This window comes from Rhizobium sp. K33, assembly GCF_056501445.1.
Map to the genome: position 1 here is coordinate 4,037,501 of NZ_CP096478.1, position 56,646 is coordinate 4,094,146.

53 protein-coding genes, 1 tRNA gene, 2 rRNA genes and 1 riboswitch (2 of these 57 only partly in view) are annotated in these 56,646 nt (G+C 62.0%); of the genes, 25 read left to right on the top strand and 31 right to left on the bottom strand.

The genetic code is table 11. The features are described from left to right. The 3 genes from M1E12_RS19410 to M1E12_RS19420 form a co-directional block, all read left to right on the top strand. Positions 1-2,133 (top strand): 23S ribosomal RNA (locus M1E12_RS19410) (it extends 666 nt beyond the left edge of the window). Between the two features lie 217 nt (positions 2,134-2,350). Next, positions 2,351-2,465: ribosomal RNA gene (gene rrf / locus M1E12_RS19415) — 5S ribosomal RNA — on the top strand. Positions 2,466-2,594: 129 nt separating this feature from the next. Beyond that, positions 2,595-2,671 (top strand) — tRNA-Met (locus M1E12_RS19420). A 171-nt stretch (positions 2,672-2,842) separates the two neighbouring features. On the opposite strand, the gene M1E12_RS19425 is transcribed toward M1E12_RS19420, so the two are convergent. From M1E12_RS19425 to dctP, 4 genes are all read right to left on the bottom strand, one after another. Further along, complete coding sequence (locus tag M1E12_RS19425; protein ID WP_479562955.1) at positions 2,843-3,772, bottom strand: dihydrodipicolinate synthase family protein; 930 nt, start codon at positions 3,770-3,772, stop codon at positions 2,843-2,845. A gap of 31 nt (positions 3,773-3,803) precedes the next feature. Then, positions 3,804-5,099 carry a TRAP transporter large permease gene (locus M1E12_RS19430; RefSeq protein WP_479562956.1) on the bottom strand — a complete coding sequence of 432 codons (1,296 nt, stop codon included), beginning with the start codon at positions 5,097-5,099 and terminating at the stop codon, positions 3,804-3,806. After that, positions 5,096-5,617: a TRAP transporter small permease gene (locus M1E12_RS19435; protein ID WP_479562957.1), complete on the bottom strand. Its 522-nt coding sequence runs from the start codon at positions 5,615-5,617 to the stop codon at positions 5,096-5,098. Before M1E12_RS19435 ends, M1E12_RS19430 begins: the two co-directional genes overlap by 4 nt. A 120-nt stretch (positions 5,618-5,737) precedes the next feature. Next, on the bottom strand, positions 5,738-6,754 hold the full coding sequence (dctP, locus tag M1E12_RS19440) for a TRAP transporter substrate-binding protein DctP (protein WP_479562958.1): 1,017 nt from the start codon (positions 6,752-6,754) through the stop codon (positions 5,738-5,740). A gap of 171 nt (positions 6,755-6,925) precedes the next feature. On the opposite strand from dctP, the gene M1E12_RS19445 reads away from it, so the two are divergent. Then, positions 6,926-7,636: a GntR family transcriptional regulator gene (locus M1E12_RS19445; protein ID WP_479562959.1), complete on the top strand. Its 711-nt coding sequence runs from the start codon at positions 6,926-6,928 to the stop codon at positions 7,634-7,636. A 35-nt stretch (positions 7,637-7,671) separates the two neighbouring features. Here the strand turns inward: M1E12_RS19445 and M1E12_RS19450 are convergent, their stop codons facing one another. Then, the gene (locus M1E12_RS19450) at positions 7,672-9,561 is read right to left on the bottom strand and encodes a bifunctional sugar phosphate isomerase/epimerase/4-hydroxyphenylpyruvate dioxygenase family protein (RefSeq protein ID WP_479562960.1); all 1,890 of its coding nucleotides are present in this window, start codon (positions 9,559-9,561) and stop codon (positions 7,672-7,674) included. 224 nt (positions 9,562-9,785) lie between these two features. Next, positions 9,786-10,673 carry a shikimate dehydrogenase gene (locus tag M1E12_RS19455; RefSeq protein WP_479562961.1) on the bottom strand — a complete coding sequence of 296 codons (888 nt, stop codon included), beginning with the start codon at positions 10,671-10,673 and terminating at the stop codon, positions 9,786-9,788. A 184-nt stretch (positions 10,674-10,857) separates the two neighbouring features. On the opposite strand from M1E12_RS19455, the gene M1E12_RS19460 reads away from it, so the two are divergent. Next, positions 10,858-11,505, top strand: a complete 648-nt coding sequence (locus M1E12_RS19460) for a TetR/AcrR family transcriptional regulator (protein WP_310239601.1) — start codon at positions 10,858-10,860, stop codon at positions 11,503-11,505. A gap of 27 nt (positions 11,506-11,532) precedes the next feature. On the opposite strand, the gene M1E12_RS19465 is transcribed toward M1E12_RS19460, so the two are convergent. From M1E12_RS19465 to M1E12_RS19485, 5 genes are all read right to left on the bottom strand, one after another. Then, on the bottom strand, positions 11,533-12,042 hold the full coding sequence (locus M1E12_RS19465) for a 2'-5' RNA ligase family protein (protein WP_479562962.1): 510 nt from the start codon (positions 12,040-12,042) through the stop codon (positions 11,533-11,535). Between the two features lie 14 nt (positions 12,043-12,056). Continuing rightward, on the bottom strand, positions 12,057-12,395 hold the full coding sequence (locus M1E12_RS19470; RefSeq protein WP_479562963.1) for a hypothetical protein: 339 nt from the start codon (positions 12,393-12,395) through the stop codon (positions 12,057-12,059). Then, a complete protein-coding gene (locus M1E12_RS19475) occupies positions 12,392-13,138 on the bottom strand; it encodes an exonuclease domain-containing protein (RefSeq protein ID WP_479562964.1) in 747 nt (248 codons plus the stop codon). Before M1E12_RS19475 ends, M1E12_RS19470 begins: the two co-directional genes overlap by 4 nt. Positions 13,139-13,330: 192 nt before the next feature. Further along, positions 13,331-14,644 (bottom strand): cation:proton antiporter, encoded by a 1,314-nt coding sequence (locus M1E12_RS19480; RefSeq protein ID WP_479562965.1) that lies wholly within the window; start codon positions 14,642-14,644, stop codon positions 13,331-13,333. 139 nt (positions 14,645-14,783) lie between these two features. Next, positions 14,784-16,118 carry an MFS transporter gene (locus M1E12_RS19485; protein ID WP_479562966.1) on the bottom strand — a complete coding sequence of 445 codons (1,335 nt, stop codon included), beginning with the start codon at positions 16,116-16,118 and terminating at the stop codon, positions 14,784-14,786. Positions 16,119-16,356: 238 nt separating this feature from the next. Here M1E12_RS19485 and cyoA point away from each other — a divergent pair, with 238 nt between their 5' ends. From cyoA to M1E12_RS19510, 5 genes are read left to right on the top strand one after another with little or no spacing between them, the layout of a single operon-like run. Next, positions 16,357-17,562: a ubiquinol oxidase subunit II gene (gene cyoA / locus M1E12_RS19490; protein ID WP_136539742.1), complete on the top strand. Its 1,206-nt coding sequence runs from the start codon at positions 16,357-16,359 to the stop codon at positions 17,560-17,562. Positions 17,563-17,574: 12 nt separating this feature from the next. Next, positions 17,575-19,581 carry a cytochrome o ubiquinol oxidase subunit I gene (gene cyoB, locus M1E12_RS19495; protein WP_479562967.1) on the top strand — a complete coding sequence of 669 codons (2,007 nt, stop codon included), beginning with the start codon at positions 17,575-17,577 and terminating at the stop codon, positions 19,579-19,581. A 2-nt stretch (positions 19,582-19,583) separates the two neighbouring features. Continuing rightward, positions 19,584-20,207 (top strand): cytochrome o ubiquinol oxidase subunit III, encoded by a 624-nt coding sequence (gene cyoC, locus M1E12_RS19500; RefSeq protein ID WP_374725510.1) that lies wholly within the window; start codon positions 19,584-19,586, stop codon positions 20,205-20,207. Next, positions 20,207-20,605 carry a cytochrome o ubiquinol oxidase subunit IV gene (gene cyoD / locus M1E12_RS19505; protein WP_310239618.1) on the top strand — a complete coding sequence of 133 codons (399 nt, stop codon included), beginning with the start codon at positions 20,207-20,209 and terminating at the stop codon, positions 20,603-20,605. The genes cyoC and cyoD overlap by 1 nt, the downstream gene beginning before the upstream one ends. A 16-nt stretch (positions 20,606-20,621) precedes the next feature. After that, positions 20,622-21,326 carry an SURF1 family protein gene (locus M1E12_RS19510; protein WP_479562968.1) on the top strand — a complete coding sequence of 235 codons (705 nt, stop codon included), beginning with the start codon at positions 20,622-20,624 and terminating at the stop codon, positions 21,324-21,326. Between the two features lie 12 nt (positions 21,327-21,338). Here the strand turns inward: M1E12_RS19510 and M1E12_RS19515 are convergent, their stop codons facing one another. Beyond that, entirely contained in the window at positions 21,339-22,247 is a 909-nt protein-coding gene (locus M1E12_RS19515) for a LysR family transcriptional regulator (protein WP_113458083.1), read from the bottom strand. Between the two features lie 171 nt (positions 22,248-22,418). On the opposite strand from M1E12_RS19515, the gene M1E12_RS19520 reads away from it, so the two are divergent. The 8 genes from M1E12_RS19520 to M1E12_RS19555 are packed head-to-tail and all read left to right on the top strand — an operon-like array spanning position 22,419 to position 29,820. Beyond that, positions 22,419-23,543: a BMP family ABC transporter substrate-binding protein gene (locus M1E12_RS19520; protein ID WP_479562969.1), complete on the top strand. Its 1,125-nt coding sequence runs from the start codon at positions 22,419-22,421 to the stop codon at positions 23,541-23,543. A gap of 20 nt (positions 23,544-23,563) precedes the next feature. Beyond that, a complete protein-coding gene (locus M1E12_RS19525; protein ID WP_479562970.1) occupies positions 23,564-24,676 on the top strand; it encodes an ABC transporter permease in 1,113 nt (370 codons plus the stop codon). Then, entirely contained in the window at positions 24,673-25,593 is a 921-nt protein-coding gene (locus M1E12_RS19530) for an ABC transporter permease (protein WP_479562971.1), read from the top strand. The genes M1E12_RS19525 and M1E12_RS19530 overlap by 4 nt, the downstream gene beginning before the upstream one ends. 11 nt (positions 25,594-25,604) lie before the next feature. Further along, complete coding sequence (locus tag M1E12_RS19535) at positions 25,605-26,621, top strand: formamidase (RefSeq protein WP_479562972.1); 1,017 nt, start codon at positions 25,605-25,607, stop codon at positions 26,619-26,621. Then, the gene (gene biuH / locus M1E12_RS19540) at positions 26,618-27,295 is read left to right on the top strand and encodes a biuret amidohydrolase (RefSeq protein ID WP_479562973.1); all 678 of its coding nucleotides are present in this window, start codon (positions 26,618-26,620) and stop codon (positions 27,293-27,295) included. Before M1E12_RS19535 ends, biuH begins: the two co-directional genes overlap by 4 nt. Beyond that, a complete protein-coding gene (locus M1E12_RS19545; RefSeq protein ID WP_479562974.1) occupies positions 27,292-28,830 on the top strand; it encodes an ABC transporter ATP-binding protein in 1,539 nt (512 codons plus the stop codon). The genes biuH and M1E12_RS19545 overlap by 4 nt, the downstream gene beginning before the upstream one ends. Beyond that, on the top strand, positions 28,830-29,495 hold the full coding sequence (locus M1E12_RS19550) for a cysteine hydrolase family protein (protein WP_479562975.1): 666 nt from the start codon (positions 28,830-28,832) through the stop codon (positions 29,493-29,495). The genes M1E12_RS19545 and M1E12_RS19550 overlap by 1 nt, the downstream gene beginning before the upstream one ends. After that, complete coding sequence (locus tag M1E12_RS19555; RefSeq protein ID WP_113458091.1) at positions 29,488-29,820, top strand: cupin domain-containing protein; 333 nt, start codon at positions 29,488-29,490, stop codon at positions 29,818-29,820. The genes M1E12_RS19550 and M1E12_RS19555 overlap by 8 nt, the downstream gene beginning before the upstream one ends. 36 nt (positions 29,821-29,856) lie before the next feature. On the opposite strand, the gene hutC is transcribed toward M1E12_RS19555, so the two are convergent. From hutC to M1E12_RS19640, 17 genes are all read right to left on the bottom strand, one after another. Then, positions 29,857-30,594 (bottom strand): histidine utilization repressor, encoded by a 738-nt coding sequence (hutC, locus tag M1E12_RS19560; protein ID WP_479562976.1) that lies wholly within the window; start codon positions 30,592-30,594, stop codon positions 29,857-29,859. A 75-nt stretch (positions 30,595-30,669) separates the two neighbouring features. Further along, positions 30,670-31,290 carry a HutD/Ves family protein gene (locus M1E12_RS19565; RefSeq protein WP_479562977.1) on the bottom strand — a complete coding sequence of 207 codons (621 nt, stop codon included), beginning with the start codon at positions 31,288-31,290 and terminating at the stop codon, positions 30,670-30,672. A gap of 17 nt (positions 31,291-31,307) precedes the next feature. Continuing rightward, the gene (gene hutU / locus M1E12_RS19570; protein WP_136539768.1) at positions 31,308-32,981 is read right to left on the bottom strand and encodes a urocanate hydratase; all 1,674 of its coding nucleotides are present in this window, start codon (positions 32,979-32,981) and stop codon (positions 31,308-31,310) included. Between the two features lie 12 nt (positions 32,982-32,993). After that, positions 32,994-33,794: an N-formylglutamate deformylase gene (hutG, locus tag M1E12_RS19575; protein ID WP_479562978.1), complete on the bottom strand. Its 801-nt coding sequence runs from the start codon at positions 33,792-33,794 to the stop codon at positions 32,994-32,996. A 1-nt stretch (position 33,795) separates the two neighbouring features. After that, complete coding sequence (gene hutH / locus M1E12_RS19580) at positions 33,796-35,331, bottom strand: histidine ammonia-lyase (protein WP_479562979.1); 1,536 nt, start codon at positions 35,329-35,331, stop codon at positions 33,796-33,798. Next, complete coding sequence (hutI, locus tag M1E12_RS19585) at positions 35,328-36,548, bottom strand: imidazolonepropionase (protein WP_479562980.1); 1,221 nt, start codon at positions 36,546-36,548, stop codon at positions 35,328-35,330. The genes hutH and hutI overlap by 4 nt, the downstream gene beginning before the upstream one ends. After that, complete coding sequence (locus tag M1E12_RS19590) at positions 36,545-38,053, bottom strand: HAL/PAL/TAL family ammonia-lyase (protein WP_479562981.1); 1,509 nt, start codon at positions 38,051-38,053, stop codon at positions 36,545-36,547. The genes hutI and M1E12_RS19590 overlap by 4 nt, the downstream gene beginning before the upstream one ends. Positions 38,054-38,096: 43 nt before the next feature. Beyond that, positions 38,097-39,470: a formimidoylglutamate deiminase gene (gene hutF, locus M1E12_RS19595; protein WP_479562982.1), complete on the bottom strand. Its 1,374-nt coding sequence runs from the start codon at positions 39,468-39,470 to the stop codon at positions 38,097-38,099. A gap of 103 nt (positions 39,471-39,573) precedes the next feature. Beyond that, a complete protein-coding gene (locus tag M1E12_RS19600) occupies positions 39,574-41,199 on the bottom strand; it encodes an FGGY family pentulose kinase (RefSeq protein WP_479562983.1) in 1,626 nt (541 codons plus the stop codon). After that, positions 41,192-41,899, bottom strand: coding sequence for an HAD family hydrolase (locus M1E12_RS19605; protein WP_479562984.1), 708 nt, complete (start codon positions 41,897-41,899; stop codon positions 41,192-41,194). Before M1E12_RS19605 ends, M1E12_RS19600 begins: the two co-directional genes overlap by 8 nt. A gap of 6 nt (positions 41,900-41,905) precedes the next feature. Continuing rightward, complete coding sequence (locus M1E12_RS19610; RefSeq protein WP_479562985.1) at positions 41,906-43,390, bottom strand: mannitol dehydrogenase family protein; 1,485 nt, start codon at positions 43,388-43,390, stop codon at positions 41,906-41,908. Between the two features lie 34 nt (positions 43,391-43,424). After that, complete coding sequence (locus tag M1E12_RS19615; protein ID WP_479562986.1) at positions 43,425-44,201, bottom strand: L-iditol 2-dehydrogenase; 777 nt, start codon at positions 44,199-44,201, stop codon at positions 43,425-43,427. Further along, positions 44,198-45,196, bottom strand: coding sequence for an ABC transporter ATP-binding protein (locus tag M1E12_RS19620; RefSeq protein ID WP_479562987.1), 999 nt, complete (start codon positions 45,194-45,196; stop codon positions 44,198-44,200). The genes M1E12_RS19615 and M1E12_RS19620 overlap by 4 nt, the downstream gene beginning before the upstream one ends. 11 nt (positions 45,197-45,207) lie before the next feature. Beyond that, complete coding sequence (locus tag M1E12_RS19625) at positions 45,208-46,032, bottom strand: carbohydrate ABC transporter permease (protein WP_113458103.1); 825 nt, start codon at positions 46,030-46,032, stop codon at positions 45,208-45,210. An 11-nt stretch (positions 46,033-46,043) separates the two neighbouring features. Then, a complete protein-coding gene (locus tag M1E12_RS19630) occupies positions 46,044-46,916 on the bottom strand; it encodes a carbohydrate ABC transporter permease (RefSeq protein WP_113458104.1) in 873 nt (290 codons plus the stop codon). Between the two features lie 167 nt (positions 46,917-47,083). Further along, positions 47,084-48,397, bottom strand: a complete 1,314-nt coding sequence (locus M1E12_RS19635) for an ABC transporter substrate-binding protein (protein WP_479562988.1) — start codon at positions 48,395-48,397, stop codon at positions 47,084-47,086. 149 nt (positions 48,398-48,546) lie between these two features. Then, positions 48,547-49,500, bottom strand: coding sequence for a sugar-binding transcriptional regulator (locus M1E12_RS19640; RefSeq protein ID WP_136539790.1), 954 nt, complete (start codon positions 49,498-49,500; stop codon positions 48,547-48,549). Between the two features lie 139 nt (positions 49,501-49,639). On the opposite strand from M1E12_RS19640, the gene M1E12_RS19645 reads away from it, so the two are divergent. From M1E12_RS19645 to M1E12_RS19655, 3 genes are all read left to right on the top strand, one after another. Further along, a complete protein-coding gene (locus tag M1E12_RS19645; protein WP_479562989.1) occupies positions 49,640-50,185 on the top strand; it encodes a DUF4142 domain-containing protein in 546 nt (181 codons plus the stop codon). Positions 50,186-50,196: 11 nt separating this feature from the next. Beyond that, a complete protein-coding gene (locus M1E12_RS19650; RefSeq protein WP_479562990.1) occupies positions 50,197-50,376 on the top strand; it encodes a hypothetical protein in 180 nt (59 codons plus the stop codon). A 67-nt stretch (positions 50,377-50,443) separates the two neighbouring features. After that, positions 50,444-50,572, top strand: coding sequence for a hypothetical protein (locus tag M1E12_RS19655; protein WP_281281738.1), 129 nt, complete (start codon positions 50,444-50,446; stop codon positions 50,570-50,572). Between the two features lie 247 nt (positions 50,573-50,819). Here the strand turns inward: M1E12_RS19655 and M1E12_RS19660 are convergent, their stop codons facing one another. Together M1E12_RS19660 and M1E12_RS19665 are read right to left on the bottom strand one after the other, a co-directional pair. Beyond that, on the bottom strand, positions 50,820-51,644 hold the full coding sequence (locus M1E12_RS19660) for a manganese catalase family protein (RefSeq protein ID WP_479562991.1): 825 nt from the start codon (positions 51,642-51,644) through the stop codon (positions 50,820-50,822). A gap of 81 nt (positions 51,645-51,725) precedes the next feature. Next, positions 51,726-51,929 carry a hypothetical protein gene (locus M1E12_RS19665; RefSeq protein WP_479562992.1) on the bottom strand — a complete coding sequence of 68 codons (204 nt, stop codon included), beginning with the start codon at positions 51,927-51,929 and terminating at the stop codon, positions 51,726-51,728. Between the two features lie 114 nt (positions 51,930-52,043). Between M1E12_RS19665 and M1E12_RS19670 the strand changes: the two genes are divergently transcribed. From M1E12_RS19670 to M1E12_RS19685, 4 genes are all read left to right on the top strand, one after another. Beyond that, positions 52,044-53,357 (top strand): NAD(P)/FAD-dependent oxidoreductase, encoded by a 1,314-nt coding sequence (locus M1E12_RS19670; protein WP_479562993.1) that lies wholly within the window; start codon positions 52,044-52,046, stop codon positions 53,355-53,357. Positions 53,358-53,458: 101 nt separating this feature from the next. Then, positions 53,459-53,691, top strand: a riboswitch (cobalamin riboswitch). Positions 53,692-53,893: 202 nt separating this feature from the next. Next, on the top strand, positions 53,894-54,688 hold the full coding sequence (locus tag M1E12_RS19675) for an ABC transporter ATP-binding protein (RefSeq protein ID WP_310239677.1): 795 nt from the start codon (positions 53,894-53,896) through the stop codon (positions 54,686-54,688). 20 nt (positions 54,689-54,708) lie between these two features. Next, a complete protein-coding gene (locus M1E12_RS19680) occupies positions 54,709-55,665 on the top strand; it encodes an ABC transporter substrate-binding protein (protein WP_479562994.1) in 957 nt (318 codons plus the stop codon). A 57-nt stretch (positions 55,666-55,722) separates the two neighbouring features. Then, positions 55,723-56,646, top strand: the 5' portion of a protein-coding gene (locus M1E12_RS19685) for a FecCD family ABC transporter permease (RefSeq protein WP_479562995.1). The gene runs 87 nt beyond the window's last position; the window shows 924 of its 1,011 coding nt (coding positions 1-924); the start codon lies at positions 55,723-55,725; its stop codon lies off the right edge, out of view.

The following is a 56,646-nucleotide window of genomic DNA, read 5'->3' on the forward strand; positions in this document are numbered from 1 at the left end:
CGAAAGCGAGTCTGAACAGGGCGTTCAGTTAGTTGCATTAGACCCGAAACCGAGTGATCTAGCCATGAGCAGGCTGAAGGTTGGGTAACACCAACTGGAGGGCCGAACCCGCATCTGTTGCAATAGATTGGGATGACTTGTGGCTAGGGGTGAAAGGCCAATCAAACTCGGAGATAGCTGGTTCTCCGCGAAATCTATTTAGGTAGAGCGTCGACCGAATACCCCAGGGGGTAGAGCACTGGATGGGCTATGGGGACTCACCGTCTTACTGATCCTAACCAAACTCCGAATACCTGGGAGTACTAGTCGGCAGACACACGGCGGGTGCTAACGTCCGTCGTGAAGAGGGCAACAACCCTGACCTCCAGCTAAGGTCCCCAAGTCATGGCTAAGTGGGAAAGGATGTGAGGATCCCAAAACAACCAGGATGTTGGCTTAGAAGCAGCCATCATTTAAAGAAAGCGTAACAGCTCACTGGTCTAAATAAGGGTCTTTGCGCCGAAAATGTAACGGGGCTAAAGCCATGCACCGAAGCTGAGGATGTGCAGCAATGCACGTGGTAGCGGAGCGTTCCGTAAGCCTGTGAAGGGAGACCCGTGAGGGCTCCTGGAGGTATCGGAAGTGCGAATGTTGACATGAGTAACGATAAAGAGGGTGAGAGACCCTCTCGCCGAAAGACCAAGGGTTCCTGCTTAAAGTTAATCTGAGCAGGGTTAGCCGGCCCCTAAGATGAGGCAGAAATGCGTAGTCGATGGGAACCACGTTAATATTCGTGGGCCTGGTGGTAGTGACGGATTGCGTAACTTGTTCATTCTTATTGGATTGAATGGGCGAGGAAGCGGTTCCAGGAAATAGCTCCACCGTACAGACCGTACCCGAAACCGACACAGGTGGTCAGGTAGAGTATACCAAGGCGCTTGAGAGAACTATGTTGAAGGAACTCGGCAAATTGCACGCGTAACTTCGGAAGAAGCGTGACCCCTTTGCACGCAAGTGTAATGGGGTGGCACAGACCAGGGGGTAGCGACTGTTTATCAAAAACACAGGGCTCTGCGAAGTCGCAAGACGACGTATAGGGTCTGACGCCTGCCCGGTGCTGGAAGGTTAAGAGGAGAGGTGCAAGCTTTGAATCGAAGCCCCAGTAAACGGCGGCCGTAACTATAACGGTCCTAAGGTAGCGAAATTCCTTGTCGGGTAAGTTCCGACCTGCACGAATGGCGTAACGACTTCCCCGCTGTCTCCAACATAGACTCAGTGAAATTGAATTCCCCGTGAAGATGCGGGGTTCCTGCGGTCAGACGGAAAGACCCCGTGCACCTTTACTATAGCTTTACACTGGCATTCGTGTCGGCATGTGTAGGATAGGTGGTAGGCTTTGAAGCTCGGACGCCAGTTTGAGTGGAGCCATCCTTGAAATACCACCCTTATCGTCATGGATGTCTAACCGCGGTCCGTCATCCGGATCCGGGACAGTGTATGGTGGGTAGTTTGACTGGGGCGGTCGCCTCCGAAAGAGTAACGGAGGCGCGCGATGGTGGGCTCAGACCGGTCGGAAATCGGTCGTCGAGTGCAATGGCATAAGCCCGCCTGACTGCGAGACTGACAAGTCGAGCAGAGACGAAAGTCGGTCATAGTGATCCGGTGGTCCCGTGTGGAAGGGCCATCGCTCAACGGATAAAAGGTACGCCGGGGATAACAGGCTGATGACCCCCAAGAGTCCATATCGACGGGGTTGTTTGGCACCTCGATGTCGGCTCATCGCATCCTGGGGCTGGAGCAGGTCCCAAGGGTTTGGCTGTTCGCCAATTAAAGCGGTACGTGAGCTGGGTTCAGAACGTCGTGAGACAGTTCGGTCCCTATCTGCCGTGGGTGTAGGAATATTGACAGGATCTGTCCCTAGTACGAGAGGACCGGGATGGACATATCTCTGGTGGACCTGTTGTCCTGCCAAGGGCATAGCAGGGTAGCTATATATGGAAGGGATAACCGCTGAAGGCATCTAAGCGGGAAACCCACCTGAAAACGAGTATTCCCTATCAGAGCCGTGGAAGACGACCACGTTGATAGGACGGGTGTGGAAGCGCAGCAATGTGTGAAGCTTACCGTTACTAATAGCTCGATTGGCTTGATCGTTCTCATTGCTTGTGTTCATCGAAGATGAACAAAAGCCATCTGTTTTGTCCTCACGCTGTCGCATCCTTCGGATGCTTCGCTGCGGACGGCGCGCCAAACTCTTGGCGACGGCTTATCAGCCTGTATGGGTGCCATACCCATCGCTTGAAAAACAAAAGACGTGTTCAAAAAAACAGGCGAATGCCTGCCAGCTTCTCAATTGATTGCCCTTAGCCGACCTGGTGGTTATGGCGGGGTGGCTGCACCCGTTCCCATTCCGAACACGGCCGTGAAACGCCCCAGCGCCAATGGTACTTCGTCTCAAGACGCGGGAGAGTAGGTCGCTGCCAGGTCTGCTAAAGGCAATCAAAATCTTCTCAACACACACTCGGCCCAAGCCGAAATCTTAGGGCCGCTCTCAAAGCGGCCCTTTCGCTTTAAAAAGTCTTTCATGCGTCAGAACAGCCGTTCGACGCTCTTGGCGCGGGGTGGAGCAGCCCGGTAGCTCGTCAGGCTCATAACCTGAAGGCCGCAGGTTCAAATCCTGCCCCCGCAACCAACAAAACCAATCCCCAAAGCACACCCTCAAATTGAATACTACTTGGCAAATCCCGCCATGGGATGCAGCCACTTAAGCTGTTGATCTCAGCGGATCACCACTGAATTTTCCAATAAGCGAGAGTGCAATCCAAGCCCAGCCGCGCCAGACCCCGCCAATATCCGCGGCAAACTACACGCCTCCGATCGCAACCCGAAAACGCTCGGCGCCTTCGATGATGTGGTCCAGGATCGTTTCGACCGCCCAGTGGCGTTCCGCAATGTCGTGTGGCACGGCGCGGCTGTGCACATTTGCGAAGGTGCCGATGCGACGGTGGTAGTGTTTCGCGAGCTTGGGATAGCCGAGGCTTTCCGACATGGCGGAGAGGACGAGGAAAGTGTCGAGCTCGGCGGCGAGCTCCGGATGGGCTTCGCCGTGATCGTAGAGCCAGCGATAAAGGTCCGGATGGAAGTTGTTCATCACCCCGGAAAAGCCGTGGCCACCGGCCTGCAGGAAGGGCCAAGCGATCGCCGCATTGGCGTTGTTGATCGCAAGTGGCGTATTCTCGACCAGAGCAAGACGGCGGCGGATATGGTCCAGATCGCAGGAGACATCCTTCAGGAAGGCAAAGCGGCCACTGTCGGCGCACCAGCGCACCTCGCCATCGCTCAGCAGTCGCCGATAGGGGGCCGGGCATTCGTAGAGCCCGAGCGTCATGTCAACGGGAAGCGCGCCGATCAGGTCCTGCAGCCGCGACCGGAAGATAGATGCATCTTCGTCGGCCGCCGCCAGACGGTTGGTCACGAGCACGACGGCATCGACGCCCGTTTCCGCCATGGCCCTTAGCTCGGCCTTCTGGTCCTCCATGCGTTCCGATATATGCCCGGAGGCAACGACAGGGACGCGGCCCTGGACCTGGTCGACCGTAAAGGCAGCAAGCGCGGTGCGCTCCTCAAGCGTCAGAAACAGCATTTCCGATGACTGGCACACGGCGAAGAGACCATGCGAGCCGTTCTCGATGTACCACTCGATCAGCCTGGCATAGCCGTCCCAGTCGATCCGATTGTTGTCGTCGAAGGGCGTGATCATCACCGGGACGATCCCGTGGAAGTTATGCGTCATGGAGAAGGTCCTCGAAACAGGGGCATTGCGATCAGCCGGCATAGCCGAGGGCTCTCGGCAGTATCAGGGTGATGTCGGGTACGAGGATCAGCATCAGCAGTGCAACCATGAGGGCCGCCAGAAAGAGCCAGATCTCTCGGATGATTTCGGCAAGCGGGATCCGCGTCACGGCATTGATGACGAAGAGCAGGATGCCGTAGGGCGGCGTAATCAGCCCGATCATGCAGTTGACCACGGCCACCACCCCGAAATGCACGAGGTCGATACCGAGCGCCCGACAGGTCGGAATGAAGAGCGGAATGATGACCAGGATGATCGTGGACGCATCGAGGAAACAGCCGAGAACGAGCAGCAGCAGGTTCACGACAAGCAGGAAAACCAGCGGATGCACGTCGAGGCCAACAAGTGCGTCGGCGACGACGGTCGGGATGTTTTCGGACGCGACGATGTAGTTGAGAATGAGTGCGCCGCCGATGATCAGGCCCACCGCCGCCGACGAGCGCGCGCTCGACACCAGGATCTCGTAAAAATGCCGGAAGCTGAGCGACCTGTAAAAGATCGTCGCGAGAATCAGCGCATAGAAGGCCGCCACAGCCGCTGCTTCCGTTGGCGTCGTCACGCCGCCATAGATGCCGTAGAGCAGGATCGCCGGCATCATGAGGGCCGGACCCGCATTGATCGTCAGGCGCGGGAAGTCGCGCAGCGGCACGGGTTCATGCTTGGCGAAGCCGCGCCTGTGCGAGATCCAGGCATTCATTGCCATGAGCACGGCCCCCATCAACAGGCCGGGCACGATGCCGCCGAGAAAGAGGTAGCCGATGGAGGTGTTGGACACGAGCGCGTAAAGCACCATCGGGATTGACGGCGGGATGATCGGGCCGATCGTGGCCGAAGCCGCCGTGATCGCGGCGGCATAGCCGCGGGTGTAGTGGCCCGACTTCACCATCATGTCGATGATCATCTTGCCGATTCCGGCCGCATCGGCGATCGCCGAGCCCGACATGCCGGAAAAGACCAGCGAAGACAGAATGTTGACGTGGCCGAGCCCACCGCGGAACCGGCCGACCAGGGCGACGCAGAACTGCAACAGGCGATCGGAGACCGACCCGGCATTCATGATGTTGGCGGCGATGATGAAGAGCGGCACGGCGAGCAGGATGAAGCTCTGATAGAGCCCGTCGAGCAGGATCTTGCCGCTGATGCCGATGCTCTGGCCGGTGGCAGCGAGATAGGCGAAGGAGGCCACCAGGATCGCATAGGCGATCGGTGTTCCCATCACAGCGAGGCCGAGCAGGATGACGATGCAAAGAAGAAAGGCGATGCTCATGCCGGGTCACCCGAATGGCCGGTTTCGTCAGAACCGGCAAGGCTCTCGCGCAGCGCATTCCAGACCTGCCAGAGATAGCGGCCTGCAACAGCGACGAGGAAGACGATGTAGATCACGTAGATATCCCGCATCCGGATCCAGTCGCCGAAGAGCTCGCCGAGCGTGGCTGTCTTCTTCAGGCGAAGGATGGCCAGGCGGTCCCAGGTCGGCGCCACGGATAGAAGCAGCGCGATGGCGACGGCAAGGCCGGTGATGACGGTGAAGATGCGCCGGACGCGTGGAGAAACGGAGACGTAGAGCACGTCGAAGGTAACGTGGTCCTCGACCCTGACGACGAAACTGTTGCCCCAGAAGATCAGCCAGACCCAAATGGCAAGGCAGAATTCCAGCGTCCAGCCGAAGTTTGCCGGCTGAAGGAATGGCATGTTTTCGGCAACCCAGGGCAGGCGCGCCGTATAGCGAATGACGACCTGCAGGATGAAGGTCGCAAACATCGCGGCCATCAGTGCGGCAGCCACGGCCTCCGCCGAGGTCCGAAACAGTCTGGTTAGAGAAGACACACCATCACCTTCGACAGGACATCATGTTCGACGAGGGGCCGGAGATCGCTCTCCGGCCCGGTTCAGGTCGGATTGGGCTCAGTCCGCCAGCGCGTTGATCTTGTCGAGCACGCCTTCCGGCCAGGCCTTGGCGAATTCGGAGCCGACATACTGTGCCTGGACATGGGTGCGGAAGGCGTTGAGATCGGGTTCATAGACCTCGAGACCCTGCTCCTTCAGGAAGGCGACCAGCTCGTCCTCTTTCATCAGCTGGCCTTCCCGGCCGGACTGCGCCGCGTCTTCGGCGGCCTTCTGGACGGTTGCCTGCTGCTCGGGGGTGAGCTTGTCCCAGACCGCCTTGGAGAAGGCGACATAGTTCAGGTCGACCAGATGGGCGGTCAGGCTCACCTGCTTGGTAACTTCGTAGAACTTGGCATCGACGACCGTCGGCAGCGGGTTGTCCTGACCATCGACTGAGCCCGTCTGCAGGGCCGTGTAGATCTCGGTGAAGGCCATCGGCGTCGGGTTGGCGCCAAGGGCGCGGCCGAGGAACTGCCAGGCGTCGCTGCCGGGCATGCGCAGGTTGACGCCAGCGAGATCGGCCGGGGCCATCACGTTCTTTTCAGAACGCGGGAAGCGCAGGTTCACGTGGCGCTTGCCGAGATACATGACCGCGAGAAGCTTCACGCCGAGTTCGCTTTCGACCTTCTCCTTGAACGGGTCCATCAGCGGGTCGTTGAAGACATTGACCTGATGCTGGGCGCTGCGGTGAACATAGCCGGTGGCGAAGATCGAGAATTCGGGCAGGAAGTTTGCAAGCTCCTGGGCCGAGGTGATCGACATTTCCAGATCGCCGGCGGCAATCGCCTCGAGCTCCGAGCCCTGCGGCACCAGAGAAGCGTTGTAATGCGGCTGGTAGGTGGCGAATTCGCCGATCGCCGGACCGAAGACGGTCGCGAGCGCAACGGAGCGCTGATCGGTCTCCGAGGCCGGCGTGGACATCCGGATGACAGGCTTGTCCTGGGCGAGCACGGCCGCAAGCGGTCCGCTGGCAGTGATGGCCGTCATGGCGATGGCCGAGGCCATCAGGAAGCGGCGGGTCAGTTTGTATTGCATTGGTAGTCTCCTCCCGTTTGACTGTGGATTGGTGGGTGTTTTTCCACCTCAACCCGCTTCCGGTCCTCCAAACCTGTGAAAACGTGGTTGCGGCAGCAATCCTGCCTTACTGATATCGAACTAACATGTTAGTGTGCGGTTATCAATCCCGAAAGCGGACAGTGTGACCCGATGAGAGACAAACCGAGCGACCGGCAGGCAGTGACGTCGACGACAGGCGAAAGCTCGCTCAGGCAGCTCGCCTATAGTCGAATTGAAGAACTTCTGAATTGGGGCCGGCTCAAGCCCGGCCAGCTGATCTCCCAGCGCGAGCTCGTGGAGACAACCGGGCTGACCTTGAGCGCCGTGCGAGAAGCGATCCCGCGGCTGGAGGCGGAAGGGCTTTTGCAGACACTCCCGCAGCGCGGCCTCATGGTGCCGAGCCTTGATGTCACCTTCGTGCGGGAAGCCTATCAGATGCGTCGGGTCATCGAACTCAGCGCCATTCCCGACATGATCCAGCGGCTCGACCGCGATGTCATCGCGAGCTGGCTGGATTGGCATATCACGGCGCGCGAAAGGCTGAGCCGCGACGATACGGTCGATCTTCCGGCCTTCCTTCGAGAGCTTCAGGTCTATGATTGGCGGATGCATGCCGACATGGTCGATGCCATGGAGAACAGCCTGATTTCCAACGTCTACCGCGTCACGGCGATCAAGATCCGCATGACCGCGCAGACCAGGGTACGCGTGACGCGCGACAACGCCACACGCGTGATCGCGGAGCACATGGCCTTTCTCACCCCGCTGAGGGACGGAGCGCCGGAGGCAGCGGCTGCAGCGCTCTCGAGGCATATCGACCAGTCCCTGACGATTGCGCTGGGTGGCACGGTGGCCAACTGAGCGGCCGCGCCCGGCGATGTCTAGGATCCAGGCGCTCATCTCGGCATCCCCTTCGGACGCAGGTGACGCTTGAGCGCGGCGATACGAAAGATCGCATTCGGCGCCCCGTAGCCCCGATAGCCGCGCCGTTCGACGATTTCGAAGAAGAAGCCCTCGCCATAGGTCGGCGAATAGAGCTGGAAATACTCGCCGGCATCATCACGGTCGTAGAGAATATTAGCCGACTTCATACGCTCGACGAGCACCGGGTCGAGCCCGAAGCGGGCTTCTATGTCGTCGTAATAGTTCGGCGAGATCAACAGAGACTGGAACCCTTTGTCGGCAAGCGCCGCGGCCGTGGCGAAGATGTCTTCTGTCTCGAAGGCGATGTGCTGGATGCCCGAGCCGAAGGTTTCGGCGATGAAGCGGCCGGCCAGCGTGTTACGGTTTTCAGCGCCGTTCAAGGTGATGCGCAGGCGCCCGTCGGGCGATTCGATCACCTGGCTTCGAACGAGCCCGGCCGGATCGATGATGTCGATCATCGGGGTCTTCTGGGCATCGAGCTGCGATGTGTAGAAGAGCAGCCAGGTCAGCATCTCCTCGTAGCGTGTCGTCTGGGCAATGTGGTCAATCCGGGTCAGACCGATATCGACGGCCTCTTCCGGTCCCTCGTCGAGAGGCATGAACTCGACGTCGAATATCCGCGCGAGCTCGCTCTTGCGGTCGAGGAAGTAGACGAGCCCTCCGCCGACCCCGCGGATCGCCGGGACCTGCATTTCGCCCGGACCGACAGGCTGGTGAAAATCTTCCGCACCGAGTGCGAGCGCACGCCTGTGGGCCTCTGCCGCGTCATCGACCATGAGCCCGAAGGCATAGGCATTGGCGCCATGGACGAGATAGGAGGCGTTGGCAAAGCCCTTCTCTTCCCTGTTGATGACGAGGTTGATGTTCCCCTGCCGATAGAGGGTCACGGCTTTGGAGCGATGGCGGGCGATGGACGCGAAGCCGAGAAGCGCGAAAAGGGCCTCGAGTTCGCGCCCCTCGTCCTCCCCGGCCGCAAATTCGATGAAGGCGATGTCGGAAACCTTGGCGCGATCAGGCATCGCCGGCACCGGTATGCTGATCTTCGGCTCGGCCCGCGCCACCTGATCCATGAGGTTGACGAGAGAGCGACGCCCATCGCGCGAGATCGCATCGGGTGAGCCGCCGCGAAACTGGTCGTTGAAGATTTCGAGCGACAGATAGCCGTTGTATCCGGTGGCCGCGATGGCCTGCATGAAGGCGGTGACGGCCAGGTCGCCTTCGCCCGGCATGTTGCGGAAATGGCGCGACCAATAGAGGAGATCCATCTCGATCAGCGGCGCATCTGCAAGCTGCACGATGAAGATGCGATCGCCGGGGATCGAGCGGATCGAGTTCAGCTCGATTTTCCGAGACAGGGTGTGAAAGCTGTCGAGGATCAGGCCGATGCTGGGGTGGTCGGCTCGCCGCACGATCTCCCAGGCGTCGCGATGATCACTGATATGCCGGCCCCAGGCGAGCGCCTCGTAGCCCACCCGCAAACCGCGGCGGGCCGCACGTTCGCCAAGTGCGTGGAAATCCTCGGCAGCGCGGTCGATCCCGCCCAGTGCGACCGGAGAGGTGTTCGAGCAAATCAGCATCAGATCCGTGCCGAGCTCGGCCATCAGATCGAACTTGCGCTCTGCCCGGTCGAAATTGCGGGACCGGAACGGCTCCGGCATGCCTTCGAAATCGCGAAACGGCTGGAACAGCGACACGGCCAGCCCGTGATCGCGAACCATCTGCCCAACCTCTGCAGGCGAGCGATCGAATGTCAGGAAATCGTTTTCGAAAATCTCGACGGCATCGAAGCCGGCACGCGCGATGGCGGCGAGCTTTTCCTCGAATTCACCGCTGATGGAAACGGTCGCAATCGACGTTTTCATGCGCACCTCCGCAGAGGAAGGCAGATGCGCCGCAGCTGGAATGTTCTGCGCTGCGTGCGGAGAGGTAGGCCGGAAAGCGGCGATCCTTCGCGTGCTGCCCGGGAGCGCAGGATGTCGATGCGGCCGAACATGTCTTTCTCCTCCCTGCCGCGACGGGCTACCAGTTCCAGTCATCACGGGCATCGAGTTCAATGTCCGCGAATCTCAAATGCACGTTCCTCGCCTCAAGCCGTTTCAGGCAGCCGCAGGGGACCTGGTTGTGTCAGGTCTGCGAAATGGCGAAGCATGCGGCCAACATCGGGCTCAAGGCCCGTAAACAGCGAAAAGGCGCCGACGGCCTGGAAGACGGCCATGCCTCCTCCGTTTGCCACACGGCATCCGCGCTTGCGCGCGGCCTGCAGCAGCGCTGTCTCCAAGGGGAAGTAGACCACCTCGGCGACCCAGAGGCCCGGATGCAACAGCTCGGCCGGTAATGGCATGCCGGGATGTTTGTCCATGCCCATTGGCGTGGCGTGGACGAGGCCTGTCGCGCCGTTGAGCACAGCCTGCAGATCAGTCGCGACGGTGACCGACGCTTCCGGAAAATTCCGCGCCATCAGCGAGGCGAGGTCCGAAGCTTTGGCCGGATCGATATCGAAAACTGCAAGCGAACGCGCGCCCATTGCGAGCACGGCATAGGCTGTCGCTGCACCGGCGCCGCCTGCGCCGATCTGCACCACCGCCGACAGGTCCGCATCGGGAAGCTGTCGCTTGAAACCCTCGGCGAAGCCCCACCAGTCGGTGTTGTGGCCCATGCGTCTGCCGTCGCGCAGAACGACGGTATTGACGGCACCCAGCTTGCGGGCATCCTCCGAGATCTCGGTGAGCAGGGGCAGGATTTTCTGTTTGCAGGGATAAGTGATGTTGAGGCCGCAGAACCCTTGCGCCTCCGCCTCGGCGACAAGCATCTCGAGGTCATCGGGCCCGAGCTTGCGTTCATTGAGATCGATGAGGTCGTAGCGATAGTCGACGCCCTGGGCCTCGCCCTCGCGCATATGCATGGCAGGTGTCAGCGAGCGCTGAATGCCGAACCCGATCAGTCCGGCGCGCAGGATGTCGCGCGTCTGCGTCATGTCACCTCCCGTTATCGAGGCCCCAGCATTCCCGGAACCTCAGGCCTCCCAAACTGAACACGACGATAATGTACTAACTAGTTAGTGTCAACGGTAGCTAGCTTGAAGCGCGATGGCGAGACCACTATGAACGGAGAGCGCGGCGCGTCGATGAGACCTGCAGCCGCGACCGGGGATGGAGCAGATGGCAAAAACGGTGAGGGAAACGCGCAGGAACGACCCTGAGCGCACGCGTGAAGACATTCTAGATGTCGCAACCGAGGAGTTTTCCGAACTCGGCCTGTCGGGCGCTCGCGTTGATCAGATCGCGGAAAAGACCCGCACTTCCAAGCGCATGATCTATTACTACTATGGCAGCAAGGAGGGGCTGTATCTGGCGGTGCTGGAGAAGGCCTACCGCAAGATCCGATCGCTCGAAGCCGATCTTCAACTGGCCGAGTTACCGCCCGAAGAAGCACTGCGCCGGCTGATCAGCACGACCTTCGACCACGACGAGCAGAACCCGGACTTCGTCCGGCTGGTCAGCATCGAAAACATCCACCATGCGATGCACATGAAGCGATCGAGCGAGATCGCCGACCTGAACATCTCCGTCATCCGCACCATCCAGGACATCATCGATCGCGGGCTTCAGACGGGCGCCTTCAAGCGCCGTGCGGACGCGATCGATGTGCATATGCTTATCAGCGCCTTCTGCTTTTTTCGCGTGTCCAACCGCTACACCTTCGGCACGATCTTCAAGCGCGACCTTTCTGAGCCTCCCCTCTATGCGCGCCACAAGTCGATGATCACGGAAGCCGTGCTTGGTTATCTCCGCTGTGTGGAGGACTGAAGCGCGGCAGACACCCCGTCAGAGCGGTCATTCGAACGCCATATCGACGAGATGATCCCATGGGCCACTGCGATAGGCCCAAAGCTGCAAGCCCGTGATCGCAATCGAGTAAGATTGGAAACCGGCACTGAGGCGCGCATGAAGCGCGTCGGCCGCTGCCCTTGAAGCCTTGTTTTGAATGGTGACATGCGGCCGCCATGGCTGCATGTCCTGCGACCCGAGCCACGCCACGAACCGCGCGCGAAGCGCTTCACGCACCGTCTGCAGTTCGGGACTCGAGATGGAGAAAGCGACGCCGGCGCCAAGATGGCGAAGTCCGCTGACCTCCGCATCAATCCTTGGTGTTTGTCCTGCCACTTGCGCCAGATCGCTGCGGATTTGAGCCTCATATTCTCCGGGCAGTCGGTGAAACATCGTCAGATGCGCCGAGAGGAAGTTTCGATCGGCGGGGAAATGCTCTGCCCGCAGGAGATTGAATGGCGCAAGGTCGCCTGCCGCAATCTGCGCCGTCAGAATGAGCGGTTTGTCGGTCTTCACTCCCGCTCGTTCCCCTACTCGTTGGCGTCAAGCCCAAAAAAACAGTCGGCATAGGGCGTGTTCTTCGCCATGTGCCGGTTGAAGTCCGGTTGACCATCATGCCACCAGACGGGCCCTCGCTCACCCAAAGCGACCTTCGCGTCGTTCACGCCTTTGCGTGCAACAGCGGTCGCCTGAGGATCGCCTTTCGCCTGGCGAACCGCATTGCGCGCCGCCATCAGCGCCTTCACCAGACGCTGCCTGAGATCGTCGTCCAGAGCCGGATTGCTCTTGCGCCAGAGGCGACCGCGGACAACGAAATAACGGCCATCGGGCGTTTCGGGATAAGGCGGATGCCCAGAGCGGTCACTCATAGCAACTGCCGTTGCGCGGGCTCCAGGTCCTCGCGCTCCTGCCGTTCATCGCGCCTTGCCAGTTCCGTCCTCGCACTGAATCTGATGTCGGCGTCCCGGTCCTGAAGATAGGCGGTGAGCGCTTCGCTGCTCAAACGCTCCCAGCTTTTTCCGCGATCCGGGCCGGCAGGCACGCGGGGAAGAAGCCCGGGCTCCGCACTCCAGGCCAGAAGCTCTTCAAGCGACGCCGCATTGAGCTCGTCTCGAAGGTGGTGCGCCGTCACATAGGCATCCGGCAATGCCCGGTGCGCCGGCAGTCCGATCTCATGCACCAGCCCCTCGGGCATGCGCTGATAGCGCAGCATCTGGTTGGAGAACCGCGGCAAGTCCGGCCAAACCCGCAAGGCACATTTCCAGGTGCAGATCCACGGAAGCCCGCCGGTGAGGCGAGGGGTGCAATACCGCTGCTCGAAGGCGGCACGATGGGCGGCGAGCGCGACAATCTCTTCGACGGGACGCAGGATCTCCGGCGCCAGATCCTTCCAATAGGGTGCGTCTTTCACATGCGCATCGAGGATATGGTGGATCGCCATGGTCTCCGGTGAAATGGGTCGTCCGGGGTTGACGAACCGCGCACCGCGCTGCTCGTCAAGCATCCAGCGGCCGTCACGCAGGATCACATCCTGCCAGCCGATCTCGCAGACATCGTTTGCACCGTTGCCGGCGGTTTCCAGATCGATGACGCGGATGCGTTTCTCAGACACCAGTCGGTTTTCTCCTCGCCTGTCCGGGCAAAGGTTTAAAGCCGCGCATGTGTGGCGATGGCGGCTGCTTCCATCGAGCGGGAAGGGTATCCGGACAGTCCCTTCAAGGATGGCGTTGTTGGCGGCAAAGGCAAGGGCTTGGCTTTGTCTGCCCGCAGAGAGCCCTCGCCGTGACTCGAGCCAAGCCTCGTCTCAAGAGCCCTCATGCGAGGCGGGACCCTGTAGCCCGGGTGGCGGCGTGCCTTCATCCGGATCCCGGCCTCGGCTTTTGTCGAGGAGCCGCATGATCGGGGTAACGGTCAGGCCGTGCAGAAGAATGGACAACAGCACCACGAGCCCGACGATGGCCCACAAGCGTTCGGCACCTTCGACAGGCATGTGGTTGAGGCCATAGGCGAGATAATAGAAGGAGCCGACACCGCGGATGCCGAAGAAGGCGAGCGTGAGCTTTTCGCTTGTGGAAGCCTTCAGGCCGAAAAGACCGATCAGACCCGCGATCGGCCGCACCATAAGCAGGATCGCCACGGCGATGCCCACATCGATCAATCCAAGCGGAGCCAGAAGGCCGCTGACAAGCGCGCCACCGAACAGCACCAGCAGGATCATCATGGCGAGCCGTTCCATCTGCTCGGTGACATCATGCATCTCGCGGTGGAAGTCGTGCTGCCGGTGGGCGTGCCGCAAGGTCAACGCTGTGACGAAGACCGCCAGGAACCCATAGCATTCGATGAGTTCGGTTAGGCCGTAGGAGACGAAGGTCGCGGCGATGGCGATCAGCCCGTCGCCGGTCTGTGCGAGCTTCGTGTCTGCCGGCATCTGAAAGGTCAGCCAGCCGAACAACCTGCCGATCAGCCATCCACCCAGTGTGCCCGCGCCAACTTCCCAGAGAACGCTGTGAAAGACCCATTTTCCCAGCCAGGGGTCACCATTGGCGAAGGAAAGGCTGAGCAGGATGGCGAGATTGACGAAGGGGAAGGCCAATCCGTCATTCAGACCGGCCTCGGAGGTCAGCCCGAACCTGACCTCGTCCTCCTGTCCCGATTTCGGCGGTCCCACCTGAACGTCTGCTGCAAGAACCGGGTCTGTCGGCGCCAGACTGGCAGCCAGCAACAAAGCGATCGGCAGGGAGAAGCCCAGGCCCCAGATGCCTAGAACCGTGATCGCGCCAATGCTGAGAGGCATGGTGATGGCCAGAAGCCGCCACGTCACGTTCCAGCGCCGCCAACTGAACACCCGGTCGAGTTTCAGTCCCGCGCCCATCAGCGCGATGATAACCACGAATTCGGTGAAGCGTTCTGTGATGTGCGGATAGCTTAGAGGCAGCGGCTGGTCGGACACCTGCGGGACCAGGAAGAGTGCGGCGCCAAGGCAGACGCAAACGATGGGCAGGGAGAGCGGCAATCGCCGCAGCGCCAATGGCAGCCAGGCGACGAGCGCGATCAGAAAGCCGAACCCGGTGAGAACCAGGATGTAAGGGTCGGGCGACCACTCCGTAAGATCCATCATCTCGGCTCAACGGGAAGAAGCGGCTTTTGATCCCATGCGCTTCGCGCATCCGGCGCGTGACCACGCAAAAAACAAAGCCCCGGAGCAGTTGTCCGGGGCTTTGGTCACTTCCTTGGCAGATGTTTGTCTCGCCGCCTTCTCAGTCCTGGCCCTTCGGCTGCAGCGCGATCTGGCGCGCAAGCGCGAGCGAAATCAGCGTGCAGACAGCGCCGGAGAGGAGGTAGAGGCCGGCTGCGAAAAGACCGAACCATGTCGACAGCAGGAGTGCCGCGAGAGGCGCAAATCCCGCGCCGAACATCCAGGATAGTGCAGACACCATGGCCGATGCGGTATAGCGGTTGCGTCGGTCGAAGAGCGAGGCGATGGTGCCTGACGACTGGGCAAAGTTGAAGCCCAGCACGATGAAGCCCACCATCATGTAGATGACGACACCGGTCTCGCCCCCGTTGAGCAACAAGGGGGCCGTCAGCGCAAAGGCGCCGATCGCCCAGGCTCCCCAGACGAGGATCTTTTCGCGGCCGATCCGGTCGGAGAGCCAGCCGGAAAAGAGCATGGCAAGCACACCCACTGCAGCGCCGGCCGCTTCGATCAGAAGGAAGGTGCCGGGCGTCTCATCCGTGTAGAGGAAGATCCAGGACAGCGGAAAAACCGTGACCATGTGGAACATGGCAAAGCTCGCCAGCGGCACGAAAACGCCGAGCAGCACCGTGCGTCCGTCCTGCGACAAGGTGGCGCGCAGGCTCGTAGGTGTCAGCTCATTCGTCTCGAACAGTTCCTTGAACTCCGGCGTGTCGACGATGCGAAGCCGCGCAAAAAGCGCCACCACATTGATCGCGAAGGCGACGAAGAAGGGATAGCGCCAGCCCCAGTCGAGGAAGTCGGCTGCCGACAGCGTCATGACCAGATAGGCGAAGAGCACGGCCGCGACCGCCAGTCCGACGACGGCACCGAGCTGCGGGACCATGGCGTAGAAGCCACGGCTGTCTTTGGACGCCGTGATCGCGAGCAGCGGTGCGAGACCGTCCCACGTGCCGCCCAGGGCCAGACCCTGTCCGATGCGCAGAAGGGCCAGCATCGCGATCGCCCACCATCCCGCGGTCTCGTAGGAGGGCACGAGGCCCATCGCAACCGTCGATGTCCCGAGCAGGAACAGCGCCACGGTCAGCTTCGTCACGCGACCATGGCGGCGGTCGAGCATGGTAAACAGCACCGTCCCCAGTGGGCGCGCCACAAAGGCGAGTGCCACGAGCACAAAGGACCACAGTGTGCCGGTCAGCGGATCGAGAAACGGGAAGATGCGCGCCGGGAAGACGATGACCGAGGCGATGGCGAAGACGAAGAAATCGAAGAATTCGGACGTGCGGCCAATGATGACGCCGACAGCGATATCGGAAGGGGAAACGTGATGATCGTCTTCAGACGTCGTGCGCCCCTTCTGGGCGGTGGGAGATGTAGAACCGGTCAGGCTCGCCATAACGCGTGCTCACTTTCTGGCTTGAACGGGGCGAACCTGCATGGGGGGAATGCACTCCGCGCCTCAGTCTAACATGGCGCAAAGCGATGCCGCAGCTGCGGCCAAATTGACAGGTGACAAATTGTCGTATGTGCTGCACTGCAAAACCCAACTAACTACCTTGACGAATATCAATGGTCGTCGAGTAGCGTTCGGGGGGACCCCTGCTCTGTGACCCGTCAGTGTATCAGGGTAAGAGATGCAGAAGCTTCGCCTCCCGAAAATACTGGCCGCCCTCGGGGCGGTCCTGTTCCTGTCCGCCTGCAAGGCCGAAGTCCTTGCTCCCACCGGCGATATCGCCGCCCAGCAGCGTGATCTGCTCGTCATCTCGACGCTGCTGATGCTGGTCATCATCATTCCGGTGATGGTGATGACCTGCTGGTTCGCCTGGCACTATCGTGCGGCCAACAAGGACGCGATCTACAAGCCGAACTGGTCCCACTCCACCAAACTCGAGCTGATCATCTGGGCGATCCCTCTGATGATCATCATCTGCCTGGGTGCGCTGACCTGGGTCGGAACCCATCTCCTCGATCCCTACCGCCCGCTGGCACGCGTCTCCGAAGAGCAGCCGCTCGATCCGCAGCAGGAGCCGCTGGACGTTCAGGTGGTCGCACTCGACTGGAAGTGGCTCTTCATCTACCCGCAATACGGCGTTGCCGCCGTCAACGAACTGCCGGTTCCGACCGATCGTCCAATCCGCTTCTCGTTGACCTCGTCCTCCGTGATGAACGCCTTCTACATCCCGCATATGGCCGGCATGATCTATGCGATGCCCGGCATGCAGACGACCCTGCACGGGGTGTTCAATCAGGAGGGCACCTTCCAGGGCCTCGCTTCGCACTACTCGGGCGCAGGCTTCTCCGGCATGCGTTTCAAGGCAAAGGCAACGGATGCCGCAGCCTTCGAGGCCTGGGTCGAAGAGGCGCGCGCCGGCAGCGAAAAGCTGGACCGCGCGAAGTATCTTGAACTCGAGCGCCCCAGCGAGAACGTCACGCCCGTGACATTCGCCAGCGTCGATCCGCAACTCTTCCCACGCGTCGTCAACATGTGCGTCGAAGAGGGCAAGATCTGCATGGCCGAGATGATGGCGCTCGACGCCCAGGGCGGCACGGGCATCGCCGGCACGGTCAACATGAGCGCGCTGATCTATGACAAGCACGAGCGTCGTGGCACGCGCGAGCCGGTCTTCGGCTGGGAGCCTTTCAAGGTTCTGGGCTTCTGCTCGGTCGAGGAGCTGGAACAGATGCTGGCCGCAAAGCCCGCCTCGTTCAACGACAAGCCCGTCATTTCGGGTCCCCTGATGGGACACAACATGACGCAGCCGGCATCGCCCTTTGGCGGTGAGGCCGAACGTTTCCTCACGCTCGTCCGGCAGGCATCCGGCAACGCGCCGCAACTCTGACAGGAATTCGGCATGGCCACTGCAATAGACCATTCCACCACGTTTCTTCTCGGCCGCCTCAACTGGAGTGCGATCCCGACGGATCCCATCGTTCTCTCGACCTTCGTGGTCGTCGCGGTCGGCGGCGCCGCAACGGTTGCCGCGCTGACCTATTACCGCCTCTGGGGCTATCTCTGGCGCGAATGGCTGACCTCGGTCGACCATAAGAAGATCGGCATCATGTACATCATACTGGCGCTGGTCATGCTGGTGCGCGGCTTTGCCGACGCCATCATGATGCGCCTGCAGCAGGTGCTCGCCTTCAATGGCTCAGAGGGCTATCTCAACGCTCACCACTACGACCAGATCTTCACCGCCCATGGCGTGATCATGATCTTCTTCGTGGCGATGCCCTTCGTCACCGGTCTGATGAACTATGTCGTGCCGCTGCAGATCGGCGCGCGTGACGTCTCCTTCCCCTTCCTCAACAACTTCTCCTTCTGGATGACGGTTGGTGGTGCCGTTTTGGTGATGGCCTCGCTCTTCGTCGGCGAATTCGCCCAGACGGGGTGGCTTGCCTTCCCGCCGCTGTCGGGCATCGGCTACAGCCCATGGGTCGGGGTGGATTATTACATCTGGGGTCTGCAGATTGCCGGCGTCGGAACGACACTGTCAGGCATCAACCTGCTGGTCACCATCGTCAAGATGCGCGCTCCGGGCATGACCCTGATGCGCATGCCGGTCTTCACCTGGACCGCACTCTGCACCAACATCCTGATCGTCGCCTCCTTCCCAGTGTTGACGATGACGCTGATCCTCCTGACGCTCGATCGCTACGTGGGAACGAACTTCTTCACGAACGATCTCGGCGGCAATCCGATGATGTACATCAACCTCATCTGGATCTGGGGCCACCCGGAAGTCTATATCCTCATCCTGCCGCTCTTCGGCGTCTTCTCTGAGATCACCTCGACCTTCTCCGGCAAGCGCCTCTTCGGCTACAGCTCGATGGTCTATGCCACCGTCTGTATCACGATCCTGAGCTATATCGTCTGGCTGCACCACTTCTTCACCATGGGCTCGGGTGCCTCGGTGAACGCCTTCTTCGGCATCACCACCATGATCATCTCGGTGCCGACGGGGGCCAAGATCTTCAACTGGCTCTTCACCATGTACAAGGGACGGGTCCGCTTCGATCTGCCGATGATGTGGACGGTCGCCTTCATGCTGACCTTCACAATCGGTGGCATGACGGGCGTTCTTCTGGCGGTTCCGCCGGCAGACTTCGTCCTGCACAACTCGCTCTTCCTGGTGGCACACTTCCACAATGTCATCATCGGCGGCGTGCTCTTCGGCTGCTTTGCCGCGATCGCCTACTGGTGGCCCAAGGCCTTCGGCTTCAAGCTCAACGTCTTCTGGGGCACGGTCTCGTTCTGGAGCTGGGTCAGCGGTTTCTGGCTCGCCTTCATGCCGCTCTATGTGCTCGGCCTGATGGGCGTCACCCGCCGCATGCGTGTCTTCGATGATCCGGATCTCAGGATTTGGTTCATCCTGGCAGCTCTCGGCGCCTTCCTGATTGCCATCGGTATCGCCGCCTTCTTCATCCAGATCGCCGTCTCGATCTGGCAGCGCAAGGACAACATGGACGTGACCGGCGACCCCTGGGATGGCCGCACCCTGGAATGGGCGACCTCCTCTCCCCCGCCGTCCTACAACTTCGCCCTCACGCCTGTCGTCCATGATCTCGACGCCTGGCACGACATGAAGCAGGTCGGTCAGACACGCCCGAAGGCTCCTTACCTGCCGATCCACATGCCACGTTACACCGGCACGGGTGTGATCATCTCAGGCCTGGCCACGATCTGCGGCTTCGCCCTGGTCTGGTACATCTGGTGGCTGGCGGCCCTGTCTTTCCTCGCGATCATTGCCGTCTCGATCGCCCACACCTTCAACTACGACCGGGATTTCCACGTCCCCGTCGACGAGGTCGAGCGTGTCGAAAAGGCCCGTGATCGCGAACTGGCAAGCGTAGGAGCGTGAACATCGTGAGTACCGTCACCCAAACCGATACGCCCGCCGTCTATTGGGAAACCGAGCCGCATCATCATCCGGAAGGCGGGTCCACGCGGCTCGGCTTCTGGATCTACCTGATGAGCGACTGCCTGATGTTCGCAGTCCTCTTCGCCGTCTTCGGCGTGGTCGGCCAGAGCTATGCGGCCGGCCCGGGCCCGAAGGCGCTTTTCGAACTGGAGCTGATCGCCATCAACACCGGCTTCCTGCTGGTCTCCTCGATCACCTTCGGCTTTGCCATGCTGTCGATGTACGAGGGTCGCCAGGCCCGCATGCAGGCATGGCTGGCGGTGACCCTGCTGCTCGGCCTCGCCTTCCTGGCGCTGGAACTCTACGAGTTCCACCACCTGATCGAACTCGGCGCCGGTCCGCAGCGTTCGGCCTTCCTGTCGGCCTTTTTCGCGCTCGTCGGCACGCACGGTCTGCACGTCCTGTTCGGCTGCATCTGGCTCGTCACCCTGATGGTCCAGGTCAATCAGAAGGGCCTGATCCCGGCCAACACCCGACGCATGGAATGCCTGAGCATGTTCTGGCACTTCCTCGATGTCATCTGGATCGGTGTCTTCACCTTCGTCTATCTCCTGGGGATGATCTGATGTCCAAACCTTCCATCCAGCCCCATGGCCATCACGAGCATGGCCACGACAACAGCGGCCACGATCATGGCAGCTACCGCTCCTATCTGACCGGCTTTGTGCTGGCCGCGATCCTGACGATCATTCCCTTTGCCATCGTCATGAGCGGCGGCTTCGAAAGCCGTGTCCTGACGGCGGTGACGGTGATCGCCTTTGCCGTCGTCCAGATCCTCGTCCACATGGTCTACTTCCTGCACATGAACACGCGCTCGGACGAAGGCTGGACCATGCTGTCGATGATCTTCACCATCATCGTGGTGGTGATCATGATCGCCGGCTCGGTCTGGGTCATGTACAACCTCAACACCAACATGATGCCATCGATGGATCACGAGAGCTTCCAGGGCTTCGGCTCCTGAGCCAACAGGTGAGGCAATGACGCGGACGCGCAGACCGTGGTGGTTCATCGGACTGGGCATCCTTGCCATCGGCCTGCTCGTCGGCCTCGGCGTCTGGCAGGTCCAGCGCCTGCAATGGAAAACGGCGCTGATCGAACGCGTCGAGGCGGGGCTCACCGCCCCGCCTTCGGCCGCGCCTGGCCCGGGTGATTGGCCAGCACTCACCTTCGACACGGCGGAATATCGTCGCGTCGAGGTGAGCGGCAGCTACCTTCAGGGCGAAGATATCCTCGTCAAGGCCGTGACGGCGCGCGGATCCGGCTTCTGGGTCATGTCGCCCTTTCAGTCGAGCGACGGCTGGCGCCTCTTCATCAACCGGGGTTTCGTGCCGGACGATGCTCAATCAGCCGACAATCGTCCCAGACCGCAGGGTGAGCTGACCGTCACCGGCCTCCTGCGTCTCACCCAGCCGGGCGGCGCCTTTCTGCGAGACAATGATCCCTCGGGCAATCGATGGTTTTCCCGCGACACGATCGCCATGGCCGAGGTCCTGGGGCTCGGGGAGGTTGCTCCCTATTTCCTCGATGCCGATCAGAGCGGCGAGGGCCTGCCGGTCGGCGGCCTGACGGTGGTGACCTTCCCCAACAATCATCTTGGCTACGCCTTCACCTGGTTCGGGCTGGCTGCTGTCTTTGCCTTTCTGCTCTATCGGGCGACCCGACCGGAGGCCTCTGAGCACTAGCACTCTTCGTGCTCACGACACTTCGTATCGATTGGCCAGGGTCGTCGACAATTGGGCTGCGAACCGGGCTGCCGCGACCGGAAGCGTGCGCCCGCGCAGCTGCCCCATGTAAAGCACGCCTGCCGGCACATCACGCTTGTCGAGCGGTCGCGTGATCATCTCCCCCGTCATCGTATGGTCCGAAAGCCCGATCGGGATCTGGAAGGTGATGATGTTCTCCGCAACCGCATGATTGCGCAGGAACTCGAAACTGTCCGATTCGATCACCGGCTCCAGCCGATAGGATGATTTCTGCGCCGCCATGTCCATCAGGTGCCGGACGCCGAAGGGGACTGTCGGCAGGGAATAGGGATAGGCTAGGCAGTCGCTCAGCCGGATGGTGTCCTTGGCTGCCAGAGGATGGTGCGGCGCCATCACCACATGCACCGGCTGATGCACCCGGATCAGCGTCATGAAATCGGCCATCCTGACCGGCTCGAAGACGATCGCCAGATCCGCCGAGTGATCGACCAGCGACTGCTCCGCCGCCTGGCGGTCGCGCAGATGCACGCCGAAGGTCACCGCCGGATGGTCCTTTCGATAGTGCGCGATCTGATGCGGCAGGAAATAGGGCAGGAGCGCCTGGCTGCAGGCAATCGACACATGACCGCGACGAACGCCTGAAAGGTCCGCGATCTGTGAGCGCACCCGCTCCATGTCGGAGATCTGGTTGCGGATGTGATGGATCAGGATCTCGCCGGCGCTCGACAACCGAACCCCGTGCGGCAGCCGCTCGAAGACCGGCACGCCAAGTTCCTCCTCCAGCGCCAGAATACGCCGATTGAGTGCCGTGGACGTAATCGCCAGCGATTCCGCGGCCCCCCGGATGGAGCCGGCCTTGGCGACGGCATCGATGTAACGCAGCGAAGTCAGGTGCCGCATGTGAGATCTCCGGTGGTGATGCAAATCTTGCAGCAGCTCGCGCAAAACTTAGCACAAGACAGAAGCGGCGCCATATGGGTTACTCAAAGGTGAACGCGGAGCGCCATAGAAAATCAGGGGAACCAGCGCCCGCCCGAGCTTCACTGTTCATCCTGATCTGGGAGATCCTTCATGAGCCAGTTTCTTATGCCGAGCCGCCGCCAGTTTCTGCGCCAGTCAGCCGGCCTCGCAGGCCTTGCCGCCGCAAGCAGCGTGCTTCCTTTCAATGTTGCCCGCGCCGCAGGCCTGACTGTCGGCTTCATCTATGTCGGCCCGAAGGACGACTTCGGTTACAACCAGGCTCACGCCGAAGGCGCTGCCGCGATCAAGGCGATCGAGGGCGTGACCGTGGTCGAAGAAGAACAGGTACCGGAAACGGTCGACGTCCAGAAGACCATGGAGAGCATGATCAACTTCGACGGCGCAACACTGCTCTTCCCGACCTCCTTCGGCTATTTCGACCCCCATATCCTGACCATGGCGCCGAAATATCCCGATGTTCGCTTCGAGCATTGCGGCGGCCTCTGGACCCCGGACAAGCCGGCCAACACCGGCTCCTATTTCGGCTATATCGGCATGGGCCAGTATCTGAACGGCATCGTTGCCGGTCACATGACCAAGACCAAGAAGATCGGCTTCGTCGCGGCAAAGCCCATTCCGCAGGTCCTGCTCAACATCAACTCCTTCCTGCTCGGCGCCCGCGCCGTCGATCCCACGATTACCTGCCAGGTCATCTTCACCGGTGAATGGTCGCTTGCCGTCAAGGAAGCGGAAGCCACAAACGCCCTCGCCGACCAGGGCGTCGACGTCGTCACCTGCCATGTCGACGGCCCGAAAGTCGTCATGGAAACCGGCGCCGGTCGCGGCATGTTCCTCTGCGGCTACCACGCCAACCAGAGCCCGCTGGCGCCTGAGAAATATCTGACCGGCGCCGAGTGGAACTGGTCCAAGGTCTATACCGACATGGTCAATACGACCCTTTCGGGCGGCACCATCGACAACTTCGTCCGCGGCGGCCTTGCCGAAGGCTTCGTCAAGATGAGTCCGCTCGGACCGGCCGTTACCGAACCGGCACGCAAGCAGTTCGACGCGACGCTTGCCGAAATCATGAAGGGCGGCTTCTCGGTCATCAAGGGGCCGCTGAAGGACAACAAGGGCAATGTCATCGCCACCGAAGGCCAGGCCTTCGCCGAGACCGACGTTGCGCTCGAGAGCATGAGCTACCTCGTCGAGGGTGTTGTCGGGTCGACCTCGTAACGATCCGGGAGGGGCATGCCATGAGTGCACCGGCGGATTTCGCCAGCCAGGGTCTGGCCAGACGCAGTCTCTCGCTCGAGACGATCCTGCGTTGGCTCGATCCGCTCTTCCTGCCGCTGGCAGCACTTCTTGCCGGCATGCTCTTCTTTGCCGTCTTTCTGCTCCTGATCGGCACGTCGCCCATCGAGTTCTACACCCTCGTCTACAAGGCGGGCTTCGGCACCTCCTTCTCCTGGACCAACACGCTCGCCCGTGCGGCACCGCTTCTTCTCGCCGCCCTCTGCGTCGCCCTGCCGGCCCGGCTGGGTCTCGTGGTGATCGGAGGGGAGGGGGCGATCGTCCTGGGCGGTGTCGGCGCCGGTGCTGTTGCCATGCTGGCACCTGGCATGCCGGGTCCGGTCGGCATTCTCGCCATGATGATCGCAGGTGCCTTGGTCGGCGCCATCTGGATCGGCGGCATCGGGGCTCTCAGGCATTTCCGCGGAGTGAACGAGACGATCTCCAGCCTGCTGCTGGCCTATATCGCGATCGCTCTTATGAACCATCTGGTGGAAGGACCGCTCCGCGATCCCGCTAGCCTTAACAAACCCTCCACGGCACCCTTGCCGGACCTCTACCGAATTGGCGAAATCCCTGGCATCGGCGTGCACTGGGGCCTCGCGGCCGGCATCATCGCCTGCATCCTCTGCTGGGTGCTGATCGAAAAGACGACCTTCGGATTTGCGGCCCGCATTGTCGGCGGCAACATCAGGGCCGCCCAGGTGCAGGGGCTGCCCGCTGGCCTGCTGATGATCGGTTTTACAGCGCTCGGTGGGTCATTGGCTGGCCTTGCAGGGGCTTTCGAAGTGGCGGCCGTCCATGGTTCGGCCAATGCCTCGCTCGCCGGCGGCTATGGTTATACGGGCATCCTCATCGCCTTCCTAGCCCGGCACAACTGCCTGGCGATCATTCCGGCCACCCTGCTTTTCGCCGGCTTCGAGGCCTCAAGTGGCCTCGTCCAGCGAAGGCTCGACCTGCCGGATGCCACCATCGTGGTCTTCCAGGGCATGATCTTCATCGCCATCCTCCTGTCCGACGCGTTCCGGGATCGCATTACGCTGGATGGCCTCCTGCTGAAGGGGAAGCGCGCATGACGGACATCGGTCTCTGGGGCGTGCCCCTTGCCATCCTCGGCGGCGCCATCCGTGTCTCCACGCCCTTCATCTTCGTCAGCATCGGCGAATGCCTGACGGAACGTTCCGGCCGCATCAATCTCGGCCTGGAAGGTACGCTCGTCTTCGGTGCCATGAGCGGCTATGCCGTCGCCTACCACACCGGCTCCGCCTGGGCGGGTACGCTTGCCGCGGCCATCTGCGGCCTTCTCTTCGGTCTTCTGCACGGCTGGATCTGCAAGTTCCCCAAGGTCAACGACATCGCGATCGGCATCGCCCTGATGATCTTCGGCTCGGGCCTCGCCTTCTTCTTCGGCAAGCCCTATGTCCAGCCCGTCGCGCCTGATCTGCCGTCGATCCCGCTCGGTTTCTGGTCGGATATCCCGCAGGTCCAGGCGGCTCTCAACGTCAACGTCCTCTTCCTGGTCGGCATCGCACTCGCCTTCCTGGCCGCCTGGGTACTGAAAAATACCCGCGTCGGCCTCACCATCCGGGTCGCCGGTGACAGTGCCGATGCCGCCCGTGCGCTCGGCATCAACGTCAAACGCGTGCGCCTCTGGTCGACAGCGGTCGGCGGTGCGCTGGCTGGTGTCGGCGGCGCCTATCTCTCGCTCTATTATCCGGGCAGCTGGAACGAAGGCATTTCCTCAGGCCAGGGCCTGATGGCGGTGGCACTCGTCATCTTCGCTCGCTGGAACCCGGTCCATTGCCTCTATGCCTCGCTGCTCTTCGGCGGCGCAGGCGCGCTCGGGCCGGCACTTCAGTCGGTCGGCGTCACCCAGGGCTACTACCTCTTCTACGCCGCACCTTACGTGCTCACCCTTGGCCTCCTTATCGCGATCAGCTCGCGCACCCGGGCCATGGTGTCGGCACCCGGCGAACTCAGCATCACCAAATAGGAGCAGGATCCATGAACGGACTTGGCGGTCTCAACAAGTCGCCCGAGGGGGTGGTCATCGGCCTCGTGCAGCTGCAATTGCCGAACACGGTGACGCGCGCCGATCTCGCGGCCCAGACCGACAAGGTCGTCGGCATGGTCGCCAAGGCGCGGCGCAATATCGCCGGCATGGATCTCGTCGTCTTCCCCGAATATGCCCTGCATGGCCTGTCGATGGATACGAACCCGGAGATCATGTGCCGGATGGACGGCCCGGAAGTCGCAGCCTTCAGAGAGGCCTGCCGCGACAACCGCATCTGGGGCTGCTTTTCCATCATGGAATACAATCCCGGCGGCAATCCGTGGAACACCGGTTTGATCATCGACGACCAGGGCGAGATCAAGCTCCATTACCGCAAGCTCCACCCTTGGGTGCCGGTCGAACCCTGGGAACCCGGCGATCTCGGTATCCCTGTCATTGAGGGCCCCAAAGGCTGCAAGCTCTCGCTCATCATCTGCCACGACGGCATGTTCCCGGAAATGGCACGCGAGGCAGCCTATAAGGGCGCCGAGATCATGCTGCGCACGGCGGGCTATACCGCCCCGATGCGCGAGGCCTGGCGCTTCACCAACCAGTCCAATTCCTTCTGCAACTTGATGGTCACCGCCAATGTCTGCATGTGCGGATCGGACGGCACCTTCGATTCCATGGGCGAGGGCATGATCGTCAATTTCGACGGCAGCATCATCGCCCATGGCACGTCCGGCCGCCCGGACGAGATCATCACGGCGGAAGTCCGCCCCGATCTCGTGCGCGAGGCGCGCCGAGTCTGGGGTGTCGAAAACAATATCTACCAGCTCGGCCATCGCGGCTTCTCGGCCGTTGCCGGCGGTGCAGGGGATTGCCCCTACACCTTCATGCAGGACCTGGTGGCCGGAGAGTACAAGCTACCCTGGGAGGGCGAGGTCCAGGTGACCGACGGCACATCCTGCGGCTTCCCGAAGCCTGTGCGTCGCTATGGCGAGACCAACAAGGAGGCGGCGGAATGACGACCATCAAGGCAGATCCCTATCTCTGGCCCTATAACGGCGATCTCCGTCCCGAAAACACCGCGCTGATCATCATCGACATGCAGACCGATTTCTGCGGCGTCGGTGGTTATGTCGACAAGATGGGCTACGACCTCTCGCTCACCCGCGCGCCGATCGAGCCGATCAAGAAGGTGCTCTCCGCCATGCGCGCCAAGGGCTATCACATCATCCACACCCGCGAGGGCCATCGCCCTGATCTCTCCGACCTGCCGCCGAACAAGCGCTGGCGCTCGCAGCAGATCGGCGCCGGCATCGGCGATGCCGGTCCTTGCGGTCGTATTCTCGTGCGTGGCGAACCGGGCTGGGAAATCATCGACGAACTGGCGCCGCTGCCGGGCGAAGCGATCATCGACAAGCCGGGCAAGGGCTCCTTCTGCGCCACCGATCTCGAACTCATCCTGCGCACGCGTGGCATCGAAAACATCGTGCTGACCGGCATCACCACCGATGTCTGCGTGCACACGACGATGCGCGAGGCGAATGACCGCGGCTTCGAATGCGTCATTCTCGAGGACTGCTGCGGCGCCACCGATCCCGGCAACCACGCCGCCGCCGTCAAGATGGTCAAGATGCAGGGTGGCGTCTTCGGCTCCGTCTCCGACAGCGAAAAGCTTGTGGACGCACTGCCATGAGGGTTCCGGCGCAAGAGTTCAAAGCACCCGATCACGCCATGTCGGTGGAAACCGTCGGCATGACCATGCGCTTCGGCAGCTTCACGGCGCTCAACGACGTCTCGATGCGTGTCGCCGCCGGCTCCTTCCATGTGCTGCTCGGCGAAAACGGTGCCGGAAAGTCGACCCTCGTCAAATGCATGATGGGCTTTTACAAGCCGACCTCGGGCCAGATGATGGTCGAGGGCCTTGAGGTCGAGATCCCCGACCCCCGTGCCGCCCATGACCTCGGGCTCGGCATGGTTTACCAGCATTTCACGCTCGTTCCTTCGCTGACCGCCGCCGAAAACCTCGTCATCAGCCGGGCGGATGCACCGGCGCTGATCGACTGGAAGAAGGAGCGCCAGGCGCTCTCAGCCTTCATGGACCGCATGCCCTTCTCGGTGCCGCTCGACATCCCCGTCGGCCGGCTCGCCGCCGGTGAAAAGCAGAAGCTGGAACTCCTGAAGCAGCTTTATCTCGGCCGCCGTTTCCTGATCCTTGACGAGCCGACCTCTGTGCTGACACCGGCGGAAGCCGACGAATTGCTCGGCATGGTCCGGGGTTTGACGAGTGCGGGCGAACTCACCTGCCTGATGATCAGCCACAAGTTCCGCGAAGTGACGGCCTTTGCCGACGAGGTCTCGATCCTCCGACGCGGCGAATATGTCGGCGGCGGCAAGGTCTCCGACCTCTCGACCTCCGATATGGCAGCCATGATGATCGGCGAAAAGGAGCTGGTGAAGCCGGCTGCCCGGATCGCCTACCAGGGTGTGCCCGTCCTCTCCGTCTCCGGCGTCAGGGCCCCGGATCGCTCCGGCCTGAAGACCATCGACATCGCCGATCTCACCGTGAAATCCGGCGAGATCGTCGGCATTGCAGGCATCTCGGGCAATGGTCAGATGGAGCTGATGGAGATCCTGACCGGCCAGCGGCCACTGGAAAAGGGGACGATCCGGGTCAAGGCAGAGCCTTATCACGCCCGCCGCGGCGAAGCCCGCAAGCTCAACGTCCGCTATCTGCCCGAGGAGCCCTTGAAGAACGCCTGCGCCCCACGGATGACGGTCGCGGAAAACATCTTCTTCCGCGATTTCGACTTTGCCTCCGGCAGCAGCCAGTTCTGGCTCGATGGCAGCCGCATGCTCGAACAGGCGGGCCATCTGGTCGGCGAGTACAAGGTGAAAACGGCTTCACTCCAGTCCCCGATCGCCTCGCTCTCCGGCGGCAATGTCCAGCGTGCGGTCCTCGCCCGCGAGCTGACGGGTGAGGTCGATCTCCTCATCATCACCAACCCCTGCTTCGGGCTCGATTTCTCCGCCGTTGCCGAAATCCGCGCCCGTATCATGGCCGCAAGAAACGCCGGGGCCGCAGTTCTCCTGATCTCTGAGGATCTCGACGAAATCCTGGAGCTCTCCGACCGGATCCTCGTGATGTCGGAAGGGCATATCGCATATGAGACTCCCGCCGCCAACGCCGATATCGGCGAGATCGGCCGGCACATGGCAGGACATCACTGATGGCAATCATCCAGGCGCGGCCCTTCGATTTCGACCTCGATCGGGACCATGCGGCCCTCATCATCATCGACATGCAGCGCGACTTCGTCGAGCCCGGCGGTTTCGGCGAAACGCTGGGCAACAAGGTCGCCCTGTTGCAGGCAATCATCCCGGCGACGGCCCGCCTGCTTGGCGCCTTCCGCGCCGCCGGCCTGCCCGTGATCCATACCCGCGAATGCCATCGGCCCGACCTGTCCGACTGCCCGCCCGCCAAGCGCGAGCGCGGCAAGCCATCGCTCCGCATCGGCGATCCCGGCCCCATGGGCCGCATCCTCATTTCCGGCGAACCCGGTGCCGACATCATTCCGGAGCTGTATCCGGTGGAAGGCGAAATCGTGCTCGACAAACCCGGCAAGGGCGCCTTCTACGCCACGCCGCTCGGAGAGCTGCTGGCCGAGCGGAAGATCCGCCAGCTCGTCTTCGCCGGCGTCACCACCGAAGTTTGCGTGCAAACCACCATGCGCGAGGCCAATGACCGTGGCTTCGAATGCCTGCTCGCGACCGATGCGACAGAGAGCTACTTCCCGGAATTCAAGAAGGCGGCCATCGACATGATCACCGCGCAAGGAGCGATTGTCGGATGGGCGGCCAGCGTCGATCAGATCGTGGAGGCGCTCGATGTCTGAAGCCTTGAGTTTCCCGGATTTCCTGCGCGGCGGCTGGCAGCACTGCCAGTTCGAATATTTCCGCGACGGCGTCGAGATCTGCCGGCTGGTGACGGGCGAACCCGAAGTGGCACTCCTGCGCTACGCGCCCGGTGCCTCCGTGCCGCGCCATTTGCATCAGGGACTTGAGACCATCCTGGTGCTTGAAGGCTCACAGAGCGACGAATTCGGCCATTATCCCGCGGGCTCGCTGGTGGCGAACCCGGAGGGCACCTGCCATTCCGTGGCATCATCGGAAGGCTGCGTCGTGCTGATCCAATGGACGAAGCCGGTCAAAATCCTCTGATTTGTGTTGCCGGCTAATATTCGATCTTTCCTGAGCTCAGTAGGAACTCTCCAGGCTGTATCGACTGCCGGGATAGAGAAGCCGCACCGACGTCACCAGCCGGTCACCTGACCAAGTCCGTCGGCGAATCTGGAGGCAGGGTTCCGATTTGGCAATGGCCAGCAACCGGCATTCCCAAGGCTGTGGTAGCACCGCCTCAACGAACTGCTCGGCGCGCGAGATCGGCGCGATAGCGCTCAGATAGGCGTTGGGCGTGATTGCCCGAAAATCCTGATCGAGATAGGCGGGCGCAAGTTCGGCATGGACGAAGCGATCTTCCAGCTGGATCGGCAGATCATCTTCCTTGTGCACCATGACCGAGTGAAAGGCGGATGTTCCCGCCTCCACTTCCAGCCGGTCGGCCAGATCGTGATCGCAGACTTCCGCCTGCATGAGCACTATCTCAACGGAGTGCTGGCCGCCGCGCTCGGCAATTTCCTCGGCGATGTTGCGCACGTCGCTGACATTGGCCCGGCGCTTCTTCGGTGCAACGAAGGAGCCGCGCCCTTGGACGCGGATAATCACGCCTTCGCTGGCGAGTTCTCTCAGCGCCCGATGCGCCGTCATCCGGCTCACTCCCAGCATATCCACGAGCTCATTTTCGGAGGGGATGCGGAAATTGATCGGCCATTCGCCGCGTTCGATGCGCGCCTTGATCTCGGACTTCATCTGCTCGTAGAGCGGCGTATCCTGACCTTCGTCGGGAAGCGCAAAGCCTGGTTGATCATCGGACATGCTGGTCTATCCTGCTGGTGGCGAAGCGAATGTGGTGTCGCGGCGCGGCGGTCATTCCCTTATCGCTTGAGGCCTTCACGAGGCAACCTGTTCAGGGGCTGCCGCCATGTCCAAATCGGAAGCAATCTCGATGGCATAGAGGGCGCAATCCGCTCCGACGGGCGTAACGGTGAGTTCGAACGGCATCGGCTCGCAGATCAGGACATCCCCGAGCCCGACATCCGTTCGCACGCTATCCATCGTAACCGTCGCATCGCCACGAAAGACGATCGCAACGGTGTCCTTGGACATCGAAAGCCTCTGCGCAGCTCTGACGTCGATCCTCGTCATGCGATGGACGACAACCCCGCGCCGGCTCATGACGTTGAGATCGAGCGTTTCTTCACCCAGACAATCCGCCTGAACCTCGGCATTGCCGGAGAACGCGAAGGGCGGCGAGTCCACGAGAAGCGGCGGCTCCCGCCGCCCATCGACCGTCAACTGCATGCCGTCGCCCTCCAAAACGGCGATCGTCCTGTCGATCCCGGGAAAGACCGAGAACGGACCGGAGGCACCGACGGTGGCCAGGCTGATCCGCCAGCCGAACCCGCCGGATCCATCCGAAGCCGGCCGGGAGATCACCTCGCGGGTGATCCCGAGCCCGTTCTTCCAGGGCATTTTCAGGTGCTCGCCAAAGCGCTGGATGCGGAGGGACATGGGGCCGGTGGTCTTTCTCAATTGCCGAGAATGCCGGGCAGACGCAGACCCTTTTCCTTGGCGCAATCGAGCGCGATGTCGTAGCCCGCATCGGCATGGCGCATGACGCCGGTTGCCGGGTCGTTCCACAGCACCCGTTCCAGCCGCCGTGCGGCATCATCAGTGCCATCGGCGCAGATGACCATGCCCGAATGCTGGGAAAAGCCCATGCCGACACCGCCACCATGATGCAGCGAAACCCAGGTCGCTCCCGAGGCGCAGTTCAGAAGCGCGTTGAGAAGCGGCCAGTCGGACACGGCGTCGGAGCCGTCCTTCATCGCTTCCGTCTCGCGGTTCGGCGAAGCGACAGAGCCGCTATCCAGATGGTCACGGCCAATCACGACCGGGGCCTTGAGCTCGCCATTGCGCACCATCTCGTTGAATGCAAGGCCCAGCTTGTGGCGATCGCCGAGGCCGACCCAGCAGATGCGCGCCGGCAGGCCCTGGAAGGCGATGCGTTCGCGGGCCATGTCCAGCCAGTTGTGCAGATGCTTGTTGTCGGGAAGCAGCTCCTTCACCTTGGCATCCGTCTTGTAGATATCCTCCGGATCGCCCGAAAGTGCGGCCCAGCGGAAGGGGCCGATGCCGCGGCAAAACAGTGGGCGGATATAGGCCGGCACGAAGCCTGGGAAGGCGAAGGCATTCTCGAAGCCTTCTTCCTTGGCGACCTGGCGAATGTTGTTGCCATAGTCGAGCGTCGGAATGCCCCTGTTCCAGAAGTCGACCATCGCCTGCACATGGGTCTTCATCGAGGCGCGGGCGGCAACTTCCACCGCCTTCGGATCGCTCTCCTGCTTCGCCCGCCATTCGGCGACCGTCCAGCCGACCGGCAGATAGCCGTGGATCGGATCATGGGCCGAGGTCTGGTCTGTCACGATGTCGGGGCGCACGCCACGGCGCACAAGCTCCGGGAAGATTTCGGCGGCATTGCCGAGCAAGCCGACGGATTTCGCTTCGCCCGCCTTGGTCCATTGGTCGATTAGGGCAAGCGCCTCGTCCAGCGTATGCGCCTTGGCATCGACATAACGGGTGCGCAGGCGGAAATCGATGCGGGTCTCGTCACATTCGACGGCAAGGCAGCAGGCGCCGGCCATGACGGCGGCGAGCGGCTGCGCGCCACCCATGCCGCCGAGGCCACCGGTCAGGATCCACTTGCCCTTGAGATTGCCGCTGTAGTGCTGACGCCCGGCCTCCACGAAGGTCTCGTAGGTGCCCTGCACGATGCCTTGCGTGCCGATATAGATCCACGAGCCGGCGGTCATCTGGCCGTACATGGCGAGACCCTTTTTATCCAGCTCGTTGAAATGATCCCAGGTCGCCCAATGCGGCACGAGATTGGAATTGGCGATCAGCACGCGCGGTGCATCCTTGTGGGTGCGAAATACGCCGACCGGCTTGCCCGACTGGACGATCAGCGTCTCTTCTTCCGTGAGCGTCTTCAGCGTCTCGACGATCCGGTCGAAATCATCCCAGGTACGGGCCGCCCGGCCGATGCCGCCATAGACAACCAGCTCGTGCGGCCGCTCGGCAACGTCAGGATCGAGATTGTTCATCAGCATGCGCAGCGGCGCTTCCGTCATCCAGCTCTTGGCATTGAGTTCCGGACCGCGGGGTGCGCGAACGTCGCGGATATTGTGTCTGGGATTGCTCATGGTCCTCGCTCCTCAGCGTTTCAGTTCGAGCGCGATGGCTTCGATGGATGTCAAAATGTCCTTGAGATGTCGTCGCAGCGCCTCGGCCTTCCCGGCGTCATAGGCGAAGGGTGGTGCTTCGGTGGCCAGATGCGTGATCTGCGCCAGTTCCATCTGAATGGCGTGCACCCCGGTGTCGGGCTGCCCGTAATGACGGGTCGTCCAGCCACCCTTGAAGCGGCCGTTGACCACAGACGTGTAACCTTGAGCCCGACCGGCGATCTCGGCGGCGGCTTTCTCGATCGCCGCATCGCAGGTGCGGCCCATATCCGTGCCGATATTGAAATCCGGCAGGGGCCCTTCAAACAGGAAGGGGATGAGCGAGCGGATCGAATGGCAGTCGTAGAGCACCGCCACGCCATGGACCGCCTTCACGCGCTCGATCTCGGTTTTTAGTGCCGCATGATAGGGCTGATGGAAGCCTGCCAGCCGATCGGCAATGTCCTCGCTCGTTGGTTCCTCGCCGCTTTTCCAGATGGCGACCCCGTCGAAATCCGTTTCCGGCACAAGTCCGGTGGTGTTCTGCCCCGGATACAGGCTCACCCCATCAGGATCGCGGTTTGCATCGATCACGTAGCGATGGAAGGTCGCCCTGACCGTCGTCGCATCCGACAGCAGCCCGGCATAGAGGTCGTGGATATGCCAGTCGGTATCCGCAAGCAGCTGTCCGTTCTCGTTGAGGCGATCCCAGATCGCAGGCGGCACGTCCGTGCCCGTATGCGGGAAGGCGAGAATGACGGGTGAGGTGCCTTGCTTGACTTCGAAGACGGCCATGTCACCCCTCCAGCTCCGGCAACAACCCGGCGGAAACGGCCGAAACCAGCGTCCCGTCCGCCACCAGGCGACCGGCGGCCTCGAGATCGGGTGCCATGTAACGGTCCTCCTCCAGGGTAGCGACATGGACACGCAAGGTGGCGATCACTCGTCGCAGTTCCGGGCTCGTCGTCAGGGGCTCGCGGAATTCCACGCCCTGGGCGGCCGTCAGTGCCTCGATGCCGATGATCGAGAAGAGATTGTCGGTCATCTGCAGCAGGCGCCGCGCGCCATGGCAGGCCATCGAGACATGGTCTTCCTGATTGGCCGAGGTCGGAGTCGAATCGACCGAGGCCGGATGCCCCATCTGCTTGTTTTCGCTCATCAGTGCCGCCGACGTAACTTCGGCGATCATCAGGCCGGAGTTCAGCCCCGGCTTCTTGGCGAGGAAGGCCGGCAGACCGTAAGAGAGAGCCGGATCTACCAACAAGGCGATACGCCGTTGTGCGATGGCGCCGATTTCGCAAACGGCAATCGCGATCTGGTCGGCGGCGAAGGCCACGGGCTCCGCATGGAAGTTGCCGCCAGAGACGACGCTCATGTCGGAGAGCACGAGTGGATTGTCGGTGACGGCATTCGCTTCGATTTCGAGCGTGCGGCCTGCCATGCGCAACAGATCGAGGCAGGCACCGTCGACCTGCGGCTGGCAGCGGATGCAATAGGGATCCTGCACGCGCTCGTCGCCTTCCAGATGACTTTCCCGGATGACGGAGCCTGCAAGCAGTCCGCGCAGGGCCGCTGCCGTATCAATCTGACCCTTGTGACCCCGCAGCGTGTGAATGTCGGCGGTGAACGGCGCCGACGAGCCCATGGCCGCATCGGTCGAGAGCGCGCCGGTGATCAGTGCTGCCTGTGCGGCACGATGGGCGCGGAAGAGGCCGGCCAGCGCCAGCGCTGTCGAGGCCTGCGTGCCGTTGATCAGCGCCAGACCTTCCTTGGCCGCCAGCACGACGGGTGTGAGCCCCGCGCGCTTTAGCGCCTCGGCGCCGGAAAGCCGCTCGCCATGATAGAAGGCCTCGGCCTCGCCCATCATCACGGCCGCCATATGCGCGAGCGGTGCAAGATCGCCGGATGCGCCGACGGAGCCCTTTTCCGGAATGAGCGGCGTGACACCCTTGTCCAGCATGCCCTCGATCAGCCGCACGAGCTCCAGGCGGACGCCGGAGGCGCCGCGACCGAGCGAGATCAGCTTCAGCGCCATGATCAGGCGCACGATATTGTCCGGTAGGGGCTGGCCCACGCCACAGCAATGCGACAGGATCAGATTACGCTGCAGCGTCTCGGTGTCGGCCGCGTCGATCTTGATCGAGGCGAGTTTGCCGAAGCCGGTATTGATGCCGTAGACCGGCTCATTGCCGGACGCGATCTGAGCGATCCGCGCTGCAGCCTTCTCGATGCCGGCATCGAAGCTGCGGTCGAGCACGGCACTTTCGCCACTCCAATAGATCTCGGCCAGTTCGGCGAGAGAGACGCGGCCGGGGTGAAGCGTAATGGTCACGACAGAATTCCTTTGGTGATGTGGCCGTTCCAGATGCGCTGATGCAGCGGATTGAAACCGATGCGGTAGACCAGCTCCGCCGCGCTCTCGACCGACCAGAGGGCAAGATCGGCCTGCTTTCCGACCTCGATGGTCCCGACCGTATCGAGACGCCCGAGCGCGCGTGCGGCATTGCGGGTCACGCCGAGAAGGCATTCCTCGACCGTCATGTGAAACAGCGTGGCCGCCATGTTCATGGTCAGCAGCAGGGAGGTCAGCGGCGAGGTGCCCGGATTGCAGTCCGTGGCAAGCGCCATGGCCGTTCCATGCTTACGGAAGAGCTCGATCGGCGGCTTCTTCGTCTCGCGGATGAAGTAATAGGCACCGGGCAGCAGCACTGCGACGGTCCCGGCCCGGGTCATCGCGGAAGCGCCGTCTTCATCGGTGTATTCCAGATGGTCTGCCGAGAGCCCCTGATACTCAGCTGCAAGGGCTGCCCCATGCAGGTTCGACAGCTGATCCGCATGCAGCTTCACCGGCAGTCCAAGCGACCGCGCCGCATCGAAGACAAGCCGCATCTCATCCGGCGAAAAGGCAATGCCTTCGCAGAAGCCGTCCACCGCCTCGACCAGTCCCTCCGCGTGGGCCGCCTTTAGACCCGGCAGCACGACCTTCTCGATGAAGGCGAGATTGCGTCCCTTGTAGTCGGCGGGCGTTGCATGCGCTCCGAGATAGGTCGTGGTGACGGCGACCGGACGCTTCTCGGCCAGTTGCCGTGCGGCGCGCAGCATCTTGAGTTCGTCTTTGACGGTCAGCCCGTAGCCGGATTTGACCTCAACGGTCGTCACACCCTCGGCGATCAACGCATCGAGCCGGGGGAGCGTTTGCGCGACAAGCTCCGCCTCGCTTGCCTCGCGCACCTGGCGCACCGACGAGACGATCCCGCCGCCGGCGCGTGCGATTTTTTCATAGGAAGCGCCAGCAAGACGCATCTCGAATTCTTTTGCCCGGTTGCCGGCATGCACCAGATGCGTATGGCAATCGATGAGGCCAGGCGTCACCCACCGACCCTCGCAGTCGATCACCTCGGCGCCAGCGGGGACTGCGATCTCGTTCGCCGCACCGACGGCGACTATCCGCCCGCCCTCGATCACCACCCTGCCATTCTCGATTATGCCGAGCCCGGGCCGGTCAGGCGCCATGGTCGCCAGTCGGGCGTTGCTGAGTACGATCGTCATGCGCCCTCGCTTTCGGACCAAGCGGCCGTGGTCTTCAGGAGTGTCTGGATCTGCTGGATACCGCCGTTCAGGGGCCGATCGTCCCGGTAGAAGGGCACCGTCTGGCGGATCCGCTCATAGATCCGTTGCGTCATCGCAGCCTTGGCCGCCTTGGAAGACTGCAGGTCATGGGCCTGCGCGGCGGCGGTCAGCTCTATGGCAAGTACGGTTTCGAGATTGTCGAGGATGGCGAGCGCCTTGGCCGCAGCCGGCGTCGCATGGGTCAGGATGTCTTCCTGCAGACCGGAGGTGATGCCACCGTCGAGGCTTGCCGGCATCGCCAGCCGGCGGTTTTCCGCCACCAGCGCTGCCGCAGTATACTGGATGATCATGAAGCCGGATTCGACACCGCTACCCGAGGCGAGGAAGGCCGGGAGGCCGCTCACCAGCGGATTGACCAGCCGGTCGATCCGTCGCTCGGAAATGGCGGTAAGTTCGGCTGCGGCCGTCGCCAGATGATCCATCGCAAGCCCAAGCGCTGCCCCGACAGCATGCGCCTGCGAATGCACTTTCGGGTCATCAGGTGATCCGCTGACGGCGGGATTGTCGGTGACGCTCGCAAGCTCGCGATCCACCACCGCACGGGCTTCCGCGAGCGCATCGCGCACCGCGCCATGCACATGCGGCACGGCCCTCAGGCTGAGCGGATCCTGCGTCCGCTTGCCCGCAGATTCAGCCAGAAGCGCGCTCCCGGCCAGCAATGTCCGCAAATTTTTCCCGACCTGCTGCAGGCCATCGGACTTCCGCAGGGAAAGCGGCAGTTCCGCAAATGGGTCTGTCTGCGCGCCGAGGTTCTCATAACTCATCGCGGCGGAGGCATCTGCCCAGTCGACGAGATGCGCCAGCCGGGAGACGGCAAGAGATGCCAGACCGGTGGCGCAAGGTGTGCCGTTGATCAGGCTCAAACCTTCCTTCGCCTGGAGCACCAGCGGCTTCAGACCGAGCACTGCCAGCGCCTGTGCGCCCGATAATTGCTTGCCGTCATGACGGCATTCCCCGGATCCAATCAGCACCAGCCCGATGGCTGCGCCATGCGTCAGGTAACCGACCGAACCCCTCGACGGGATGACCGGAAGCATGTCGTTGTTCAGGAGGGCGACGAGCGTCTCGACCACCTCGAGCCGGATGCCAGAATAGCCATGGGCGAAATTGGCGATCTGGGCCGCCATGATCGCGCGTGTTTCGACCCGCCCGAGCGGTTCACCGACACCACAGGAATGGCTGAACAGCAGATTGCGGGAAAGCGCCGCTTGCTCTTCCCGGTCGATGACCACGTCGCAGAGCGCCCCGACACCGGTATTGATGCCATAGCCACGGATGCCCTGGTCGACCAAGGCCTCGACGATCGCGCGAGCATCGCGAATCCGCTGCCGAGCCGTGTCGCTCAAGGCCAGCCGCGCGCCTTCCGCAATCGCAGCGATCGCATCTGATGTCAGAACCGTATCGAGAGTGATCATCTGCCCCATCAGGCGCTCCGTTTGCTAAAAACAATTCGCCGGCTAATGAAATTCATTGCAGGATCCTCTTCAGCGCAAGAGTGAAGTCTCTGTCGATACGCTCTTCGTCTCGGTGGCGACCCTCCTGAACCACGAACTCTCCACGAACCATGACGTCGCGCACAGCCTTGCTGCCGAGTGCAAAGATCCAGCGATCTATAAGCTGGTCGTCCTCGGCCGTGGCGATGAAGGGGTTTGCGCCGTCGAGGACGACGAGATCGGCGCGCGCGCCGACGCGGATACCGCTCGTCTTGAGACCCGTAGCCTGAGCCCCGCCGGACAGGCTGGCATCGATCAGCGTGCGGCCGACCGAGGCTCCGGGACCGGACACAAGCCGGTTGCGGCGCCGGTCGCGCAGTCGCTGTCCATATTCGAGCACGCGCAGTTCCTCCGCCACGGAGGTCGCGATGTGGCTGTCCGTGCCGATACCGAACAGCCCGCCCTGGGCCAGGAACTCCGTTGCGGGATAGATCCCGTCGCCGAGATTGGCTTCGGTAGCCGGGCAGAGCCCCGCGACCGCACCGGACTTTGCCAGCCGCACCGTTTCCTCCGTGGTCATGTGCGTGGCGTGGATCAGACACCAGCGGTCGTCCACCGCAAACTCGTCGAGCAGGTAGCTGACGGGTCGGCGCCCACTCCAGGCGAGGCAATCCTCCACCTCCCGCTCCTGTTCGGCGACATGGATGTGGATCGGTCCGCCGGTTTTCTCTGCCGAGAGCACCGCCCGCATTTCCTCCGGCGTCGCCGCCCGCAGCGAATGGATGGCCATGCCAAGGCGCACATCGGCAGACGCACATGCAGGGGCCAGCCGCTCGAGCAGGGCAAGAAAGCTGTCGACGTAATGCAGAAACGGTCTTTGCCCGTCATTCGGAGCCTGCCCTCCAAAGCCGGAATGGGCATAGAAGACGGGCAGATGTGTAAGACCTATGCCGGTCGTCTCGGCCGAGCGCAGGATACGGCTCGACATCTCGAAGCCGTCTGACCTGCCCACCTCGGCAAGGGCATGGTGGAAATAATGGAATTCGGCGACATGGCCGAAGCCGCCTTTTAGAAGTTCACTATACAACTTCGTCGCCACGGCTTCGACATCGTCAGGCGACATCTGCCCAACCAGCCGATACATCGTGTCGCGCCATGTCCAGAAGCTGTCATCGGTCGAGCCCGCGATCTCGGCGAGACCCGCCATGGCGCGCTGAAAGGCATGAGAATGCAGGTTCTGCAGGGCCGGAACGACCGGGCCGGACATCCTGACCAACTCTGGGCCAGGGGTTGCGCCGCGCTCGACCGAAACAATGGTGCCTGTCTGATCGATCCCGATCGCCACATCGCTCGCCCACCCCTCAGGGAGGAGCACATGTTCGCAAAAGAGACTTTGGGAAGCTCGCATCTCGAAACCTTCGCAAGTTGTATATGCAACATGGCAGGTTCAGAGTGAGGACGCAAGGGGCAGTCAGGAAAACGCGTCGCTGTCTGCCGTTCCGAGCAAAAAGTCAGCCAGCCATCGAAACGGCGCTGGCGGGTGCCGCCGAGGGGCGCGCAAGGGAAGCCAGTTCGTCCCGATGCCGCATCATGGCTTTGAGCAGCGCGTGATCGCGCGCCAGTGCGGCCTGACGCGCCGGGGAGGGAGCAAAATGGGCCATGGCAAACCGCATCTCGGCTCCGGCCGTAGCGGCATCTTCAAAGGCGCCGCCAGCCACGCCCGCATGCAGTGCGCAGCCGAGCAGCACGGCATCGCAGTCAACGGGTACATGCACATCACAGCCTGTCGCATCCGCATAGAGCTGGGCAAGAAGCGGATGATCCGCCAGTCCCCCCGCCAGCAGAAGCTGCCTGGGGATGCCGGCGCGGCTCGGCTGATGCGCGATGATGTGGCTGATGCTGCAGGCGAGCGCGACACAGCTGCGCCAGTAAAGTTTCAGCAGCGAGAGCTCGCTTCGATCGAGATCGAGACCCGCAACGATACCCGTCAGCAGAGGATCGGAGACAGGCGATCGGGTCCCGTGCAGATCCGGGAGCACGCTGATCGGCAGGCCGAAGTCGGGCCCTTCGGCCTCGAGCCGCACGGCAATCGCATCGAGGATCGACCTGTGTCTTGCCTTGGTCGGCGTTCCGCCGGCCGGATGCAGCGTGACGATATGGTCGAGAAAGGCGCCGGATGCGGATTGTCCGGCTTCCGTCAGCCAAAGCCCCGCTATGGCAGCATCGCGAAATCCGCCCCAGCATCCGGGTCCTGACACCGGCTCCTGAGACAGGCGGACAATGCAGCTCGATGTCCCTGCAATCAGCACCGCCTCGGCCGTCAGCGGCCGCTCCGGGCGTTGGCCAGCGGCGTAAAGACCGACAGTGCCGGCATAGGCATCGATTAGCCCTGGGGCGACGAGGCACTGCGTGTCCAGTCCGAGTTCCGCCGCGCTTTCGGGACTGAGCCTACCGATCGTCGTGCCAGGTGGCTGGGATCGTTCGGGCAGTCCCGCGCGCTCCAGCACATCCCCGAGCCCGATTTTCCGGTAATAGTCCATCGGCGGAGAACCCGGCGCTTCCGGGGTGTAGCCCCATTTGGAAGCAAGGGGCGAGTGGCTGCGTGCGGATGACCCCGTCGCCCGCCAGGTGAGATAATCGCAAAGATCGAAGATCTGTCCGCAGGCCGCCCAGAGATCAGGCTTGTGGGTCTTCAGCCAGAGCAGCTTCGGGATCTGCATCTCGACCGAAAGCCGCCCGCCGAAGCGGTCCAAGAGGGGATCGGCAATGGAATTGCAGATCTCCGTCTCTTGGATCGCCCGGTGATCCATCCAGAGGATCGTGTCGAGCCCCGGCGAACCGGTGTCGGAGACGGACAATGGCGTCCCGTCCTTGTCCCTCACCACCAGGGAACAGGTGGCGTCGAACCCCATGGCGAGAACGCCTTCCGGAGAGACACCGCTTTCGGCAAGCGCGGCCTTCACTGAGGCGCAGACGGCAGACCAGATCTCTTCGCTGTTCTGCTCCATGTGTTTGGGGAGGGAATGATAGACGCTGATCGGCACGACACAGCGGGCCAGCTGGCGACCGCTGAGATCGAACACACCCGCCCGTGCACTGCCTGTGCCAACATCCACGGCCAGAAGGTGGTTACGCATTCGTCAGATCTTCCGGTCTCCTCACTCCGAGGACAAAGTGGAGCAAATTCTCCATGGCGTCAAACTGCGCGTCCGGCTGAAGCTGTGCCAATGTCTGCCGGTAGCTCGCATGACGGGTGTGGGACCCGCCGGTAAAGGCAAACACGCGCATCCCGGCCGCCTGAGCCGCGCAGATGCCGGCCGGACTATCCTCGATCACCAAACAGTCTTCGGGGGCAAAGCCCATCTCCGACGCCGCATGCAGAAACAGATCCGGTGCCGGCTTGCCGTTTTCAACCATCGTCGCGCTGAAGATATGGGGTGCGAGCTTGGGCAGGAGTCCCGTGACGGAGAGCGAAAGTTCGATCCGTTCCCGCTGGCTGGAGGAAGCGACGCAACAGGCGACATCGGACGCCTTCAGGGCATCGATCAAGCCCGCGACACCCGGAAGCGGCTTCAGTTCGGCGCGAAAGCGCCCATAGAGCGCTTCCCGCATGCCGGCGAGAAAGGCGGTATCGATCTCAACCGCGAACTCGGCCAGAACAGCCTCTGCCAGAGATCCAAGGCTGCGTCCGAGAAAGCGCTCAGCCGCTCCATCGACCGTCAGCGGAATACCCTTTTCGGCCAGGGCCGTGACCAGAACCTGCAGCGCGATCCCTTCGCTGTCGACGAGAACCCCGTCACAGTCGAAGATCACAAGGCGGATCGGCTGCGGGTCCATGGTCACTCAGCTGGCAAGGGTTCCGTCGATATAGCGCTGGAGGGTAGCGGCGGTCCCGTTGCTCCGCAAGCTGTCGATCGCTTCGCGGTACCGCTTCTGGAAGCGGGCATCGGTTCCCACGGCACCGAAGATATCGGTCATACCGATAAAGGCCTGAGGGTCGGTGCGGGACGCAAGCGCGGCGGCATGCAGCCGATCGGCACTCGGATCGTTGAAGGCGATCGCCTTGCCGCCATCGCTCGTGCCCTCGAAATAGCGGCACCAAAGCGCCGAGACCAGCGCCAGGCCCTGCACATCCAGTCCCTTGGCCAGCCGGTCGGCCGTCGACGGCAAGATGAATTTCGGTTGCCGGTTCGAGCCATCCTGCGCCAGGCGCGGGATCGTGTCTCCAATCTTCGGATTGGAGAAGCGGTTTTCGATCAGGGCGAAATAGTCCTGCAGGCTGGTGTTCGGCACGGGTGGGACGACCGGAATGATGTCCTCGTTCTCGAGCTTGGAGAGAAAAGCCCGGATCAGCGGGTTCTCCATCGATTCATGCACGAAGTGGATGTCCATCAACGCTGCCGGATAGGCGATCGCGGCATGTCCGCCGTTCAGGATCCGGAGCTTCATCAGTTCATAGGGCGCGACATCGGGCACGAAAGTTACGCCCACGTCTTCGAGCGCCGGGCGCCCGAGCGGGAATTTGTCTTCCAGCACCCACTGCTTGAAACCCTCGCAGAAAACCGGCCAGCCGTCCTCGATGCCGTAGTTCTCGCGGGTCATATCGATCTCGCGCTGGCCCGTGGCAGGCGTGATTCGGTCAACCATCGAATTCGGGAAGGCCACGTTGTGATGGATCCAGTCGGCGAAGTCCGGATCGGACAGACGTGAGAGACCGCAGATCGTCGCTTCGGTGACCTCGCCATTGCCCGGGATGTTGTCGCAGCACATCACCGTGAAGGCCGGGATGTTGGCCTCCCGGCGCGCCCTCAGGCCGGCGATGATCAGACCGAAAACGGTTTTGGGATGTGTCGGATCCTGGGCGTCGGCAACGATCGCAGGGTGTGTCGGATCGAATTTGCCGGTGGCGGGATCGATGAAATAGCCGCCTTCCGTAATCGTCAGCGAAACGATGCGGATATCCGGCGAGGCGAGTGTCTCGATGATGCGGTCGAAATCCGGTGCCGTGATCACGTCGAGCATCGGCCCGGTGATGGTCGCCGCCGAACGATCGATGTCCTGCTCCACGACCGTCGTGAGGAAATCCTGCGCCTTCAGCGTAACGCGCATGCGCTGGTCCGACGCCATCACGCCGGCACCGATGATCCCCCAGTCGAGATCGCGGCCCTTGTTGAAGAGCTCGTGCAGGTAGATCGCCATATGCGCCCGGTGAAAATTGCCGACGCCAAAATGCAGGATCCCGGGACGGATCTGCTCGCGACGATAGGAGGGCAGGGACGCCCGGTCACCGATGTCATCAAGAGTTGCAAGCGAGAGTTTGGTCGTCATGGGTGCATTCCTTGGCTTGGGGCCGCAAGAGCCGTCAGCTCATCCAGTTTCCGCCGTCGACATTGTAGGTCTGGGCAACGATGTAATCGGCTTCCGCCGAGGCGAGGAAAATCGCCATGCCTGTCAGGTCTTCTGCCCGGCCCATCCGGCCGAACGGGACCGCTTCTCCGACGAGCTTCTTCTTCTCGCCGCGCGGCCGGTTTTCATATTTGGCGAAGAGAGCATCGACGCCGTCCCAGTGCTCGCCGTCAACGACACCGGGTGCGATGGCGTTGACGTTGATGCCGTGCTTGATGAGATCGAGACCCGCCGATTGCGTGAGCGAGATGATGGCGGCCTTGGTGGCACAATAAACGGCCACCAAGGCCTCGCCCCGCCGCCCCGCCTGGCTTGCCATGTTGATGATCTTGCCGCCCTTGCCGCGGGCAATCATAGACTTGGCCGCGGCCTGCATCATGAAGAGCGAGCCGGCGACATTGATGGAAAACAGCTTGTCATAGCTGGCGCGGCTGATCTCCACGATCGGGGCGAGATCGAAGAGTGCGGCGTTGTTGATCAGGATGTCGAGGCCACCGGTCCGCGCTTCGACGGCCGCGACGGCCGCTTCGATCGAGGCCTGATCTGTCACATCGAGCGCGATCGCATAAGCTTGCGGACCGATCTCGGAAGCCGTCTTTTCTGCGCGTGCCAGATCGATGTCGGCGATGGCAACGGTTGCACCTTCACGCACATAGGCTTCGGCGAAGGCGCGGCCAATGCCTCTGGCAGAACCCGTGATAAGGGCGGACTTTCCCGACAAACGCATCGTCATTGTGCCAGACCCTCGGCATTGAACTTGTGCATGCGGTTTTCGTCCGGTGTCGCATAGACGGTATCGCCATGGCGGACCGGCATCTCGCCGCTGCAGCGCGCGGTGATGGTGCCGACGCCTTCGGTCGCGATATGCAGGAACGTGTCGGAGCCCAGATGCTCGGCCACGGTGACCGTCCCCTTCCATGCGCCTTCCGTGGTTGAAAGCGTCATGTGTTCAGGCCTGATGCCGATCGTGTGGGCACCCTTTTCCGCAGCCTTGGGACCGGAAATGAAGTTCATCTTTGGCGAGCCGATGAAGCCGGCGACAAACAGGTTGCGCGGGCTGCGATAAAGCTCGAGCGGCGAGCCCACCTGCTCGATAAGGCCCTTGTTCAGAACGACGATCTTGTCGGCCATGGTCATGGCCTCGACCTGGTCGTGCGTGACATAGATCGATGTCGCCTTCAGCTTCTGGTGCAGCTCGGAGATTTCCAGACGCATGTTGACGCGCAGCGCCGCATCCAGGTTGGACAGCGGTTCGTCGAACAGGAAGCATTCCGGCGAACGGACGATCGCGCGGCCGATGGCAACACGCTGGCGCTGGCCGCCGGAAAGATTACGCGGCTTGCGATCGAGGTAGTCGGTGAGGTTCAGGATCTTGGCCGCTTCCTCGACCTTCCGGTTGATCTCGGCCGGATCGACCTTTGCCATCTTCAGCGGGAAGCCGATATTCGAGCGCACGCTCATATGCGGGTAAAGGGCGTAAGACTGGAACACCATCGCCAGACCGCGCTGAGAGGGAGCCTTGTCGGTCGCATCCTTGCCGTCGATCAGGATCTTGCCGCCCGAGACATCTTCGAGGCCGGCGATCAGGCGCAGCAGGGTCGACTTGCCGCAACCGGAGGGGCCGACAAAGACCGCGAATTCGCCATTGTTGATCTCGAGATCGATGGAGGGGATGACCGTGACTTCGCCGAAAGTCTTCGACACGTTCTGAAGTGTGATGCTACCCATCTTCTTGTTCCTTACTTCACAGCGCCAAAGGTGAGGCCGCGGACGAGTTGTTTTTGGCTGAACCAGCCGAGGATGACGATCGGAGCAATGGCAAGCGTTGAGGCTGCCGAGAGCTTCGCCCAGAACAGTCCCTGCGGGCTGGAGAAGGAGGCGATGAAGGCCGTGAGCGGCGCTGCATTGGTGGTGGTCAGACGGATCGTCCAGAAGGCTTCGTTCCAGGCCAGGATCACGTTGAGCAGCATGGTGGAGGCAATGCCGGGCACGGCCATCGGGGTCAGCACGTAGACGATCTCGTTGAGCAGAGATGCACCATCCATCCGCGCCGCTTCCAGGATCTCGCCGGGGATTTCGCGGAAATAGGTGTAGAGCATCCAGACCACGATCGGCAGATTGATCATCATCAGCATGACCGTCAGGCCGATCCGCGTGTCGAGCAGGTCGAAGTCGCGGAAGATGAGATAGATCGGCACGAGAACGGCGACCGCCGGCATCATCTTGGTGGAGAGCATCCACATCAGGACGTCCTTGGTCCGCTTGGTCGGCGAAAACGCCATCGCCCAGGCGGCCGGAATGGCGATCAGAAGCGCCAGCACGGTCGAGCCCACAGAAATCACGACGGAGTTCATGAAGGGTTTGAAATAGTCGCGCTGCGTCTGGACGGTGACGTAGTTTTCCAGCGTGAAGGACGGCAGCAGGTCGAAGCCCTGGATTGCCTCCGTCTCTGTCTTGAGCGACGTGATGATGGTGTAGAGGATCGGGAAGAAGATCACCAAGGCGATCAGCCAGGCGAATACAGTGAAGGCGATCTTCTTTTGCGTGGATGCAGCGCGAGCCATGTCTGGTCTCCTCAGCGGTCGAGGTTCTTGCCGACCGCGCGCATCAGGAAGAATGCGACGATGTTGGCGAGGATGATGGCGATGATCCCGCCGGCCGAGGCTCCGCCGACGTCATAGCCGAGAAGCGCGGTGCGGTAGATCAGGAAGACCAGGTTGGTCGAGGCATATCCCGGACCGCCATTGGTCGTGACCAGGATTTCCGCATAGACACCCAGCAGGAAGATGGTCTGGATCAGCACGACGACCGTGATGGCACGGGCCAGATGCGGCAGGGTCAGATAAATGAACTGGTTGATGAAACCGGCACCGTCCATCTCGGCCGCTTCCTTCTGCTCGCCATCGAGGGACTGCAGCGCAGTGAGCAGGATGAGCGTGGCAAAGGGCAGCCATTGCCAGGCCACGATGACGATGATCGAAAACAGCGGATACTGCGCGAACCAGTCGACGGGCTGGAATCCGAAGAACCGGTTGATGTCGGCAAGCACCCCATAGCCCGGATGCATGATCATGTTCTTCCAGACCAGCGCGGCGACCGGCGGCATGACGAAGAAGGGCGAGATGATCATGATGCGCACCAGACCCTGGCCAAACATCGGCTGGTCCAGGAGAAGCGCGATGGCGATGCCGCCGACGACGGTGATGAAGAGCACGCCGCCAACCAGCACCAGCGTGTTCCAGATCGACTGGAAGAAGGCCGGGTCGCTGTAGAAGAAGCGGTAGTTGAACAGGCCTGCGAAGCTCACATTGGCCGGGTTCAGGAGATTGTAGTTCTGGAATGAGAACCAGAGCGTCATTGCGAGCGGCACGATCATCCAGATGAGGAGAAGGCCGACGGAAGGCGCCATCATCAGACGGGCAAGCGTCCGGGTGTTTTGCGTAGCCATGGGTTTTGATCTCTTGCTAGAGGCCAGCGCTCCGACATGGGGCGCACGGGCTCACTCTCCAGACGAAGGCTTAATCCGGCAAGGCCGGGCGGGGCCATCGCACCCGCATCAAGGGCTTGTGGGCGCCGCCCGGACCAGAGGGCCCGGACGGCATCTCCGGGAGGATATTACTTGATGTAACCACCGCGGGTCATTTCGCGGACCGAGGCCTGCTGGGCCTGGGCCAGGGCGTCATCGACCGACATCTGGCCAGCGAGCGCTGCCGAGAAGAGCTGACCGACGGTGGTGCCAAGACCCTGGAATTCCGGGATGGCGACGAACTGGACGCCGACATACGGGACCGGCTTGACGGTCGGGTTCTTCGGGTCAGCCGCATTGATCGAGTCAAGCGTCATCTTCGCGAAAGGCGCTGCCTTCTGGTATTCCGGGTTCTCATAGAGAGAGGTCCGCGTACCCGGAGGAACGTTGGCCCAGCCTTCCTTGGAAGCAACGAGCTCCGCATACTGCTTGCTGGTTGCCCAGGCGATGAACTTCTCGGCCGAAGCAGCCTTCTGCGAACCGGCCGGGATGGCGAGGTTCCAGGCCCAGAGCCAGTTGCCGCGCTTGCCGAGACCCGTATCGGGAGCAAGGGCGAAACCGACCTTGTCGGCAACGGTGGAGTCAGCCGGGTTGGTCACGAAGGATGCAGCGACCGTGGCGTCGATCCACATGCCGCACTTGCCCTGCTGGAACAGCGCCAGGTTTTCGTTGAAGCCGTTCGACGATGCGCCCTGCGGACCAGCGTCGTTCATCAGCTTGACGTAGAAGTCGAGCGTGTTCTTCCATTCGGGCTGGTCGAACTGCGGCTGCCAGTTCTCGTCGAACCAGCGTGCGCCGAAGGCGTTGGACGTGGCCGTCAGGAAGGCCATGTTTTCGCCCCAGCCGGCCTTGCCGCGAAGGCAGATGCCGTTGATGTCGTTGGCGCGGTCCGTCATCTTGCGGGCAGCGTCAGCCACGAATTCCCAGGTCGGGGCGTCGGGCATGGTCAGGCCAGCCTTCTCCATCAGGTCCTTGCGGTACATGATGAAAGAGGATTCGCCGTAGAACGGAGCGGCATAGAGCTTGCCGTCTTCGCCCGTCAGGCCGGAGCGGATAGCCGGCAGCAGGTCGTCGACGTCATAGTCGGCGCCAAGATTATCGAGCGGCAGAAGCCAGCCCTGCTTGGCCCAGATCGGAACCTCGTAGGTGCCGATGGTCATGATGTCGTACTGGCCACCCTTGGTGGCGATGTCCGTCGTAACGCGTTCGCGCAGGACGTTTTCTTCCAACGTGACCCACTCAACCTGGATGTCGGGGTTAGCCGAGGTGAATTCCGACGTCAGACCCTGCATGCGGATCATGTCGCCATTGTTCACGGTAGCGATGGTGAGGGTTTCAGCCGAGGCCATGCCGGCGAGAGCCAGCGCTGAGCAGGCGCCCAGCAGAATCGTCTTGAAGTTCATGTCTTCCTCCCAGAAGAAAAAATGAGCATTCGCTTTGCTCATGGGCAATTACTCACTTGATGCGCGCAAATTGTCAATCGGGATTCCATGCTGCAGCGCCGCATAGCCCAACTAAATGCCTGAAAGCTCGGATTAAAATTTGACTTACGTTAGGAGGCGAGCAGGTGTCGCGCCGCCTCTTCGTCGGTAATCAGGCCGTTGATATGCCCACCCCGCACGGCAGCCAGAATAGCCGGATGCTTCCGCTTCCCCCTTGCAAGCCCGACCACGGTCGAGGCGGCCCGCGACGGTATCTCCAGGCTGGCGACCCGGTCGTTGACCGGATGTGAGAGGAGCTCTCCGCTCTCTCCGAAGATCCAACCACAGATCTCGCCGACCGCGCCCGCCTGAAGCAGATCCTCCATCTCGTCCGACTTCAGAAAGCCGTCGACGAGCAATGGTGCGCTCATGTTCATTTCGCCGATGCCGACGAAGGCGACATCCGATTTGTGCGCGAGCTCGATAGTCGGGGCAACGAGTGGCTGTTGGTGCAGAAGCTGCTTCTCCGCCGGCGAAGACACGATGACTGGAAGCGGCATCGGGAAGTGCGGAGCCTTGATGGCATCCGCCATCGAGAAGATGACGTTGAAATAGGCCGCCGAGCCATCCGGGCTGATATTGCCTGTCAGGGATACGATCTTGTGCTGCGGGCACTCCATCGGGGAGAGTTGGTCGATCATCGCACGCAGCGTACGACCCGTCCCCATGGCGATGACCAGGGGATCGCTCTGGCGCAACCAGCGTTCAAGCTGGGCCGCACCCGCTTCCGCCACGCCGACGCTTGCTGATTCGGCGGCAGGGTCGGTTGGAACGATCTCGACGTCCTTCAGCCCGAACTTGCGCTTCAGGGCTTCTGCAAGTTCAAGGCAGGCCGCGATGGGATGGTCCAGCCGCACCTTGATCAGTTTCTCGGCCACCGAAAGCGAAACGAGGCGCTGCGCGCTCTGCCGCGAAATTCCCATGGATGTCGCGATCTCGTCCTGGGTACGGCCCGCCACATAATATAGCCAGCCTGCCCGCGCCGCATCATCCAGTCTCGTCTGACCCTCACCACGCCGTGCCATGCAGTCTCCTCTCCGTGTGGAACAGTGCTGCCAATTTTGCCCGACGCTGTCAAATCGCCCGACTGCGGGGAGCACAGATCTGGAACGGTTCCCGGGCTGACGGGTTGGACCCTAAACCCTCAGTTCAAGGAGATCGACCATGATCCGCCTCACGACCATCGCCGCCGCAACGGCACTGAGCTTTGCGCCGACCACGCACGCTCAGGATACAACGCCGGTCCAGCAACTGCCGACGCCGCAGGCCTCCGAGGAGACGAAAGCCCTCGATCCCGCTGGCTTCGCCCAACAGGCGGCCGCATCGAACGAATTCGAGATCTTGTCGGCCGAACTCGCTTTGCGCCGAAGCCAGGATGCCGAAGTCCGGAAATTTGCTGAGACCATGCTCGATGACCATCGCCGTGCCCAGCAGCAGCTGCAGACCGCGGCCGAGGCTGATTCGGTCGCGATGGTGACCGAGCTGTCCATGGAGCAGAAGCAAACTTTGACCGCCCTTGAGCAGGCCGAGGAGAGCCAGTTCGACAGCGCCTACATGTCCGCACAGATGAAGGCACATGACCAGGCCATCCGGCTCTTGGGCGCCTATGCCGATAACGGTGCAGCCGGCAGTCTGAAGACCTATGCGGTTGCCAACTATCCCCTGGTGCGAACCCACAAGGTCCGCGCGCAATCCCAGACAAGCCCATAAGGGAGGTCTTCATGAGCAAGAAATGGCAGCTCGCGGCACTCCTGAGTGCTGTTCTGATCGCCGGGGTAATGTTGCTCGCGGCAGAGTTCCAGCAGGAAGTGGCAGACACGGCCCCGGTCGCCGCGCCGACCCGCCATGAGCCAGTGCCTGATGTTCCGCCCAGCGCGACCGGCGACATCGACACGCCCTGACCGGTCCATCTCGTGCCGAGCACCCATGTAGCCCGGCATTCCAATCCCAAATCGCAGGAGTTCCGCGATGTCCACTCCCTTCCGCTTTCTCGCGCTCGCTGTCCTGATCCTTGTCCTTGCCGGTGCCTTCTTCGCGATCGGCAACGGCGACAACGAGGATAACAAGGACTATCCGCCTCACAGCGTTCAGCAGTAAGTTTTCCTCCCCCAGGACGATCGGTAAGACGGCCCGCCAACAGGCGGGCCACCGATCGACCATTTCCAGATCATCGATAATGACAAAAAAGAACCCCGCCAGAGGCGGGGTCTAGGTGGGCGCCCTCAGGGGCGGCCGGGGGAGGTTGGAGGAGGAGGGAACAATGTGCTGTCAGCAGATCAACTGCCTCGAGGCATCGTTGTTCCACCCCTGGAACAAAGATTCTTTTTGACATCTTGCCCCGGTGTCAGAGCTGTTCCTTCTGGGCGCCGCTGTTCGGCTTAGCAGGCCCCAGATTGGGCTCGGGGCCCAGCGGTTGCATCGGCTGCGACACGAACTGACCCTTGCCGTCGATCGACTGGCCTTCCGACCAGCGACCGGGTGCGGGCGCGCTGCCGTCCTGCTGGAAGCCGAGATAGGCGTAGCTGAATTCCTGCTTTTCCTGCTCCTGCGGGAAGCTGTTGGGAATCGGGAATGCCCCAGTTGCGCCACCCAGCTCTTCGAGAGCCGCCATCCACTGGTTCTGGTGCATGGTGTCGCGCGCGATGAGATAGGACAGCATGTCCTTCATCCCGGGATCGTTCGTCATGTTGTAGAGCCGCGTCGCCAGAATTCGGCCGGTTGATTCGGCGGTCACGTTGGCGCTCATGTCGGCCGCGATATTGCCGCTGGCATAGATATGCGACATGTCGAACGGCACGCCGTCGGAATCCACCGGCATTGCCGAAAGGCCGGCTGACAGCAGGTTTTTCAGGTTGATGCCACCCAGCACTGCGCCGCCAACGGGGTCATCGGCCACTTCTTCCTTCAGTGAAAGAGACGCACCTTCGAGGTTCATAGCGACTGCCGTGGCCAGCATCTCGATATGGCCCAGTTCTTCGGCGGCGGTATTCATCAGCAGGTCGCGGAACTTGGGATTGCCGCGGGCGCCGCAGGCCTGGAAAAAGTACTGCATGGCAACGCGAATTTCGCCTTCCACGCCGCCGATTGCCTGCTGAAGGGCACGGGCGAACAGCGGGTCCGGCTTCTCGACGCGAACGGGATATTGAAGCTTGTTGTCGGTATAGAACATGGCATTCTCTCCTCGTTTTGACCGCCGCCTAACAACAACTCTCCCGGCTTGTTCCGGAAATTACTGCCATCCTTGGTAGAGTTATTTTTCGTCCCGGGTTTTAAGCGAGTCACCGAGGTTGCGCTTCTCCGGGTCCTGCAGGTTTTCACCCACGGCATCCCGGTCGACATCCGGATCGTCCTTGGCAGGCAGATAGCCGCTCGGTCGGTTTTCCTGTGGCCCCTCCCAACGCGGGGACTGATCGGTGGTGCCCGGCTTGCCGGTTTTCGGGGAATTCATGCCCATGATGCGATCTCCTGTCTGGCTGTTCTTGCCTGACCAACTGCCGGTCTGCCGAACCGTTCCGCAGGAACATTTGCAAATAACCCCTGTTTGTCCTTGCATCAGAACAGCGAGGTCATGATGGAAAGTGTAGAGAAGCAGACGAAGAGGCCGCACGTGGTCATCGTCGGTGCCGGCTTTGGAGGGCTTGCTTGTGCCCAGGCGCTGGGCAAGTCCGAGATCGACGTGACGGTCATCGATCGGCGCAACCACAACCTCTTCCAGCCTCTGCTCTATCAGGTCGCGACAGCCGCCCTTTCGCCGGCGGATATCTCCGAACCGATCCGCCGGACCCTCGGCCGATATCCCAACATCAAGGTGGTGCTGGGTGAGGTCACCACTGTCGATCAGTCCCGTCGGACAGTCGGGTTGAAGGGTGGCGTCAGCATTCCCTACGACCGGCTCGTCCTGGCGACGGGGTCCGACTACAACTATTTCGGCCATCAGGACTGGCAGAAACACGCGCCGGGCCTGAAATCCATCCACGAGGCGCGCCAGATTCGACACAGCCTTCTGCTCGCCTTCGAGAAGGCCGAGCGCAGTGAGGATGAGGCGGAGAAGCGACGGCTTCTGACCAGTGTCATCATCGGAGGCGGGCCGACCGGCGTGGAAATGGCAGGCGCCATTTCCGAGCTTGGCCGTTTCATGATCGCCCGCGATTTTCGCAGTCTGAGGCCGGATCAGCTGCAGGTGCTGTTGATCGAGGCCGGTCCGCGGATCCTTGCCAGTTTTCCGGAATCCCTGTCGCAATATGCCGTCGATTACCTGACGCGGATCGGCGTGGACATCCGCTTGAATACGCCGGTGGAAGACGTGACTCCCGACGGCGTGACGGTCGGCGGGGCGCTGATCCCGGCAAGCTGCATGGTCTGGGGTGCCGGCGTTAAAGCCTCTCCCGCGGCCGCCTGGCTCGGCGTTCCGCCAGGCCCCGGAGGCCGTCTACAGGTCGCCTCGGATCTGTCTGTCGAAGGAAAATCGGAGATCTATGCTCTGGGGGACACCGCTCTGTCGACCGGGGAGGATGGCAAGCCGTTGCCGGCGCTCGCGCAGGTGGCCAAGCAGCAGGGCACCTTCCTCGGCAAGGCGCTGAAGGCAAATCTTCTGCAGGGCGAACCCGTGCCGACCTTCCGCTTTCACAACCGCGGCAATACGGCCGTCATCGGCAGGAATGCTGCGGTTTTCGATTTCGGCTCCTGGCAGCTGAAGGGGCGCCTGGCATGGCTGCTCTGGGCGATCGTGCACGTCTACCTGCTCGTCAACTTCGAAAAGCGCCTGCTGGTCAGCATTCAATGGATCTGGCGATACGCCACCCGCCAACGGGGTGCTCGGATCATCGATGAGAATGCCGTTGCGGTGGATCGTCCGGCGGCTGACGGAAAGATGTCGAACTGATTTTCCGACGCTAGGCGCTGGACAAGCCCGTGCGCAAGCTATAGGCGTAATGGTATTACATTACGGAAGAGATCAAGGCTTGACCGCCGGGGCCCGTAGGCCCTATGCAAACAGATGACGGTTCCCCGCCGGATGACTCCGAGGGGATTAATAGGGAACACGGTGAGGACGACCCAATAGGGACCAATACCGTGGCTGCCCCCGCAACTGTAAGCGGATTGCTGTCCATTCTCGCGGCGCAACAAGCGCCGGGCCACTGCGGGAGACTGTGGGAAGGCAAATGGAACGGCGCATATCCGCGAGCCAGGAGACCTGCCGTCAAGAGTTGAAACCGAAGCGGACGGGGTGTTCCGATGGATACGAACTGGCTTTTGCGCTGCGCCGTCAGGCGCGCTGATCACATGCCATTTTGCCTCCGGAGAAATCCTGCGGAGGACGGGCATGCATCTACTGAATACCGGTGAGCCGTCGAAACGGCCGTCTGGTCCCGGCCTGAGCGCTGGCGCCACCCTGTCCTCCCGCGCGGAGGCACGGCAATGAGCTGCAGCAGCAAGGGCTGCCCGATCCGCGTCACCGACGTCGGCTGGGGGCCGAAACCATCTCAATATCTGGTTCGCGACGTCTCCTTTTCGCTGGCCTCGGGCGATCGTCTGGCAATTGTCGGTCCGAATGGCGCTGGCAAGACCACGCTGCTGCGCTGCCTTTATCGCGGTGTCTCGCCGCTGGACGGCCGGGTTGAAATCGACGGCCAGGACATCTGGCAGATGAGCGCCCGCCAGGTTGCCAGGCGGATCGCCGTCGTGCTCCAGGAAATGCCGGGAGACTTTCCCTTCACCGTGCGGGACGTCGTCATGATGGGCCGGGTACCCTGGCGCGAAGGCCTGTCCGGCTGGAGCGATCAGGACCGTGCCGAAGCCGAGCATGCGCTAGATCATCTCGATCTCCTGCGGCTGGCCAACAGGCAGTTCTCGACCCTCTCCGGTGGCGAGAAGCAGCGTGTGCTGGTGGCCCGCGCGCTCGCCCAGAAGCCTGAGATCCTGATCCTCGACGAGCCGACGAACCATCTCGACATCCGCCACCAGCTGGAAATTCTCGATCTGCTCGGCGGGTTGAACCTGACGATCATCACGACGCTGCACGACATCAATCTCGCGGCCGAATTCGCAAGTCATGTCGCCTTGATGCAGGGCGGCCGGATGCGTGCTTTCGGCACGCCGGACGATGTCCTGACGGAGCAGGCCCTGTCAGGGACCTTTGGCGTTCTCGCCGCCCGCCAGCAGGCCGACGACCGTCGCGCGCACCGCTTTTCCTTTTCCCTCGCTCTCAATTGATATTGAAAGGACCCGCCACGATGGCCGCCCGCCTTCTTTTGTCCGCCGCGCTGTTTGCTTCGGTTTTCGCAGCCTCCTCGGCGTTTGCCTATCCGGTCACCGTCAAGAGCTGCGATCGCGAGGTCACCTTCGAGCAAGCGCCCGCCCGCGCCATTTCCAACGACGTGAACCTGACCGAAATGATGCTGGCTCTGAAGCTTCAGGATCACATGGTGGGCTACACCGGCATCTCCGGCTGGAAGACGCTGGATGAAAGCCTGCGCGAAGGCGTTCAGGAGCTGCCGGAGCTTTCGCCGAAATATCCGACCAAGGAAGTGCTGCTGAACGCGGATACCGACTTCTACTTCGCCGGCTGGAACTACGGCATGAAGGTCGGCGGCGAGGTGACCCCGGAAACGCTCGAGCCCTTCAAGATTAAGGTCTACGAACTCACCGAATCCTGCATCCACATCATGGCGAAGAACAAGCCGACGATGGACGACATGTTCGTCGACCTCCTGAACCTCGGCAAGATCTTCGGTGTCGAGGATCGCGCCGAGACCCTGGTCGCCGGCTACCGCAAGCACCTCGACGAAATCACCAAGCGCATCGGCGCAATCGAGAAGCCCGTTCGCGTCTTCGTCTACGATTCGGGCACCGAAAAGCCCTTCACCTCGGGCCGTTTCGGCATCCCGACCGCGATGATCGAAGCCGCCGGTGGCATCAACATCATGGACGATGTCGAGAAGAGCTGGACGGAGGTTTCCTGGGAGCCTGTCATCGAGCGCAACCCGGAAGTCGTCGTGATCGTCAACTACGGTGACGTCACCGCCGACCAGAAGATCGCCTTCATGAAGGAGAACCCGGCCTTCAAGAACCTCGATGCCGTGAAGCAGGACCGCTTCGTCGTGCTGGAATATGTGGAGGCCACGCCGGGCCCACGCAATGTCCAGGCGATCGATCGTCTGGCCAAGGCCTTCCACCCCCGCAACATGTAAAAGGTCTGAAGGCGGGGCCGCATACCGGTCCCGCCCGACAGGAATACGCAAGGCAGCATGATGCAGGGTCGATTGTTTATCTGGGTGGGTCTGGCGCTCCTGCTGCTTGCCCTGTGTCTGACGGCTGGCGTGTCCCTGGGCTCGGCCGCCATTCCCGCGGAGACCGTCTGGTCGATCCTCGTCAACAAGCTGGCGCCGGGCACCTTCGAGCCGACCTGGTCTCCGGGACGGGAGAGCATCGTCTGGGATGTGCGATTTCCTCGTGTCATCCTTGCCGGCCTCGTCGGTGCCGGCCTCGCCACCGTCGGTGCGGTCCTCCAGTCGGTCACCCGCAATCCGCTGGCCGATCCGCACCTCCTCGGCGTCTCCTCGGGCGGTGCCTTGGGCGCGATCATCGCGCTGCTCCACACCGGGCTGATCTTTGGTCTCGTCACCGTGCCGCTCTTTGCCTTCGCCGGCTCGCTTCTGGCAACGCTTGCGGTGGTCGCCGTGACCCGCTTCACGGGCGCCGGTGCTGATCGTCTCGTGCTGTCAGGCGTCGCGATCGCCTTTGTCGCCACTTCGCTTGGCAATCTCGCGATCTTCCTCGGCGATCCGCGCGCAGCCCATACGGTTGTCTTCTGGATGCTCGGCGGCCTTGGCCTCGCCCAATGGTCACACCTTCTCTATCCGGCGATCGTCCTGTTCGGCTGCCTGACCTTCCTCACCATCCGGGCGCGCGAGATCAACGCCATGGCAATGGGTGACGAAACGGCGGCGACGCTCGGCGTTCCCGTGGGCCGCTTCCGCGCCGAGCTTTTCGTGGTCACCGCCCTCCTGACGGGCGTCATGGTCGCCTTCTCCGGTGCCATCGGCTTTGTCGGACTGCTCGTCCCCCATTTCGTTCGTCTGACGGCGGGCAGCGACAACATCCGTGTTATCCCTTTGTCTGCGCTGACAGGGGCGGTGATCCTCATCCTCGCCGACATTGTCTCGCGCACC

Excerpts from the sequence above, each read along its gene's own strand:
- M1E12_RS19675 (WP_310239677.1), top strand. The coding sequence starts at position 53,894 with ATGAGCTGCAGCAGCAAGGGCTGCCCGATCCGCGTCACCGACGTCGGC.
- M1E12_RS19600 (WP_479562983.1), bottom strand. The coding sequence starts at position 41,199 with ATGCGTAACCACCTTCTGGCCGTGGATGTTGGCACAGGCAGTGCACGG.
- biuH (WP_479562973.1), top strand. The coding sequence starts at position 26,618 with ATGACGACCATCAAGGCAGATCCCTATCTCTGGCCCTATAACGGCGAT.
- M1E12_RS19610 (WP_479562985.1), bottom strand. The coding sequence starts at position 43,390 with ATGACGACCAAACTCTCGCTTGCAACTCTTGATGACATCGGTGACCGG.
- M1E12_RS19510 (WP_479562968.1), top strand. The coding sequence starts at position 20,622 with ATGACGCGGACGCGCAGACCGTGGTGGTTCATCGGACTGGGCATCCTT.
- cyoD (WP_310239618.1), top strand. The coding sequence starts at position 20,207 with ATGTCCAAACCTTCCATCCAGCCCCATGGCCATCACGAGCATGGCCAC.
- cyoB (WP_479562967.1), top strand. The coding sequence starts at position 17,575 with ATGGCCACTGCAATAGACCATTCCACCACGTTTCTTCTCGGCCGCCTC.
- M1E12_RS19530 (WP_479562971.1), top strand. The coding sequence starts at position 24,673 with ATGACGGACATCGGTCTCTGGGGCGTGCCCCTTGCCATCCTCGGCGGC.
- M1E12_RS19635 (WP_479562988.1), bottom strand. The coding sequence starts at position 48,397 with ATGAACTTCAAGACGATTCTGCTGGGCGCCTGCTCAGCGCTGGCTCTC.
- M1E12_RS19470 (WP_479562963.1), bottom strand. The coding sequence starts at position 12,395 with ATGAGTGACCGCTCTGGGCATCCGCCTTATCCCGAAACGCCCGATGGC.
- M1E12_RS19640 (WP_136539790.1), bottom strand. The coding sequence starts at position 49,500 with ATGGCACGGCGTGGTGAGGGTCAGACGAGACTGGATGATGCGGCGCGG.
- hutU (WP_136539768.1), bottom strand. The coding sequence starts at position 32,981 with ATGAGCAATCCCAGACACAATATCCGCGACGTTCGCGCACCCCGCGGT.
- M1E12_RS19550 (WP_479562975.1), top strand. The coding sequence starts at position 28,830 with ATGGCAATCATCCAGGCGCGGCCCTTCGATTTCGACCTCGATCGGGAC.
- M1E12_RS19555 (WP_113458091.1), top strand. The coding sequence starts at position 29,488 with ATGTCTGAAGCCTTGAGTTTCCCGGATTTCCTGCGCGGCGGCTGGCAG.
- M1E12_RS19630 (WP_113458104.1), bottom strand. The coding sequence starts at position 46,916 with ATGGCTACGCAAAACACCCGGACGCTTGCCCGTCTGATGATGGCGCCT.
- M1E12_RS19430 (WP_479562956.1), bottom strand. The coding sequence starts at position 5,099 with ATGAGCATCGCCTTTCTTCTTTGCATCGTCATCCTGCTCGGCCTCGCT.
- M1E12_RS19425 (WP_479562955.1), bottom strand. The coding sequence starts at position 3,772 with ATGACGCATAACTTCCACGGGATCGTCCCGGTGATGATCACGCCCTTC.
- M1E12_RS19445 (WP_479562959.1), top strand. The coding sequence starts at position 6,926 with ATGAGAGACAAACCGAGCGACCGGCAGGCAGTGACGTCGACGACAGGC.
- M1E12_RS19650 (WP_479562990.1), top strand. The coding sequence starts at position 50,197 with ATGAGCAAGAAATGGCAGCTCGCGGCACTCCTGAGTGCTGTTCTGATC.
- M1E12_RS19535 (WP_479562972.1), top strand. The coding sequence starts at position 25,605 with ATGAACGGACTTGGCGGTCTCAACAAGTCGCCCGAGGGGGTGGTCATC.
- hutI (WP_479562980.1), bottom strand. The coding sequence starts at position 36,548 with ATGACGATCGTACTCAGCAACGCCCGACTGGCGACCATGGCGCCTGAC.
- M1E12_RS19605 (WP_479562984.1), bottom strand. The coding sequence starts at position 41,899 with ATGGACCCGCAGCCGATCCGCCTTGTGATCTTCGACTGTGACGGGGTT.
- hutF (WP_479562982.1), bottom strand. The coding sequence starts at position 39,470 with ATGCGAGCTTCCCAAAGTCTCTTTTGCGAACATGTGCTCCTCCCTGAG.
- M1E12_RS19655 (WP_281281738.1), top strand. The coding sequence starts at position 50,444 with ATGTCCACTCCCTTCCGCTTTCTCGCGCTCGCTGTCCTGATCCTTGTC.
- M1E12_RS19615 (WP_479562986.1), bottom strand. The coding sequence starts at position 44,201 with ATGACGATGCGTTTGTCGGGAAAGTCCGCCCTTATCACGGGTTCTGCC.
- M1E12_RS19545 (WP_479562974.1), top strand. The coding sequence starts at position 27,292 with ATGAGGGTTCCGGCGCAAGAGTTCAAAGCACCCGATCACGCCATGTCG.
- M1E12_RS19460 (WP_310239601.1), top strand. The coding sequence starts at position 10,858 with ATGGCAAAAACGGTGAGGGAAACGCGCAGGAACGACCCTGAGCGCACG.
- hutG (WP_479562978.1), bottom strand. The coding sequence starts at position 33,794 with ATGGCCGTCTTCGAAGTCAAGCAAGGCACCTCACCCGTCATTCTCGCC.
- M1E12_RS19660 (WP_479562991.1), bottom strand. The coding sequence starts at position 51,644 with ATGTTCTATACCGACAACAAGCTTCAATATCCCGTTCGCGTCGAGAAG.
- M1E12_RS19525 (WP_479562970.1), top strand. The coding sequence starts at position 23,564 with ATGAGTGCACCGGCGGATTTCGCCAGCCAGGGTCTGGCCAGACGCAGT.
- M1E12_RS19515 (WP_113458083.1), bottom strand. The coding sequence starts at position 22,247 with ATGCGGCACCTGACTTCGCTGCGTTACATCGATGCCGTCGCCAAGGCC.
- M1E12_RS19670 (WP_479562993.1), top strand. The coding sequence starts at position 52,044 with ATGATGGAAAGTGTAGAGAAGCAGACGAAGAGGCCGCACGTGGTCATC.
- M1E12_RS19485 (WP_479562966.1), bottom strand. The coding sequence starts at position 16,118 with ATGGCGAGCCTGACCGGTTCTACATCTCCCACCGCCCAGAAGGGGCGC.
- M1E12_RS19480 (WP_479562965.1), bottom strand. The coding sequence starts at position 14,644 with ATGATGGATCTTACGGAGTGGTCGCCCGACCCTTACATCCTGGTTCTC.
- M1E12_RS19455 (WP_479562961.1), bottom strand. The coding sequence starts at position 10,673 with ATGACGCAGACGCGCGACATCCTGCGCGCCGGACTGATCGGGTTCGGC.
- M1E12_RS19645 (WP_479562989.1), top strand. The coding sequence starts at position 49,640 with ATGATCCGCCTCACGACCATCGCCGCCGCAACGGCACTGAGCTTTGCG.
- M1E12_RS19565 (WP_479562977.1), bottom strand. The coding sequence starts at position 31,290 with ATGTCCCTCCGCATCCAGCGCTTTGGCGAGCACCTGAAAATGCCCTGG.
- cyoA (WP_136539742.1), top strand. The coding sequence starts at position 16,357 with ATGCAGAAGCTTCGCCTCCCGAAAATACTGGCCGCCCTCGGGGCGGTC.
- M1E12_RS19450 (WP_479562960.1), bottom strand. The coding sequence starts at position 9,561 with ATGAAAACGTCGATTGCGACCGTTTCCATCAGCGGTGAATTCGAGGAA.
- M1E12_RS19665 (WP_479562992.1), bottom strand. The coding sequence starts at position 51,929 with ATGGGCATGAATTCCCCGAAAACCGGCAAGCCGGGCACCACCGATCAG.
- M1E12_RS19620 (WP_479562987.1), bottom strand. The coding sequence starts at position 45,196 with ATGGGTAGCATCACACTTCAGAACGTGTCGAAGACTTTCGGCGAAGTC.
- dctP (WP_479562958.1), bottom strand. The coding sequence starts at position 6,754 with ATGCAATACAAACTGACCCGCCGCTTCCTGATGGCCTCGGCCATCGCC.
- M1E12_RS19625 (WP_113458103.1), bottom strand. The coding sequence starts at position 46,032 with ATGGCTCGCGCTGCATCCACGCAAAAGAAGATCGCCTTCACTGTATTC.
- M1E12_RS19590 (WP_479562981.1), bottom strand. The coding sequence starts at position 38,053 with ATGGGGCAGATGATCACTCTCGATACGGTTCTGACATCAGATGCGATC.
- M1E12_RS19520 (WP_479562969.1), top strand. The coding sequence starts at position 22,419 with ATGAGCCAGTTTCTTATGCCGAGCCGCCGCCAGTTTCTGCGCCAGTCA.
- hutC (WP_479562976.1), bottom strand. The coding sequence starts at position 30,594 with ATGTCCGATGATCAACCAGGCTTTGCGCTTCCCGACGAAGGTCAGGAT.
- M1E12_RS19680 (WP_479562994.1), top strand. The coding sequence starts at position 54,709 with ATGGCCGCCCGCCTTCTTTTGTCCGCCGCGCTGTTTGCTTCGGTTTTC.